At 74.7% G+C, this 43,762-nt stretch carries 23 protein-coding genes; 11 read left to right on the top strand and 12 right to left on the bottom strand.

Annotated elements, in window-relative coordinates; translation table 11 throughout:
* Positions 1 to 127: 127 nt before the first annotated feature.
* From ACIGXM_RS35395 to ACIGXM_RS35360, 8 genes are all read right to left on the bottom strand, one after another.
* A complete protein-coding gene (locus tag ACIGXM_RS35395) occupies positions 128 to 526 on the bottom strand; it encodes a YciI family protein (RefSeq protein ID WP_396568231.1) in 399 nt (132 codons plus the stop codon).
* 91 nt (positions 527 to 617) lie between these two features.
* Positions 618 to 1,532 (bottom strand): DMT family transporter, encoded by a 915-nt coding sequence (locus ACIGXM_RS35390; RefSeq protein ID WP_396568229.1) that lies wholly within the window; start codon positions 1,530 to 1,532, stop codon positions 618 to 620.
* 299 nt (positions 1,533 to 1,831) lie between these two features.
* The gene (locus ACIGXM_RS35385) at positions 1,832 to 3,115 is read right to left on the bottom strand and encodes a hypothetical protein (RefSeq protein ID WP_396568228.1); all 1,284 of its coding nucleotides are present in this window, start codon (positions 3,113 to 3,115) and stop codon (positions 1,832 to 1,834) included.
* A gap of 27 nt (positions 3,116 to 3,142) precedes the next feature.
* A complete protein-coding gene (locus ACIGXM_RS35380) occupies positions 3,143 to 3,382 on the bottom strand; it encodes a hypothetical protein (protein WP_396568227.1) in 240 nt (79 codons plus the stop codon).
* Positions 3,379 to 5,202, bottom strand: coding sequence for an FAD-dependent oxidoreductase (locus ACIGXM_RS35375; protein WP_396568226.1), 1,824 nt, complete (start codon positions 5,200 to 5,202; stop codon positions 3,379 to 3,381). The genes ACIGXM_RS35380 and ACIGXM_RS35375 overlap by 4 nt, the downstream gene beginning before the upstream one ends.
* Positions 5,199 to 6,017 (bottom strand): ferric reductase-like transmembrane domain-containing protein, encoded by an 819-nt coding sequence (locus ACIGXM_RS35370; RefSeq protein ID WP_396568225.1) that lies wholly within the window; start codon positions 6,015 to 6,017, stop codon positions 5,199 to 5,201. The genes ACIGXM_RS35375 and ACIGXM_RS35370 overlap by 4 nt, the downstream gene beginning before the upstream one ends.
* A 327-nt stretch (positions 6,018 to 6,344) precedes the next feature.
* Positions 6,345 to 7,781, bottom strand: a complete 1,437-nt coding sequence (locus tag ACIGXM_RS35365) for a sensor histidine kinase (RefSeq protein WP_396568224.1) — start codon at positions 7,779 to 7,781, stop codon at positions 6,345 to 6,347.
* On the bottom strand, positions 7,778 to 8,512 hold the full coding sequence (locus tag ACIGXM_RS35360) for a response regulator transcription factor (RefSeq protein WP_396568223.1): 735 nt from the start codon (positions 8,510 to 8,512) through the stop codon (positions 7,778 to 7,780). Before ACIGXM_RS35360 ends, ACIGXM_RS35365 begins: the two co-directional genes overlap by 4 nt.
* A 35-nt stretch (positions 8,513 to 8,547) precedes the next feature.
* On the opposite strand from ACIGXM_RS35360, the gene ACIGXM_RS35355 reads away from it, so the two are divergent.
* On the top strand, positions 8,548 to 9,144 hold the full coding sequence (locus tag ACIGXM_RS35355) for a hypothetical protein (protein ID WP_396568222.1): 597 nt from the start codon (positions 8,548 to 8,550) through the stop codon (positions 9,142 to 9,144).
* A 16-nt stretch (positions 9,145 to 9,160) separates the two neighbouring features.
* Here ACIGXM_RS35355 and ACIGXM_RS35350 read toward each other — a convergent pair whose 3' ends face one another.
* Both ACIGXM_RS35350 and ACIGXM_RS35345 read right to left on the bottom strand, forming a co-directional pair.
* Complete coding sequence (locus ACIGXM_RS35350; RefSeq protein ID WP_396568221.1) at positions 9,161 to 11,989, bottom strand: SpoIIE family protein phosphatase; 2,829 nt, start codon at positions 11,987 to 11,989, stop codon at positions 9,161 to 9,163.
* A 63-nt stretch (positions 11,990 to 12,052) separates the two neighbouring features.
* Positions 12,053 to 13,255 (bottom strand): AI-2E family transporter, encoded by a 1,203-nt coding sequence (locus ACIGXM_RS35345; protein WP_396568220.1) that lies wholly within the window; start codon positions 13,253 to 13,255, stop codon positions 12,053 to 12,055.
* A gap of 157 nt (positions 13,256 to 13,412) precedes the next feature.
* Here ACIGXM_RS35345 and ACIGXM_RS35340 point away from each other — a divergent pair, with 157 nt between their 5' ends.
* Positions 13,413 to 13,844 carry a PPOX class F420-dependent oxidoreductase gene (locus ACIGXM_RS35340; RefSeq protein WP_396568219.1) on the top strand — a complete coding sequence of 144 codons (432 nt, stop codon included), beginning with the start codon at positions 13,413 to 13,415 and terminating at the stop codon, positions 13,842 to 13,844.
* A 267-nt stretch (positions 13,845 to 14,111) separates the two neighbouring features.
* Here the strand turns inward: ACIGXM_RS35340 and ACIGXM_RS35335 are convergent, their stop codons facing one another.
* On the bottom strand, positions 14,112 to 14,462 hold the full coding sequence (locus tag ACIGXM_RS35335) for a beta/gamma crystallin domain-containing protein (RefSeq protein WP_396568218.1): 351 nt from the start codon (positions 14,460 to 14,462) through the stop codon (positions 14,112 to 14,114).
* A 454-nt stretch (positions 14,463 to 14,916) separates the two neighbouring features.
* Between ACIGXM_RS35335 and ACIGXM_RS35330 the strand changes: the two genes are divergently transcribed.
* A complete protein-coding gene (locus ACIGXM_RS35330; protein WP_396568217.1) occupies positions 14,917 to 15,630 on the top strand; it encodes a hypothetical protein in 714 nt (237 codons plus the stop codon).
* A 277-nt stretch (positions 15,631 to 15,907) separates the two neighbouring features.
* Here the strand turns inward: ACIGXM_RS35330 and ACIGXM_RS35325 are convergent, their stop codons facing one another.
* A complete protein-coding gene (locus ACIGXM_RS35325) occupies positions 15,908 to 17,341 on the bottom strand; it encodes a PTS transporter subunit EIIC (protein ID WP_396568216.1) in 1,434 nt (477 codons plus the stop codon).
* Between the two features lie 423 nt (positions 17,342 to 17,764).
* On the opposite strand from ACIGXM_RS35325, the gene ACIGXM_RS35320 reads away from it, so the two are divergent.
* The 8 genes from ACIGXM_RS35320 to ACIGXM_RS35285 all read left to right on the top strand — a co-directional run.
* On the top strand, positions 17,765 to 19,018 hold the full coding sequence (locus tag ACIGXM_RS35320) for a protein kinase (RefSeq protein WP_396568215.1): 1,254 nt from the start codon (positions 17,765 to 17,767) through the stop codon (positions 19,016 to 19,018).
* Positions 19,019 to 19,420: 402 nt separating this feature from the next.
* Positions 19,421 to 22,384, top strand: a complete 2,964-nt coding sequence (locus ACIGXM_RS35315) for a LuxR C-terminal-related transcriptional regulator (RefSeq protein WP_396568214.1) — start codon at positions 19,421 to 19,423, stop codon at positions 22,382 to 22,384.
* A gap of 76 nt (positions 22,385 to 22,460) precedes the next feature.
* Positions 22,461 to 25,310: an AAA family ATPase gene (locus ACIGXM_RS35310; RefSeq protein WP_396568213.1), complete on the top strand. Its 2,850-nt coding sequence runs from the start codon at positions 22,461 to 22,463 to the stop codon at positions 25,308 to 25,310.
* Positions 25,282 to 28,020 carry an AAA family ATPase gene (locus ACIGXM_RS35305; RefSeq protein WP_396568212.1) on the top strand — a complete coding sequence of 913 codons (2,739 nt, stop codon included), beginning with the start codon at positions 25,282 to 25,284 and terminating at the stop codon, positions 28,018 to 28,020. The genes ACIGXM_RS35310 and ACIGXM_RS35305 overlap by 29 nt, the downstream gene beginning before the upstream one ends.
* Before the next feature lie 278 nt (positions 28,021 to 28,298).
* Positions 28,299 to 29,495 (top strand): cytochrome P450, encoded by a 1,197-nt coding sequence (locus ACIGXM_RS35300; protein ID WP_396568211.1) that lies wholly within the window; start codon positions 28,299 to 28,301, stop codon positions 29,493 to 29,495.
* A 9-nt stretch (positions 29,496 to 29,504) separates the two neighbouring features.
* On the top strand, positions 29,505 to 29,705 hold the full coding sequence (locus ACIGXM_RS35295; protein ID WP_396568210.1) for a ferredoxin: 201 nt from the start codon (positions 29,505 to 29,507) through the stop codon (positions 29,703 to 29,705).
* A 129-nt stretch (positions 29,706 to 29,834) separates the two neighbouring features.
* A complete protein-coding gene (locus ACIGXM_RS35290) occupies positions 29,835 to 31,430 on the top strand; it encodes a GMC oxidoreductase (RefSeq protein WP_396568230.1) in 1,596 nt (531 codons plus the stop codon).
* 102 nt (positions 31,431 to 31,532) lie between these two features.
* Positions 31,533 to 43,762 (top strand): type I polyketide synthase (locus tag ACIGXM_RS35285; RefSeq protein ID WP_396568209.1); only part of this gene is annotated, 12,230 nt, incomplete at its 3' end.

Below are 43,762 nucleotides of genomic sequence, written 5' to 3'. Positions count from 1 at the left end.
CCCGGGTCAACACCCCGATCGCGATCCGATCCGACAACCGCTCACCCGCAGGTGACTTCTTGACCTGCCCCACCCTCGCCACACCACAACCAACGAGACAAGCGAGCCAAAGTCACCAGCATTGGCCCTAGTGGCCCTGCTCGGCGGGCGGCACGGCGAACACCTCGCGCACCTCGATCGGCATGTTCAGCGGCCGTCCGCCGGGGCCGGGCGCCGCCGAGATCCGGGCGGCGATCTCGGCCGCCCGTTCGGGGCCCGCGCAGTCCGTGATCCAGTAGCCGGCCAGGAACTCCTTGGTCTCGGGGAACGGGCCCTCGGTGATCCGCGGCCTGCCGTCGGCCCCGGCGCGGACGATCCGGGTGGTGTCCGGCATGGCCAGGCCCTGCGCGTGCAGCAGCTCACCGGAGGCGGTCAGCTCGCGGTTGGTGGCCTGCATGAACGCGACGTGCGCCCGGACGTCCTGCTCGGGCCACTCGGTGATCGCCGGGAAGTCGGTGCTCCGGGCGCTGAACTGCATCAGCAGCATGTACTTCACGGCCTGCTCCTCGCGCTCTCGGCCCGGTCGCGCCCCGATCGGCGCAGCCGCCCGCTCGGGGACAAGGCCGCTCGAGGACAAGCTAGCGAGCCGTGGGCCGGTGCACGCGCGGAGCGGGGCCCTCGTCGGCCGACTGGGCCACCATCCGGGCCAGCGGAGTGCGGGCCAGCGCGACCGCGCCGACCGCGACCATCGCGGCACCCAGCAGCTCCGGGAGGATCCACCAGCCGCCGCGCACCCGTTCGTCGTACAGGGTCATCCCGAGGGTCAGGCTGACCAGCGCGTCACCCAGGGTGAGCGCGGGCTGCGAGGCGACCAGCGGGCCGGACTGCAGCGCGTTCTCCAGCAGGAACAGCGCGCCCGCCCCGGCCATCGCGAAGGCGTAGGTCTGCCAGACCAGGAAGAACGAGGCCACCCCGTGATCGGCCAGGGTGTGGGTCGCGGACTTCATCAGCGCGGCGGTCAGCGCGTAGCAGATCGCCGCGGCGGCGGCCAGGCTGCCGGCCCGGAACCGGCCCGGCGGGCGCTTGATCCCCGCGCCGGTGAGCAGCACCACCGCCCCGCCGCAGCCGATCAGCACCGGGATCCAGCGCACCAGCGGCGCGCTGGTGGCCCCGCCGGAGGGCGCGGCGGCCGCCATCGCCGTCCCCAGGCCGACCACCACGCAGGCCACCGCCAGCCAGCCGCGCGGCGGCAGCCGGCGGCGCAGCACCCGGGAGCCGATCACCAGGGCCAGCGGCAGCTCGATCACGAAGAGCGGCTGGACCACCGTCATCTCGCCACTGGCCAGCGCCGCCGCCTGGAAGATCGCCGCACCGATCACCGCCACCATGCCGACCAGCCAGACCGGCCGGTGCAGCAGGTCCAGCAGCAGGCTCGCCCGCAGCCCGGCCGACTGCGGTACGGACAGCGTCGCGAGCCGTTGCAGCACCGTGGCCACGGCGTTGCTGAGGGCCGCGCAGAGCGCGAGTCCGATCGGCAGCATGACCTGCTGCATGGGCTGGGCCTCCGTCCGGTCACCGGCAACACGGCCGCCCGCCCCGTACGTCCGCGCCGGCAGCCAGCCGGCGACGCACCGGCCACGATCATTCCTACCCCATCGGCGGCCGGGGACCACCTGTGGATGATCGGCGGGCCGGGGTCGGCCGCACCGCGTCCGGTGCGGCCGACCAGGACGGCTGCCGGAGCGTGCCGCGGCGCCCGGGGGCCGATCGGGACGGTCACCACCCGGGTGGCCGGGCGGCCCGCCCGGCCGGGTGCGGCGGGGTCCGCGCCCGCCGCACCCGCCCGGGGCGCTCAGGTGTGCACCTGCGCGTCGTCGCCCTGGCCCGGTGCGGGCGGGACGCCGGTCGGGCAGCCCAGGTTGGTGAGCGAGGCGGTGAGCCGCTGGCTGAGGAAGGTGAAGAGGCTCTGGCCGGCCTGCGGGGAGGGCGCCTGGGCGGTGAAGCGGCGGTCGAGCCGGATCCGACGGGCGCCGATCGAGGCGATCCGCGAGCAGTACGTCCGCGGGTCGCCGTTGTCCGCGTTGTTCAGCGGCGGCTGGTCCACCCCGGCCCGGTAGAGATTGGTCTTGGTCCGGCTCAGCTGGTTGTCCACCAGCACCATCGGGTCGTTGAGCGGGACCAGCGCGACCGGGGCCGTCTGGTCGGCGGCGGCCTGGAGCTCGTCGAGTCCGAGCGAGGTGGTCCGGGCGCCGGGGTCGGCCAGATCGGGCGCGGTCCACGGGGTGCACCCCAGAGCCGGGTCCTCGAAGTTGGTCAGCAGCAGGTTGTCGCTCCCGTTGACCAGTGAAGTGCTGTTCCGCACGCCCGAGTTGGCTGCGGTCTTCTGCGCGGTCCGGCCGCGCCGGTCGACCAGGTACTCGGTGGTGACGTTGTCGCTCTGGTCCTGGTCGACCAGGCCGAAGTCCCTGGTGGTCAGGCAGGGTTGACCGTCCCTGCCGGTGCCGATCGGCGGTACCGGGAGCTTTCCGGCCCGCTCGGCGGCGTTCGCGGTGGCGAAGAAGGCCGGGGCGTTGCAGTAGGCGAACTGGCCGAACGGCTGGCCCGCGGTGCCGTTGACGCAGGAGCCGGCGGCGAGTTGGCCGTTCAGGGTGAGCACGGTGCCGTTGAAACCGAACCAGATCCCGACCACGGCGTGCGCCGGCAGGGTCGGCCGTACCGGGGCGACCGCGGGCTGCCGGCCCGCGTCGGTGACCAGCGGGTCGTAGACCGAGACCGCGCCGGTGTCCCGGTCGACGATGGTGGCCTGGACGAACGCCGACTGGTTGGCGTCGGCCTCGTGGCACGGGCCCTGCCGCGGGTCGGTGGCGGTGAGGGTGTACGGGGTGGCCAGGCCGGCCGCGGTGAGCGGCGCGGCCGGCACGGTGAGGGTGCAGTTGGGGTTGGGCTGCGCGGTCGGCGCCGGACTGGGGCCGCCGGCTCGGGCGGCCGGCGTGGTGGCGGCGAAGGAGACGCCGAGCACCGAGGCGGCGGCGGCCAGCGTGCCGCCGAGGGCCAGCGCGAGGGCGGCGGCCCGGCGACCCCGGAAGCGGGTGCGGTGGCGGCCGGGGCGAGGATCCGGTCGCTGGTGGGAGGCCATCTGACAGTCCTTTACGGGGGAGGGGGATCAGTGCGGGGCGGGGGCCGCCTGGGCGACGCCCGGGCCGGAGTTCGGGGCCTGCTCGGGCGGCATCGGCGGCGCGGTCAGCAGGACGTGCAGGTAGGCGCCCATCGCGAGGGTCATCACGGTGGCGATCAGCAGCCAGCGCACGTGCAGCCGGGCGGGCAGGCCGAGCAGCCAGGGCAGCATCCCGGCGTACGGGGGACGGGGGGAGCGCCGCGTCGGGCGGCTCCTGCGGCGGCTCAACGGCGCCTCCTTCGGTTGCCGGCCCGGCCCTGTCGGGGGACCGGGTGGGGAGCGAGCGGGCTGGGCAGCGCCGCCCGGGGGCGGTCGGTCCGGCCGATGAGGTCGCGGTAGGCGAGCAACTGGCGTGGCATGTCGAAGGCGACCGCGGCCACCAGCTGCGGACCCTGCGGGGTGTCACGGGTGTAGGTGGCGACGAAGCTCTCCGAGCGCAGCGAGCCCTCGACGATCTCCACCCGCTCGCCGAGCGCCGGGATGCCGACCGCCTGCAGCCGCCTGCCGTGCTGCTCGGACCAGAACCGCGGCACCGGTGTGAACCGGGCCGCCCGGCCCGGCCCGCGGAGCAGTGAGTCGGCCGCGTGCTGGCCCATCTCGACCGCGTGGATGAGGTGTTCGATCCGGCGTGGCGTGGCGTCGAAGCGCGCGTTGGGCCAGCGGGCCACGTCGCCGGCCGCCACCACCCCCGGCACCGGTCGGCCGCCCAGGTCCAGCACGTGGCAGGTGGCGTCGCAGAGCACGCCGTCGGCGGCGTCCAGCCCGCTGCCGCGCAGCCACTCGGTGCGCGGCACGCTGCCCAGGCCCAGCACCACGAAGTCGGCGTTGACGACCTCTCCGTCGTCCAGCCGCAGCCGCAGGCCGTCGCCGGTGTCCACCCACTCGGTGATCCGGGTGCTCAGCCGGACGTCCACCCCGGCCCGGGCCTGGATCCGGCCGACCACCTCGCCCAGCCGGCGGCCGAGCACCCGGCGCAGCAGCGGAGCACTGTGCACCACCAGGGTCACGTCCATGCCGTGGTCCCGGGCGGTGCAGGCGAGTTCGCAGCCGACGAAGCCGCCGCCGAGGATCACCACGTGGTGCGCCCGGGCGGTGTGCAGGGCCCGGCGGATCGCCGCGGCGTCCTCCAGGGTCCGTACCGTGCGCACCCGTTCGCTGAAGACCGGAGCCTCGGGCAGTCGTCGGGCGTCCACCCCGGTGGCGATCACCAGCCCGTCGTACGGGAGTTGCTCCCCGCCGCGCAGTTCGATGGTGCGGGCCGCCGCGTCCAGCCCGACCATCCGGGTGTCCAGCAGCCAGTGCGCGTCGATCGGGCCGTCCACCCGGAACTCCAGCTCCTCGGCGGTCAGTTCACCGGCCAGGTACTGCTTGGAGAGCGGCGGACGGCTGTAGGCGAGCCGGGACTCCTCGCCGACCACCACCAGTTCGCCGTCGAAGCCGCGTTCGCGCAGCCGGGTCGCGGCGCTGAGACCGGCCAGGCCGCCGCCGGCCACCACGATCCGGCGCAGGCTGGGACGGGTGGCCGTGCCGCTGCGTCCGGACCTGCGGGCCGGCGCGGGCGGGGCGGCGGTGCGCACCGAGACGGCCTGCATCGGGCAGCAGCGGGCCGCCTGGCGGGCCTTGGCGGCGGAGTGGGCGGGCACGTTGGCGGTGTAGTGCAGCGATCCGCTCTCGGCGATCCGGAAGATCTCGGGGGCCTCCTGCTGGCAGATGCCGTAGATGTGGCAGCGGTTGTTGTCCACGCTCACCTTGACCGGCCCGGCCTCCGGGACGAGCTGTGGGCGCGCCGGGGAGAAGGACTCGGCGGGGATCGGCTCCGGCTCGTCGGCGGTTGGCAACGGGCTTGCGGGGAAGACGGGTTGAGGCATCGGAGCCGGAACGGGGTACCCCGGTGGCGACACCGGGACCAGCAGGCCGGGCGCCGGACCCGCTGGCGCGGGCGGCTGTGGGTAGACCGGGTAACCGACCGGCACGTACGGCGTGGGATACGTCGTGGGCACGGCCTGGGCCGGCCACTCCTGCGGCCAGGGGCTCGGTACGGTGCTCAAGCGGCGGTCTCCATCCGGAACGCGCGCTGCCGGAGCCGGGAGCGCGAGGGGATCAGCCGGATCAGGAAGGCCAGCAGGCAGGCTCCCGCGCCGGCCCCGACGCCGATCGCCACCAGGTCCAGGTGGCGCGGCTCGGGGTGCACGGTGAAGATGTGCAGCCAGATCAACCCGAATGACAGGTAGGCGAGTTGGTGAAACTTCAACCAGCGCCGGTAGCCCACCGCCTGCTGCAGCCAGACCGAACAGGCGGCTGCGATGGCCAGCTCGGTGCCGAGGATCCCGAAGCCCACCGGGACCCGCTGGAGCCCGCCCAGGAACGGGATCACCAGCTCGCGGGTGCTGATCTGCCACACCGGCTGGTAGAGGAAGGTCACGCCGTGCAGGCAGCCGAAGATCAGCGCGGAGAGCGCCAGCGTCATGTGGGCGCCGTAGACCGTGGCGCGGTTGACCACCCGCTGGAAGTACCGCATTCGCAACACCACACCGAGCACCACGGTGGCCGTCATCAGCGCGTAGGCGATCAGTGCGGCCAGCCGGGCGATCTTGTGCGATCCCATGTCGTAGGGGATCTGCTTGCGGTAGGCGTCCAGTGGCGAGCCGGGGATCACCGCCTGGTCCGGGGGCAGGTGCGCCGAGACCGTGGTCAGGTCGGCGGCGTGGGCCGGCCAGACCGGCGGGCCGAGCAGCAGCAGGACCACCAGGACGAGCGTCAGGGCCGTCGCCAGCGCGGGAAGGGCGGCGGCGCGGAGCCGGCTGTCGGGACCGCGTCGCCCCGTGCCCGGCCGGCCGCTGGGGGACGCTGCGTCAGCAACCATGTGTCGTGACTTCCTTGCTTCGTGTCCGCTGCGGGCCGGTCGGCGGACCGAGTCCGACGCCCCGGGCGCCCGCATCTCATCGCCGGACAGGGGGGATTGGCCGCCCGATCGAGTGGGCAACAGAGCCCTTCGGGGGATCACCGTCTCCGGCATCGCCGAGCGTAGGGGCGCGCGACCCGGCCGAGGTCCGGGAGCGTGGGTCGCTAAGAAAGCCCTAATGTTCCCCTCAGGTGATGCTTGGCAACCTCAACTGGTACGTACCAAAAGGGCGTTCCCCGGATCCCTGCTCGGATCCGGGGAACGCCCTGACCAGCGTGCTCAGTGTGCTCAGCGCGCGGTGCGCCGGCCGAGCCACCTGGGCAGCCCGCGCCGGCGGGCCCGCCCGTCCCGGCCGCGCCGGTGCCGCCAGCGCCGCCGCCCGCCGCCGCCCGACTCGGCGGCCAGTCCGAGCGTCACCTCCACCCGGGCGCCGCCGAGCGGGCCGCGCAGGATCCGCAGCTGCCCGCCGGTGGCCGCGGCCGCCTGCCGGGCGATGTCCAGCCCCAGTCCGGTGGAGCCGCCGACGCTCACCCCGCGGGAGAGTGCGCTGCGCGGGTCGGCGATCCCGGGGCCGGCGTCGTCCACCAGTAGCAGCACGCTCTGCGCGGTCCGCTCGACCGTCACCGCGAACGCGGTGCCCTGCGGCGTGTGTCGGAAGACGTTGCCGACCAGCGCGTCCACCACGGCCGCCAGGTCGTCCTCCGGTACCCGGACCGGGGTCGGCTCGTCGGTCGCCGTGAAGCCGCAGCCGCGGTCCTGCTGCTCGGCCAGCACGGACCAGAAGCCGACCCGGTGCGCGGCCACCTCGGTGGCCTCGGTGAACCCGCCGACCGGCCTGGCCCGACGGCCGGCGCCGCGGCCCTGGCCGTCCCCGCGCTGCGGCGGCCGGACGGCCAGCGGGGTGCGGGCGGCCAGGATGATCGAGTCCAGCTCGCCCTCCAGGTGGTGCACCGCCGAGGTGATCCGCTGGGCCCCGGCCACCGGGCCGATCTGCTCGGCCGCCAGGTGCAGCGCCATCAGCGGAGTCCGCAGCCGGTGCGACAAGTCGGCCACCAACTCTCGCTCGGTGGCCAGTAGTTGGGTGATCCGGTCGGCCATCGCGTTGAACGCCAGCCCGGCCTCGTGGAGTTCGGGCGGCCCGCCGGGCGCCACCCGGACGTCCAGGTCGCCGCCGCCTAGCGTGTTCGAGGCCCGGGACAGGCTCCGGGCGGAGCGCACCAGTTGGGCCGCGAGCCGGTCCGCGACCAGCACCGACCCGGTCACCAGGCCGAGCGCCAGCAGCGACATCACCGTCCAGCCGGTCGCCACGCCCTGGGTCAACGCGGCCTGCGGGACGAACTCCTCGACCACCGCGACCCGGTCCTGCGCCAGCAGCACCGGTTGCAGGTAGTCCCAACCGCCCGGGACGTCCCGGGCGATCGACTCACGCTGCCCGGTGGCCTGCGCCAGCAGCGCGCCGGGCGCGTGCGAGGTGCCGATCAGCACGCCGCCGGGCAGGTGCACGCAGAGCCGGCCGGTCGGGTCGACTCCGCTCACCACCCCGCGCAGATCGGCCGGTTGGGTGGACAGCGCCAGTACCGGTGCCACCGCGGCGGTCCGTTGCTCGGCCGACTGGGTCGCCTGGGTACGCACCTGGGTGCGCAGCAACACCGCCAGCGGGATCAGGAAGGAGAGCGCCACCATGGCGGTCACGGCCAGCGCCACCATGGCCAGCGTCCGTCTCACTGAGGCGACACCAGCTTCACGCCCACCCCGCGCACGGTGTGCAGGTAGCGTGGCCGCACGGCCCGTTCGCCGAGCTTGCGGCGCAGGCAGGAGAGGTGCACGTCGACGGTCTGCTCGTCCACGTACGGCTGGCGCCACACCTCGGCGAGGATCTGCCGGCGCGACACCACCCGACCGGCGTTCCGGGCCAGGAACTCCAGCAGGTCGAACTCGCGCCGGGTCAGGCCGAGTTCACGCTCCGAGAGATGCGCGGTGCGGGCCAGCGGGTCGATCCGCAGCTCGCCCACGGTCAACCGCTCGGCGGGCTGCCGGTCCGGATAGCCGGCACTGGGCAGACCGCGCGCCGTCGCTCCGACCGCCCCCGGCCCGCGCTCGTAGCGCCGCAGCACCGCGCTCAGCCGGGCGATCAACTGGCCACCGGAGAAGGGCTTGACGAGATAGTCGTCGGCCCCCGCGTTGAGCAGTTTGATGACCTCCAGGTCGTCGTCACGGGCGGTGGCGACCAGGACCGGCACCTGTGACAGGCCGCGGATCATCCGCAGCGCGTCGGCGCCGTCGAGGTCGGGCAGGCCGAGGTCGAGCACCACCGCGTCGGGCTGCCACTGGGTGATCTCCCGCAGGGCGCCGAAGCCGTCGGGCGAACTGCGCACCAGATGGCCCTGGGCACTGAGCAGTTCTATCAGCGAGGTGCGGATGACCGGGTCGTCTTCCACGACGAGGACGGACGTCATGCAGCACACCGTAGCCGATGAGGCAGGATGGCCCGGTGCGACCTGTTCTGCGGTACCCGCTCATCTGGTTGGGCTGCACGGCCGTCAGCGTCGGCGCCGTGATGTTCACGGTGGTCTACGTGGCCGGCACCGGCGCGGCCGGCCTGCCCGTCTCCCGTACGGTGATCGCCACCGCGGTGGCTGTCCCGATCGAGGACACCCCGAGCCCGTCACCCAGCGGGCAGATCGGCGACGCCGTCAGCGGGGCGGCCAGCGTGCCGCCCACCGCCTCCCCGACGCCTTCGCCCAGCCCCACCCCGCCGCCGGCGCCGACCAGCGCCCCGCCGCCACCACCGCCGAGTTCGGCCCCGCCCGCGCCGGCCCCCACGCCCGCGGCCAGCCCCAGCTGCGGGCCGGACGCCGCCGTGCACACCTTCCAGTCCAGCGGCGGCACCGCCACGGTGGCCTTCGGTGCGGCCGGCGTCTGCCTGGTCACCGTGGTCCCGGCCACCGGCTTCACCGCCGCGGCGCGGCAGGTCGACCGCAACACCCTGGTGGTGACCTTCAGCAGCGCGCAGGGCCAGTCGAAGATCACCGTCACCAGCCAGTCCGAGTCCGCCAACGCCACCATCGAGAACGCCCCGGCCTCCTGAGGGCGGGCCCGAGCGGTCACTCCACCGGCAGGTCGGCGAGGAACTCGGCCCGCAGCGCCGCCGCGCCGTCCAGCAGTTGCTCGCTCCAGATCACCTTGCCGCTGGGGATGTACCGGGTGCCCCAGCGCTCGGCGAACTGCGCCACCAGGAACAGCCCGCGCCCGCCCTCGTCCAGGGTCGCCGCGTACCGCAGGTGCGGCGCGGTGCTGCTGGCGTCGGAGACCTCGCAGATCAGGGTCCGGTCGTAGAGCAGCCGGACCCGGATCGGCTCGGCGCCGTAGCGGATGGCGTTGGTGAGCAGCTCGCTGAGGATCAGTTCGGTGACGAAGGACGCCTCGTCGAGTCCCCAGGCCGCCAGCTGTCGGCTCACCGCGGCCCGTACGCCGCTGACCGCCGCCGGGTCGGACGGCACGTCCCACTCGGCGATCCGGTCGCGGGCCAGCACCCGGGTACCGGCCACCAGCAGCGCGATGTCGTCGCTCGGCCGGGCGGGCAGCAGCACGTCGAGGACGGCCTGGCAGATCTCTTCCGGAGTCCGGTCGTACGCGTGGTGCAGGGTGTCCCGCAGCAGGTTCAGCCCGACGTCGAGGTCGCGATCGCGGTCCTCGACCAGGCCGTCGGTGTACAGCACCAGCCGGCTGCCCTCGGGGAGCCGCAGCTCGGCGGTCTCGAACGGCAGCAGCGCGGTGCCGAGCGGCGGTCCGGCCGGCACCTCGGCGAACTCCACCGTGCCGTCCGGGTGGATCACGGCGGGTGGCGGGTGGCCGGCCCGGGCCAGCGTGCAGGTCCGGTCCACCGGGTCGTACACCGCGTAGAGGCAGCTGGCCCCGCTGACCGCGGCCTCGCGCCCACCGGTGGTGCTCTGCTCCAGGTCGATCCGGCTCACCAGCTCGTCCAGGTGGCCGAGGAGTTCGTCGGGCGGCAGGTCGAGGGTGGAGAAGTTGTGCACGGCGGTCCGCAGCCGGCCCATGGTCGCGGCGGCGTGCAGACCGTGCCCGACCACGTCGCCCACCACCAGCGCCACCCGGGTGCTGGTCAGCGGGATCACGTCGAACCAGTCGCCGCCCACCCCCGCCTGGGCGGGCAGGTAGCGGTAGGCGACCTCCAGCGCGGTCTGCTCCGGCAGGCCGCGTGGCAGCAGGCTGTGCTGCAGGGTAACCGCCAGTGCGTGCTCGCGGGTGTAGCGGCGGGCGTTGTCGATGCAGAGCGCGGCGTGCGCGACCAGTTCCTCGGCCAGCGACTGGTCGTCCTCGTCGAACGGTTCCGGCTGCTCCATCCGGAAGAAGTTGGCCACGCCCAGCATCGCGCCGCGGGCCCGCAGCGGGACGGTGATCAGCGAGTGCAGGCCGTACTCGATGATCCGGGTGGTGTGCGCGGGCTTCTGGGCCCGCCAGTCGGTGGCGTCGGCGAGCACCGGCGCGAGCTTGGCCCGTCCGGTGTCCAGGGTCCAGGCCTGCGGGGCGGTCGGGGCGAAGACGATGCTCCGGCCCACCGGGTAGAGCGGGACGTCCGCCCGGATGCCGCCGACGGCCACCCGTCGCATCGGCATGCCGTGGATGGTCGGGGCCTCGTCGCCGATCAGCACGGCCTCGGCCAGGTCGATGGTGACGAAGTCGGCGAACCGCGGCACGGCCACCTGGGCCAGCTCCTCGGCCGTCCGGGTGACGTCCAGGGTGGTGCCGATCGCCATGCTGGCCTCGTGCAGCAGCCGCAGCCGGCCGCGGGCCAGGTCGGCCCGCCCGGTCAGCGCGAGCAGCTCGGTGGAGTCGCGCAGGGTGGCCACGCTGCCCGGCGGCCCGCCGTTGCGGTCGGTCGGCCGGACGTTCACCGCCAGCAGCCGTGCGCCCGCGCCGACCACGTGGTCGGTGACCGGCGAGCCATGGCTCAGCAGCTCGGCCAGCCGCTCGTTCAGGCCCAGCTCGCCGAGCAGGCGGCCCTCGGCGTCCTCCGGCAGGTCCAGCAGCCGGCTCGCCTCGTCGTTGACCAGCAGCACCCGGTTCCGGTCGTCGACGATCAGCACGCCCTCGCGGACGGAGTGCAGCACCGCGTCGTGGTGCTGGTACATCCGGGTCATCTCGGCCGGCCCGAGGCCGAGCGTCTGACGCCGCAGCCGCCGGCTGACCAGCGCGGTACCGGCGGTGGACAGGCCCAGCGCGACGGCCGCCCCGCCCAGCAGCAGTGGCAGCTCGCGGTCGGCCACCCCGCTGACCTTCTTGATCGTGATACCGGCCGAGACCAGCCCGACCACCTTGCCGTTGCTCGGGTCGTCCACCGGCACCACCGCCTGCACCAGCCGGCCGATGGTCCCGTTGATCGTCTCGGTGATCGGGTGCCCGGCCAGCGGTGGTCCGATCGTGCCGACGAACTTGTGGCCGATCCGGGCCGGGTTGGGGTGGGTGTAGCGGATTCCCTGGGTGTTGGTGACCACGATGAAGTCGACCCCGGAGGTGACCCGGGCCGCCTCGGCCCGTGGTTGCAGGATCGCGGTCGGGTCGGGGGAGGCCAGCGCGGCCGCGATCCCGGGGGAGTTGGCGAAGGTCTGGGCCACCGCGAGGGAGCGGTTGCGGGCCTCGGCCGTGCTGTCGCGCTGGGCCTGCACGAGGAGTTCCAGCACCGCGAACACGATCAGCAGCAGCACGATGACGACCTGCAGGATGAACACCTGCCCCGCGACACTGCGCACGTTCAGCACCGACCACGGGCGCCGCTGCGCCGGCCGCTGCGGGTCCTGGTGCTGGTGCTGCTCCTGCGACGGGTTCCGACGCAGGTCAGGCCGACTCCGTGGGTGCCGACCTGAGGTACGGGGGGCCGACAGGGCCCAGGACCGGCCCCAAAACCGGGCCATACGCCATGTCTACACTGGTTGCCCGCCGGAGGCCAACGGAGTCCGGCCACCTGGCGGAGGCGGTCAGCGGCCTGCTGGCGGGCCGCGGTGGCGGCGGCCCGGAGGCCCGCGCAGCTCGCAGACCACGGCCCAGGCCACCGAGACCACGGGCACCGCGACCACCGCTCCGAGCACCCCCTCCAGCACCGCGCCGCCGGCGACCGACAGAGCGACCGCGACCGGGTGGATCCGCACCGCCCAGCCCATCACCAGCGGGTGCAGCACGTGCCCCTCGATCTGGCCGATGACCACGATCAGCGCCAGCACGATCAGCGCCACCACCGGCCCCCGGGTGGCCAGTGCGACCACCGCCGCCACGGCCAGCGCGATCGGCGAGCCGACCAGCGGGACCAGGGTGGCGAAGAACTCCAGCAGGGTCAACGGCAGTGCCAGCGGGACCCGCAGCAGCGCCAGCGCGACGCCGACCAGCGCGGCGTTGCTGGCGGCGACGATGACGATCCCCCGGGTGTAACCCGCGAAGGTCCGCCAGGCCACCCGTCCGACCCGGTCCCAGGTGGACCGGGCAGCGGTCGGCAGCTGGTCCTCGGCCCAGCGCCACATCCGGTCCCCGGAGTGGATGAAGAAGATCGAGCAGAACAGCGCCAGCGCCCCCACGGTGGCGAACTCCACCACCCGGCTGGCCCCGCTCACCGCGGTGCTGATCAGCGTCGAGCGGTGCGCGGACAGGTAGGACGCGATCTTCCCCTGCAGTCCGGTCAGGGCCCCCGCCCGGACCCGGAACGGCGGCCCCTCCAGCCACTGCTCGATCCGCCCCAGCCCGCCGCCGAACTCCCGACCCAGCCGGCCCGACTCACTCGCCACCACCTCGCCCACCAGCGCGAACAGGCCGCCCAGCAACACCAGGGCGCCGAGCAGCGCGAAGAGCACCGCGAGCGGGCGGGGCAGCGCCCGGCCCAGCAGGTCGGCGGCCGGGCGCAGCACCGAGGTCACCACCAGCGCCAGGAAGAGCGCGATCGCGAGCAGCTCCAGCCGCTGCACCACCAGGTAGGCGGCGTATCCGGCCACCCCGACGACCAGCAGCCGCCAGGCGTACCCGGCCGTCCGGCGCAGCGCCGGTCCGACCGTCGACGGCGCCGCGCGGGCCGGGCCCCGGGACGGGTGGGCGGTGGCGGTGGTCCGCGTCCGCGGCGGGCGGCTGCCGAGCACCGTCGGCTGCCGCGCCCGTTCCCGTCCGGGCCTGGACCGGCCCTGGTCACGGTCGTCCATCCGGCCTCGCCTTTCGCCGTCGTTCCGGTGCCGGGAGGTGGCGCCCACACGTCCAGCGTGCAGCAAGCTCGCCCGGACGGCGGGTCGGATGGGCGGGGCACGGGCCGCTGCCCGGGACGTAGGATCCGGAGCGTCCCCGAACGGTGGAGGGAGCGGTATGTCCGGAGAGACCGAGCAGGTGCGACTCGAAGAGCTGCTGAGCGCGGCGCGTGGTGGTGTGCTGGTCACCCTGAAGCGCGACGGCCGACCGCAACTCTCCAACGTCAACCACGTCTTCGACCCGGGGACCGGGCTGTTGCGGATCTCCTCCACCGACGACCGGGCCAAGGTCCGCAACCTGCGCCGCGACCCGCGCGCGAGCTTCCACGTCAGCACCGGAACCATGGGCGCCTACGCGGTGGCCGAGGGCGACGCCGACCTCTCGCCGGTGGCGGCGGCCCCCGACGACCCGACCGTCGACGAGCTCGTCGCCGTCTACCGCGCCAACGCCGGTGAGCACCCGGACTGGGCGGAGTTCCGCGCCGCGATGGTCGCCGAACGCCGGGTCGTGATCCGTATCGCGGTCAGCCGTGTCTACGGCCGTGCCTAGGGTCCGCTCCCGGTTCGGATCCCCGAGGCGCCGGGCGGAGCCGGCCGGGCACGGTCCGACCGCGGAGCACGGACAGTTCCAGCGCGGTGGGAACGGGGGCGGGACGAGCGATGCCGGCCACGCCCGGAACGGCGTGACCGGCATCAGCAGGCCGGGCGCGAGCGGATGTGCGCCGCGGAGAATCCGATGTTCGCCCGGGACGCGGTGGCACCGCGGAATGGACGGGCAGGGGAAACGGCCGTTCCGCGATGCCGGCCCGTCAAATCCTCACAGGATCTGGATGGCGACGACCTTCGGCGGACGGTTCGGGAAGGTGATGTCGTGCCAGCGCTCGATCTTCACCGAGTCACCGTTGGCGTCGTAGTAGATCAGGTCGTTGTTCCCGGTGGAGATCCGGTCGACCCACCACCCGCCGAAGTCCGTCTTCCCGCCGTTCGCGTAGCAGTCGACGCTCTGGCGGTCGTCGAGGTGCGACCAGATCTTCAGGAAGTTCTCGCCACCGACGCACTGCACGTGGTCGATGGCGAAGGCGGTGCCGCTCGGCACGCCGAGGGTGAACGCGGCGGCCGCGGCGAGCGCCACGGCCACGGAACGCACGACCTTCTTCTTTGAGATCAAAATTTCTCCTAAATTCGAATACCGAACCGGGAGGTGAATTCGCGACCACCGTGGACGGCGTCGCACCGGACAAGCATCTCGATGGCCCGCGGTGCGGGAATCACGTCACCGCGTCTCGTGCTTGCACAAACGAAGATCCAGCACAAAAGCCGTGCATGGCAATCTCTTTACCATCCCTGGCTCGAAGTGGTGGCACAATGTCCGGATCGCGCCTGGCTGGGGGGAGTTGGGAGGATTCGAACCTGCGGTCGACGGTCATGGCCGCCCTCGTCCCCGTGACGCCGGACGACCCGGTCCGGCCCTGTCGCCAACCTCCGCGGTCGGCACACCCGGGGCCTCGCGCGGCGGTCGGCCGAAAGTGGCTGGTGGGTGGGCACGCGTGTGGGGCCTTCGTGCCGCGGGTGGCGGAAAACCGTTCGACGGGCCAGGCCGGGGCCGGCCATGATGCGCACTCGTGACGACGTCGAAGCAGTCCCTGGTCCGCGCCGGTGCCCACAACAACGCCGCGTGGTGCGCAGCGATGAGCCGATCGCACGGCCTGGCCGGTGAGTTCGGGGCGCAGGCCTGGGCCGCCCCGGTCCGGACGCCGCGGTACTACCCGGACGCGGTGACGCTGCTGCCGGGCGCCGACCCGGCCGCCCTGGTGGCCCGGATCGACACCGCCGCGCCCGGCGCCTCCGTCAAGGACAGCTTCGCCGACCTCGACCTGACGGGGGCCGGCTTCCAGGTGCTGTTCGAGGCGCAGTGGATCCACCGCCCGGCGGGTGCGCCCGCCGTCGCGTCGGATCTCGGCTGGGACGTGGCGGGCGACCCGGACGCGCTGCTCGCCTGGGCGCTCGCCTGGGACGGCGGGGACGGCAGCGCGGATCTCTTCCGGCCCGAGCTGCTCGACGACCCTGACACCTATCTGCTCGCCGGGCGGTCCGCCGACGGTCGGGTGGTGGCCGGAGCGGTGGCGAGCCGCGGTGACCACGTGGTCGGAGTGTCCAACGTCTTCGCTCGGGACGGCGGCCCCGACGCGGCCTGGCCGGTCGTACTGGACGCGGTGCGCCACCTGTTCCCCACCTTGCCGGTGGTCGGCTACGAGCACGGCGATGACCTGGCGGCCGCCGTCCGCCACGGCTTCGAGCCGGTCGGTCCGCTGCGGGTCTGGCTGCACGGCCGGTGAGCGGGCCCCAGCCGGCGGCTGGGGCCCTGGTGTCCGTCGGAGCCGTCCGTCGGCGCCGGACGGTGTGACGCGCGACCAGCGGCCCTCGTGCCCGAAGCCGCCGCCCAGTTGGGTGGGTTGCCGCCGGACATCCAGCCCGTGGTGTTGGTGCCTCCGGCGCGGTCGTAGTACCAGGTGTTGCCGTAGTCGTTGCCGGCCGGTGGGGCCGTTGGCACGCGCGGTGTGCCGGTGGCGGCCGGTCCGTCGGGTGGCTGGGCGGGTGCGCCGCTCGGAACGGTCAGTGGACGTCGGTCGGCTCGCCGGCCGGGGTGGCGTTCAGGGTGGTGAGCATGGCGGGCGTGAAGCCGAAGCAGTAGGTGGCCAGGAAGCCCGTCAGGTAGCCGGCGGCCAGGCCGGCCGCGTAGACGGCGGCGGTGGCGGCCGGGCCGTGGCCACCCTTGAGGAGGGGGAACAGGGCCCAGCCGGAGGGGCCGATCGCGGTGGCGCCGACGCCGCTGCCGAGCTGGTCGAAGAGGCCGACCAGGGCGCCGCCTGCCGCGCCACCGAGACAGGCCGTCACGAAGGGGCGGCCCAGCGGCAGCGAGACGCCGTAGATCAGCGGCTCGCCGACGCCCAGCAGGCCGGCCGGGAGGGCGGATCGGATGGTGGCGCGGAGCGAGGGGTTGCGCGGCAGCCGGAGGTAGATCGCGATCGCCGCGCCGACCTGGCCCGCGCCGGCCATCGCCAGGATCGGCAGCAGCGGGGTGGCGCCCTGCTGCGCGATCAGGGTGGTGTGGATCGGGATCAGCGCCTGGTGCAGGCCCAGCGTCACCAGCGGCAGGAAGAGACCGCCCAGCAGCAGCCCGGTGAACAGCCCACCGTGTGACAGCAGTTGGCCGACGCCGGTGCCGACCGCGGCGGAGACCCGGCCGGCGGCGTACATCAGGCCGAAGAGCGTGACCAGCCCGGTGATCAGTACGGTCAGGGTGGGGGTGAGCAGCGCCTCCAGCGCCCCGGGCAGCAGGCGTCGGAACCGCTTCTCCAGCCAGACCGCCAGCAGTGCCGCGCCCAGCGCGCCGAGCACGCCGCCCTGGCCGGGCGAGAGTCGCGTGCCGAGGACCGAGACGCCGGCCACTCCCGGGTAGACGATCACCGCCGCGACCGCGCCCCCGATGACCGGAGTCCCGCCGAACACCTGGGCCGTCTGGTAGCCGACGAACACCACGATCAGCGACAGGAACGCGGCACCGATCGCACCGAGCGCCGGGACCAGGGAAGGCAGCCAACCCAGGTTCACCAGCAGCCCGTTGAGGCCGGAGACCACACCGCAGCCGATCAGCGCCGGGATCAGCGGGACGAAGACGTCGGCGATCCGGTGCAACAGCAGCCGTCCCGGGGTGGCGTTGCGCGCCCGCTGCTCGGTGCGTAACGCGGCACCACGGTGGGCCAGTTCGTCGGCGTCGACCGGCCGTGGCCGGTCGGTGAGGAGCTGTGCGAACTCCGCGCTGACCCGGTCGACCACGCCCGGGCCGAGTACGATCTGGTACGTGTCGTCCGGGATCACGCCCAACACGGCTGGCAGTGCGGCGAGTTCGGCTTCGCGGACCAACTCGCGGTCGCGCACCCCGAGGCGTAGTCGGGTCAGGCAGTGGGCGAGAGAGGTGACGTTGTCGGGGCCGCCGACCAGAGTGAGGACGGCGGCGGCCGTGGCGCGGTGCGGGCCGTCAGCCACGGTCGGTCCGCGGGATCCGGCAGCGGGCGAAGGCGTTGGCGCCCGCGCGGGCGCGGAGCCTGGAACGGTTGGGCATGGCGACAGCAAAGCATCCACCCGCGCCCGTCGCGGCGATCGCGACGGAGTGAGTCACCCGCCTTGAGCAATGGACGTGGGCGTGCGGCGCGGGTTCCGGCTCCGGATCGGGGCCTCGGTGGTGTCGCGGGTGCGGCCCTCGGGAGCCGGCCGGCCCCCGCGCGGGGGCCGGCCGTCGGGGGTGACGCGATCTTGGCCAGAAAGGCTCTCCTGGTCCCCGCCCCCGTCGACCCGCTCCGCCTTCCACAGGGTTTTCACATGATTGCGCGCTACGGTCCAGCGTTTCCGGTGGGTCCATCGGAGACGGGCCCGGCAGCCGGGGCCCGGCCGGAGAAGGGAAGGCGTGGCATGGAGCAGCAGCAGCCGTTGGGCGGCCGCTACGCCCTGGGCGAGGTGCTGGGGCGCGGTGGCATGGCCGAGGTCCGCCAGGCGCGGGACCTCCGGCTGAACCGGACCGTCGCGGTCAAGGTGCTGCGGGCGGACCTCACCGCCGACCCGTCCTGGCGGGTGCGCTTCGGCCGGGAGGCGCAGTCGGCGGCGGCGCTGAACCATCCCGGCATCGTGGCCGTCTTCGACACCGGCGAGGACGCCGTCGGTGGTGTCCCGCTGCCGTACATCGTGATGGAGCACGTCCGCGGCGCGACGCTGTCGGAGCTGCTCGCCCAGGGTGAACTGCCCAGCCCGGCAAGGGCGGTGCGGCTCACCGCCGACATCCTGGACGCCCTGGGACACGCGCACGAGCACGGCATCGTGCATCGCGACGTCAAGCCGGCGAACGTCATGGTCGCCCCGGACGGCAACGTCAAGGTGATGGACTTCGGCATCGCACACGCCCTCGCGCCCGCCGCGGGCACCGCGCTGACCCAGGCCGGGATGGTCATCGGCACCGCCGAGTACCTCTCGCCCGAGCAGGCCCGCGGCGAGCCGGTGGACGCCCGCACCGACCTCTACTCCACCGGCTGCCTGCTCTACGAACTGCTCACCGGTCAGCCGCCGTTCAGCGCGGAGACCCCGCTCGCCACCGCCTGGCGCCACCTGGAGGAGGAGCCCGTCCCGCCGTCCCGGCACCGGCCGGACCTGCCGCCCGCGCTCGACGACGTCGTGCTCACCGCGCTCGCCAAGGACCGCGACCAGCGCTTCCACGACGCGGCCGGGATGCGCGTCGCCCTCGAAGCGGCACTGCCCCGGCCCACCGGCCCGCTGACCGCCGCCGGCCCCGCCGTGGAGGAGGCGGTGACCCCGCCGGAGCCGGCCGGGGACCCGGCCCCGCCGCGTCGTCCGCGCCGCCGGGCCGGCCGGCTGACCGCGGTGCTGGCGGGCGGCACCGCGCTGGCGGCGCTGGCCGTCGGCTACACCGTCCAGCACCAGAACAGCGCGCCGACCTCGATCAAGGCTCCCGACCTGACCGGCGTGACCGTCCTCCAGGCCCGCAGGAGCGCCCGCGACGCCGGCCTGCGGATCGGCGACGTCGCCTACGGCGGCTGCCCGGTCCCGGCGCTGGCCGGAACGGTCTGCGAGCAACAGCCGGCCGCCGGCACCCCGGTCGCCCAGGGCAGCGCCCTCACCGTCCACCTGCCGGTCCCCCGCAGGGCCGTCCAGTAGCCGTGCCGCCCCGCCGGTCCTCGCCCGGAGTGGCGGAACGACCCGCCGGACCGGGGGCGTCGTCACATGATCGCCGCGCGGCCGTCTGACGGTGTGTCGGGTGTGACGGGGGCGGCCCCCGGCGGCCGACGCGCCAGCACCCCGCGCAAAGTACCTGAGCCATGTGACGGGAGTGTGTCCCGCGTTCCCGACACACTGGTTTTCGGCCTCAATCACGGTGGCAGCGGTGGGAATCGGGCACTCCACTTGCCTGTCGACGGCCCGTCGGCTACGCCTGGTCGGAGTCGGGGCCCAGCGTGTCGTCGTGATCGCCGCCTCGCGCCGTCGCGCCAAACGTGACCCATTCGACACTCGCGAGCCCTCTGACATTAGCTCAAAGCTGATGGGCGATCACCAGCGGTGATGTTACCGTCGATCCTGATCATGCTTGGTCGGCTCCGCGACGTGAGCCGAGCACTGTCGCGTCAATCACTCGGGGGCGGGGGATGTCGGGTTTCGGGGATGGGAGACGTTGTGGGTGTCAACAGCGCCATGGGTCGGGGGGCCGCTGGGCGCAGAGCCGGGCGGGCCGGTGAGCTGGCGGACCTGCTGAGACTGGCGAAACAGGCGCGCGGGGGCGCCGTGCAGGCGGTTCTGGTGCGTGGTCCCGCCGGGATCGGACGGACCAGCCTGCTGAACGTGCTCGTCGGGCACCTGTCGGGCGACGGGGTGACGGTGCGCCGGGCCACCGGCCGGGCGCCGGGGGGAGTGGGCGAGGGCGGCGGACTCGGATACCGGTCCGTTCGTGAACTGTTCGGGCTGGACCCGGCCACCACCGGGAGCGGGGCGGAGGCCGTCACCTTCGTGGCCCAGCGCGGGGTCCACCGGCGCGCGGTGGAGCTGCTGGCCGCCGGACCCCTGGCGCTCGTCCTGGACGACGCCCACTGGTGCGACGAGGAGTCCCTGCGGTGCGTGCACTTCCTGCTGCGCCGCGCGGCCCCGCGCCCGCTGCTGGTGCTGCTGTCCCAGCGCACCGCGTGCGGGGGCCCCGGCACGGCGATGCTCGGCGAGATCCTGGCGCTGGACTGCTGCACCGTCCTGGAACTCGGTCCGCTGAGTGAGGCCGAGACCGGCCAGGCGGTGGACCGCGCCCTGGGCGGCCCGGCGGACGAGCGGTTCGTGCGGCGCTGCTCGGCACTGTCCGGCGGCAACCCGCTGCTGCTGGAGCGGCTGCTCACCGGGCTGCGCGCGGCCCGGGTGCGCCCCGACGTCGAGGGGCTGCACCGCCTGCGGGTGCGGGGCGAGGCGGTCGTCGCCGAGTCGGTCCGCACGGTGCTGGCCGGCCAGTCGCGCCAGGTGCGCCAGGTGGCCCGGGCGTTGGCCGTCCTCGGCCACGCCGATCCCGACCTGCTCGGGGCGGTCTGCGCGGTCGGCGGCACCCGACTGGCCCTCGCGCTGGAGACCCTGCGGGGCGCCGAGGTCATCGGCTCCCCCGCCGAGCGCCCGATGGGCGGGGCGGTGCGGGCCGCGGTGCTGGCCGACCTGCCGGCGGCGGAGCTGGAGCGGCTGCGCGCCCGTGCGGCCCGGGTGCTCAACGACGCCGGGCGCCCGGCGGCCGAGGTGGCGGACCAACTGGCCCTGCTCTCCGAGCTGACGGAGCCGTGGATGCTCACCGTGCTGCGCGAGGCGGCCGCCGAGGCGCCGGGCCGGGCGACCGCGCGGGCGGCGGTGCGGTACCTGCGCCGGGCGCTGGCCGCCGAGCTCACCGGGACCGAGCGCAGGGACGTGCGGATCGAACTGGCCAGGGCCTCGGCCCAGGTGGCCCCGGCCACCGCGCTGCGGCAGCTGCGGCAGGCCCTGCAGGAGAGCACCGGAGTCCGGGAGCGGGCCTCGCTCGCCGTGGAGTACGGGCAGACCGCCCTCGGCTCGCGCTACGTCCCCGAGGCGGTCCGGGTGCTCGACGCGGCGCTCACCGAACTGCGGCACGAGCTGGGCGCCGACCCCACCCCGGCCGACCGGGAGCTGTGCACCACGATCGAGTCCGCCCTGCTGGTCACCGCCGTGAACGAGAAGTCCACCATGGCGCCGGCCGGTGAGCTCGCCAGGTCCTGGCCGGTGCCCCGGGGGGACAGTCCGGCGGAGCGCCAACTGCTCTCCGTCATGAGCGCCTTCGCCGCGCTGGACGGCAGGCCGGCCGGGCAGGCCGTGGCGCTGGCCCGGCGGGCGATGCGGGTCGAGGAGACCACGCCCGCCGGGTGGGAGGTGCTCGCCTCCTCGCTGGTCCTCGGCCTGGCCGACGAGGTCGAGGAGTCCGTCGCGGGACTGACCCGGGCGCTGTCCAACGGCCTCGCGCACTACGAGCCGTGGCTGCACCTGTCGGCACTGTCCGGGCGCTCCCTCACGCTGCACGGTGTGGGCGACCTCACCGGGGCGGCCACCGACGCCCGCGCCGCCGTCGCCTTCGCGGCGCAGGGCGAGCTGGCCTCGGCACGGCCACTGCCCGCCATCGCGCTGAGCACCGTGCTGCTCTCGCAGGGCGAGGCGGAGCAGGCCGGCGCCGTGCTCGACCGGATCCGCCCGGCGAGCCTGGACCGGCAGATCTGGGAGTGGCACCACTACCTGTACACCAAGGGCAGGCTCCGGCGCGCGATGGGCGACCTCGACGGCGCGGTGGAGCTGTGGCGGCGGTGCGGCCGGAGCCTGGCGGAGGCCGGCGTGACCAATCCGGTGCTGACGCCGTGGTGGCTGGCCGCCACCACGACGCTGGCCGGCCAGGGCCGCGCCGCGGCGGCGGCCGACATCGTGGCCCAGGTCGAGGAGGCGGTGACGGGCTGGGGGACCCCGCGCGCCCGTGGGCTCGGCCTGGTCGCCGCCGGGACGGTCGCCGAGGGGCGCGCCCGGACCGACCTGCTCGCCGAGGCGGTGGAGGTGCTCGCGGGCTCCCCGGCCCGCCTCGCGCAGGCCGAGGCGGAGTACCGGCTCGGCCGCGAGCTGTTGCGGCGCGATGACCTGCGAGGAGCGCGTCGGCACCTGCGGCAGGCGATCGAGACCGCCACCCTCTGCGGCTACCACCTGCTCAGCGGCATCGCCCGGCAGCTGCTGGCCGACGCGGGCGGCCGGATGCCGCAGATCGCGGCCTCCCCGCTCGACTCGCTCACCCGCAGCGAGCGCCGGATCGCCACGCTCGCCAGGACCGGGGTCAGCAACCGGGAGATCGCCGAGGCGCTGTTCATCACTCCCCGGACCGTGGAGATGCACTTGACCAACATCTACCGGAAGCTCGACGTGCGGGGACGCACGGGCCTGGCCCCGGCGCTCGGATCCCTGGGCGCCTCAAGACACCGACCGAGGAACTCAGCGGCGAACATCCACGCACCGAGTTGCTAGGGGACGGGCAGTGTCGAAGGGGAAAACCGAAGAAGCGGCGCGCTGGGCACCGGTCGACACGGGCCGGTGCCCGGCCGTGCGCCTCGTCGAGCGGGACCGGGAACAGCGGTTGCTGCGCGAACTGCTGTCCGGGCTGCGGGCCGGGCGCTCGGCGGTGGTCGAGGTGCGGGGCGTGCCCGGCGTCGGACGCAGCGCGCTGCTGCGCCGGGCCGAGGAGCTCGCCACCCTGGCCGGGGTGCGGGTCGCCGCCGCCGAGGCGTCCTGGGCGGAGACCGGGGTGTGCCACGGCGTGGCCGCCCAGCTGCACGCGGCGATCGCGCCGCCCGCCTCGCCACTGGCGGAGGACCTGCTGCGCCCCGGTGGCGCGGCGCGCGGCGCGCTGTCCGGGCGGCTCTGCCGCGCCTTTCTCGCGGCGGCCCGCGCCCAGCCGCTGCTGGTTGTCGTGGACGACGTCCAGTGGGCCGACCCGGCCTCGGTGCGCTTCCTCCAGATGCTGGCGCGCCGCCTGGCCGGTGCGCCGCTGCTGCTGCTGACCGCGCGCAGCAGCGCGCTGCCCGCCGGGCCGGACGACCGGGTCGAGCTGTGTCCGCTGGCCGATCCGCGGGCCGTCACCGGCCACACCCTCGACCTCGCCCCGCTGTCGGTGGTCGGGACGGGCGAGGTGCTGGCCGACGCCTTCGGGGAGCCGATCGACCCGGAGTTCGTCGCGGCCGTCGCGCGTGCGGTGGACGGCAACCCCGCGGTGTTGCGCTCGATGGTCGACCGCTTCGCCCGGCACGGCCGGTCGCCGACGCCCGACCAGGCGGCGCGGCTGCGCGAGAGCGTGGCGGAGGCCGTCCGGGAACGGGCGGTGCGCACCTTCGCCGCTCTCCCGGTGGAACTGCTGGACGTGCTGCGGGTGATCGCGATGTGCGGACCCCACTGCACTCCGAACCTGATCGCCACGCTGGCGCGGCCGCGGAGCTTCGGCGTGGCACGGGCACTGGAACTCCTCTCCGGCACCGGCCTGTTGACCGAGGGGGAGCGGCCCGTGTTCCGGGCGGAGCGGGCCGCCGAAGCCGTGCTGGCCGGGCTCGACGCGCAGCGGCGTGAGGAACTGTTCGCCCGCGCGGCCGAGTTGGCGAACCGGGCGGCGATCCCGGACGGCGCACAGGCCAGGTTGCTGCTCGGCGCCCGGGGGATCGGCGGATCCTGGGCGGTGGAGGTGCTGCGCCGGGAGGCGGCGCGCCACCGGGTCGTCGGCGACCAGGAGGCCTCGGCCCGGCTGCTGCGGCGCGCGCTGCGCGAACCGGTGCGCCCGCGGCTGAGGGTGGAGATCCTGACCGAACTGAGCGCCCTGGTGCTGCCCCGTTCGCCGGAGGGCAGCGACCGCTACCTGCGCCAGGCGCTGCTCGTACCGGTCGACGCGAGCGCCGGGCCCGCCTGGGTGCGCGCCGCCGACCTGCTGGTGGCGCGGGGCGACTTCGCCTCGGCGGTGCCGTTGATCGCCCGGGCCTGCGCCCACCCGGGGGTCGGCGACCGCGACCGTGCCGCGCTGCGGGCGCTGTACTGGCTCGCCGACCACGGCCAGCACGGGGCGGCGCAGGAGCTGAACCGGCTCGCGATGACAACGTTGTCCGATCGGCCCGTCGAGCCCGCCGAGGCCGGCGCCGCCGCCTGGCGGACGGCCCTGCGCGGGCAGGACATCGCCCGCACCCGGGAACTGGCCCGTGTCGCCCTGGCCCCCGCCGCCCTGGCCGGGACCTCGCTGACCGCCCAGGTGGCGGCCTGTTACGCACTGGTGCTCGCCGACGAGGTGGCCGAGGCGCACGCCGGGCTGGACGCCGTACTGGTGCGCGCGCAGCGGACGGACGCCCGCGCGGTGGCCGCCCTGGCCCTGCTGGTCAAGGCCTTGGCGACGTTGGGCGAGGGACGGACCGAGGAGGCGTCCGCCGTGCTGGAGCGGGCCGAGGAGGCGCTGCCGGCGCGGTGTTGGCACCCGCTGATGGCGCCCGGCCTGCTCGCGCTGAAGACCATGGTCTGCTTGGCGCGGGGCGACCTGGCCGGGGCCGAGCGGTCGGCCGCGGCGGCGCGCCCGGAGGAGGCCGAGGGCAGCATGGCCCGGGCCTACCTGATGTACGCCCGCGGCCGGGTGCGGCTGGCCCGCGGCGACGGCGCGGGGGCGCTGGCCGACCTGCGCGAGTGCGGCCGGTTGCTGCTCGCCAAACAGGTGGCCAACCCCGCTCTGCTGCCCTGGCGTTCGATGGCCGCGCGGGCCCACGGCCTGGTGGCGGACGACGCCGAGGCCGCCGACCTGATCGCCGAGGAGCGCCGCCTCGCGCTGGTCTGGGGCGCGCCGCGCACGGTCTCCCGGGCGCTGCTCGCCGCGGGCGTGGCGGAGCGGGACCCGGCGCCGGCCGGACGTCGGACCGGGACAGGGGCGGCATCGGGATCGGTGCTCGGGCCGGGGCCCGAACTCGGGTGCCTCGCCGCGGTCGAACCCGCGAGCTGGCAGTACCGGCAGGCGCTGGTCGTGATGGGAACGGCGGCGGTGTCCGGCCAGGAGACCATCGACGGGCTGCTGAGAAGTGGTGCCGCACCAGCCGCACCGGCCGCACCGGTGGCGTCGGCCGGCCCGGCCGCCGGACCGCGGAGGACGGCGCGGGGTGCCGACCGGAAGCCCGCGGCGGGGCCCGCGGCAGAGACAGCGCAGGGGCCCGCGCCGCACGGCCTGACCGGCGCCGAGTGGCGCGTCGCCGCCCTGGCCGCCGACGGCCTGGCCAACCGCACCATCGCGGCCGACCTCTCGGTGACGCTGCGCACCGTCGAGCTGCATCTGACCAAGGCGTACCGCAAGTTGGGCATCTCCGGGCGTCCGGAGCTGGCCCAGGCGCTGGGACGCGACGAAAGGAACGACGATGGCACCCCTGTTCGACCGGCAGCGTGAACTGGCCGCACTCACGGCGGCGATGGAGGCGGCCGCGCGGGGCCGCGGCTCGCTGCTCGTCGTCACCGGGGGGATCGGGACCGGCCGGACCGCCCTGCTGCGGGCGCTGCCCGCGCTCGCGCGGCAGCGGGGCGGCCAGGTGCTCAGCGCGAGCGGAGCACTGCTGGAGCAGGACCTGGCCCTCGGGGTGGTGGGACAGCTGCTGGAGCCGCTGCTGTCCGAGACGGCCCTCGAGCCACCTCACGACACCCGACTCTTCGCCGAACTCCTGGAACTGGTGACCGAGTTCGGTGCTCGTGGGCCGCTGCTGATGCTGCTGGACGACCTGCAGTGGGCCGACACCGCCTCGCTGCGCTGGCTCGGTTACCTGGCGAAGCGGCTGGCGAACCTGCGCGTCGCGCTGGTCGTCGCCGTTCGCGAGGGCGATCCCGGCGCGGAGGAGCCGCGGATCCACGAGATCACCGACCGCGCGGCGCTCGTGCTACGGCTGGGCCCGCTGTCCGCGGCGGGCACGGCGGCGCTGGTGGCCGAGCGGTTCGGCCAGCTCGCGGACCCCGCGTTGGCGGCAGCCTGTCACGAGGCCGGCGCCGGCAACCCGATGCTGCTGACCGCGACGCTGGCCGAACTGGTGAAGGCGGGCGAGGCGTTCGCCGACCCGGCCGAGGCGGTGGCCGGGCTGCGGTTGCGGTCCCTGCGCGAGCGGCTGATCGCCGCGCTGCGCGCCCAGCCCCAGCCGGTGCGGGACCTGGCCAAGGCACTCGCGGTGCTCGACGACCACGCCGACCCGGATCTGGTGGGACGGCTCGCCGGGCTGGACGAGACGGGCTGGGCCGAGGCGGTCAGGGTGCTGCGCCGGCTCGGGCTGCTGGCCTGCGGCCCGGTGCCGCGCTTCGTCCACCGGTGTGTGCGGGAGGCGGTCGAGGAGTCGATGACGCCGGTGGAGCAGGAGGACATCCGCCTCTCCGCCGCCGTGCTGCTGCACGACGGCGGCTATCCGGCCGAGCAGGCGGCGGCGCAGTTGCTGGCCGCGACCTCGTGCCGGGACGGCTGGGCGATCGAGATCCTGCGCTCGGCCGCGACGGCCGCGGTGCGTCGCGCGGCGCCCGAGGAGGCCGCGCGGTACCTGCGGCGGGCTCTGCTGGACAGCTCGCCGACCGGGTCGGAGCGGGCCGCCCTGCTGCTCGACCTGGCCGCCATCGAGCGCGCCTTCGACCCGGCGGCCACCATGCGGCACCTCGTGCAGGCGCTGCTGCTGCTCCCGTCGCCCGAGCAGCGGGCCCTGGCGGTGGGGCGGATCCCGCCCGCGCTGCTCGGCGGCTGCCCGCCGCCCTCCGTCGAGTTGGTCGCGAAGGCGGCCGAGGAGCTGGCCGGGGCGCGGCCGCGGGTCGGCGCCGACCGTGAGCCGGGACTGCGGGTCGAGGCGCGGCTGCGGCACGCGGCGGTGGCCGGGCCCGGGCTGCTCGCCGGGTCGGTCGACCGGCTGCGCTCGCTGGGCCCCACGCCCCCGTTGCAGACCGCGGCCGAGCGCGAGCTGGTCACCGTCCTGCTGCACGGCGCCACCGTGGCACAGCGGTTGTCGGCGGCGGAGGTCACGCCGCTGGCCAACCGGATCCTGCGCTACGAGCCCGCCTCGCCGAGCCATGTGTACACCGCCCTGCCGCTGTTGACCGACACGCTGATCGCGGCGGATTCGGTCGAGACCGTCGGACCCTGGCTGGAGGCCGCGCGGGAGGCGGCCCGCCGCGAGCGGGCCCCCGTCCCGCGGGCGTTGATCGGCATCGAGCTCACCCACCTGCTGCTGGCCCGGGGCCTGTTCGCGCAGGCGCGGACGCAGGCGCACGAGGTGCTGGAGCTGGGGGCGGCGGCCTGGACGCCGATCCAGTCGATGAGCGCCGTGGTCCGGGTCGCCATCGAGACCCGGGACAGCGAGCTGACGCGTCGCCTGCTGGAGGCCTACGGCGAGCGCGCCGACCACGGCTACAGCCCGTCGACGCTGCAACTTGTGCGCGGTTCGAGCGCGGCGATGCGCGGCGACCTGCCGACCGCGCTGGAGTACGTGCTGGACTGGGGGCGTTCGGTGGAGCGGGCCGACTGGCGCAACCCCGCCGTCGTCCCCTGGCGGACCTGGGCGGCGGGTCTGCGGCTGCGGATGGGCCAGCCGGCGCAGGCCCGCGACCTCATCGACGAGGAGTTGGTGCGGGCGCTGGCCTGGGGGGCGCCCGGGCCGATCGGCCGCGCCCAGCGAATGAAGGGGGCGATCACCGAGGGGGAGCGGGGCGTCGCCCTGCTGCGCGCCTCGCTGGTCACCCTGGAGGGGGCGGTCAACGGGATGGAACGGGCCAGGACCTGTGTGCTGCTCGGCCGGCGGCTGCGGGCCGCCGGGCAGCCGGAGGCCGAGCAGCACCTGCGCCGGGGCCGGGAGCAGGCGCTGGCCTGCGGCGCGCCCTGGTTGGCGGACCGGGCGGCGCGCGAACTGCGGGAGCTGGCCCAGTCCCTGGGGCCGGCCACGCTGACCCGAGCCGAGCGCCGGGTCGCCGCGCTCGCCGCGCACGGGGTGTCCAACAAGGAGATCGCGACCAAGCTGAAGGTGAGCACCCGGGCCGTCGAGAAGCACCTGACCCAGGCCTACCGGAAGCTGGACGTGGCCGGCCGGGCCGAACTGGCCGCTGTCGCCCACCTGTTGCCGAGCGAGACGGGGACGCCCGGCTGAGCCGGACCGGACCGGGTCCGGCCGAACCGAAGCCGACCGACCGGAAGCCGACCGAACCGAAGCGGACCGAACCGAACCGAACCGAAGTCGCCGCGAAACCTGCGGCAACCGAACCCTGGTCCCGTCTCCACAGGGTTAGCACCCCGGGCACTCGATTTCGTTGACAGTCTTCACGCCACCTTCATAGCGTCATGTTCGCGGCCAGCACGGCCCTTTGAAGCGTGCGGTGAACGGCCCTGCGCGCGTGCAGAGTTTCGGGAACTCCTGGAAGGCGGGACATGACCGCGGCACAGCCCACTACTTTCTCCACGGTCCGCGAGGACTTCTTCAATCCGCCGGCCGGGATCCGGAAGTTGCGCGAAGAGGCACCGATCTCCCGAATGACCTTCGCGGACGGTCACCTCGGCTGGCTGGTGACCGGATATTCCACCGCGCGAGCGATACTGTCCGATTCCCGATTCAGCGCCCGGGGAGAACTGAAGCACCCGCCGGTTCCCCGCGCGGCCGTCCTGGAGGAATCTCCGGCGGCCCCGCCCGGAATGTTCATCCAGCACGACGCCCCCGAGCACCAGCGCTACCGCAAGCTGCTCGTCGGCCAGTTCACCGTCCGCCGGATGCGGCTGCTCACCGAGTGGATCGAGAAGATCACCGAGGAGCGGCTGGACGAGATGGAGCGGATCGGCTCCCCGGCGGACCTCTTCGAGCACTTCGCGCTGCCGATCCCCTCCATGGTGATCAGCGAACTGCTCGGCGTGCCCTACAAGGACCGCGAGAAGTTCCAGCACGACACCGCGGTCTGGAGCAGCTTCGGCGCCTCCACCGAGGACGTCATGGGGGCCTTCGCCAGCCTCGGCGCCTACCTGCACGGCCTGGTGCTGGCGAAGCGGGCCGAGCCCGGGGACGACCTGCTCAGCGGTCTGATCACCGGGGAGGGCAACCTCACCGACGAGGAGCTCACCTCGATCGCGTTCCTGCTGCTGGTCGCCGGGCACGAGACCACCGCCAACCAGATCGGTCTGAGCACGTTCGCCCTGCTCGACAACCCCGAGCAACTGGCCGCGCTGCGGGCCGACCCCTCGCTGATGGAGGGCGCGGTGGAGGAAATGCTGCGCTACCTGAGCATCGTGCACCACGGGCCCACGCGCGCCGCGCTGGAGGACGTCGAGATCGACGGCCAGCTGATCAAGGCGGGTGAGGTCGTCATGGTCTCGCTGGCGGCCGCCAACCGCGACCCCGAGCGGTACGCCGACCCCGAGAACCTGGAGGTCACCCGGCAGGTCGCCGCCCACCTCGCCTTCGGTCACGGCATCCACCAGTGCCTGGGCCAGCAGCTGGCCCGGATCGAGCTGCGGTCCGCCCTGACCGCGCTGCTGCGGCGCTTCCCCAACCTGCGTCTGGACGTGCCGGCCGAGGAGGTCAGGCTCCGCCACGACATGCAGGTCTACGGCGTCTACCAGCTCCCGGTGGCCTGGTAACCCCGGCCGATGCGGATCGAGATCGCCGAGCAACTGTGCTGCGGCTCGGGCATGTGCGCGCTCACCGCACCCGAGGTGTTCGACCAGGACGACGACCACGGCACCGTCGTCCTGCTCGACGCCGAGCCGCCCGCCGGCTGCCACCCCGCCGTCCGCGAGGCCGCGCACCGCTGCCCGTGCACGGCCATCACGGTGCACGAGAGCGGCTGAGACCCCAGCCCCCGCGCCCCCAACCCCCCTGTGCTCCTCAGTACATGAAGACCCATCCCTCGGGTCGGAAGGTCAGGTACGAACAGCGTGTCAGAAAACCAGAACCTGTCGCGTCGTCGTCTCCTCGGCATGGCCGCGCTGAGCGCGGCCGCCCTCACCGGGACGACCACGATCGCAACCGCCCGGCGCGCGTTCGCCGCCGATCCCGGCGACGGTGCCACGTTCGTGCCGGCCGTGGTGATCGGCACCGGCTACGGTGCCTCGGTCTCCGCGCTGCGCCTGGGCGAGGCCGGGGTCTCGACGCTGATGCTGGAGATGGGGCAGCTCTGGAACCAGCCCGGTCCGGACGGCAACGTCTTCTGCGGGATGCTCAACCCCGACAAGCGCTCCAGCTGGTTCAAGACCCGCACCGAGGCCCCGCTGGGCACGTTCCTCTGGCTCGACGTGGTCAACCGCAACATCGACCGGTACGCCGGTGTGCTGGACCGGGTCAACTACGACCAGATGTCCGTCTACGTGGGACGCGGTGTCGGCGGCGGCTCGCTGGTCAACGGCGGCATGGCCGTGCAGCCGCGGCGCACGTACTTCGAGGAGGTCCTCCCGCAGGTCGACTCCGGCGAGATGTACGACCGGTACTTCCCGCGCGCCAACACCATGCTCAAGGTGAACAACATCCCGCAGAGCTGGTTCGAGCAGACCGAGTGGTACCAGTTCGCCAGGGTCTCGCGGGACGCGGCGGCGAAGGCGGGCCTGGGCACCGTGTTCGTGCCCAACGTCTACGACTTCGGCTACATGCAGCAGGAGGCGGCCGGCACCGCGCCGAAGTCCGCGCTGGCCGGTGAGGTCATCTACGGCAACAACCACGGCAAGCAGAGCCTGGACAAGACCTACCTGGCCGCCGCGCTGGGCACCGGCAAGGTCGTGATCCAGACCCTGCACCAGGTCAAGACGATCCGCCAGCAGTCCGACGGCACCTACCTGCTGAGCGTCGACCAGATCGACGCCGGCGGCAACCTCCTGGCGACCAAGCAGATCTCCTGCCGCTACCTGTTCCTGGGCGCGGGCAGCCTCGGCTCCACCGAACTGCTGGTGCGCGCCCGGGACACCGGCACGCTGCCGAACCTCAACGGTGAGATCGGGGCGGGCTGGGGCCCCAACGGCAACATCATGACCGCGCGCGCCAACCACCTCTGGAACCCCACCGGCGCCCACCAGTCCTCGATCCCCGCGCTGGGCATCGACGACTGGGACAACGCCAGCGCCCCGGTCTTCGCGGAGATCGCGCCGCTGCCGGCCGGCCTGGAGACCTGGGTCAGTCTGTACCTGGCGATCACCAAGAACCCCCAGCGCGGCACCTTCGTCTACGACGCCGCCACCGACCGGGCCAAGCTCCAGTGGACCCGCGACCAGAACGCGCCCGCCGTGGCCGCCGCCAAGTCGCTTTTCGACCGGATCAATTCGGCCAACGCCACGATGTACCGGTACGACCTGTTCGGCAGCACGCTGAAGAACTTCGCCGACGACTTCTGTTACCACCCGCTCGGCGGCTGCGTGCTCGGAAAGGCCACCGACACCTACGGCCGGGTCGCCGGTTACAAGAACCTCTACGTCACCGACGGTTCGCTGATTCCGGGATCGATCGGGGTCAATCCGTTCGTCACCATCACGGCACTGGCGGAACGCAACATCGAGCGCGTTATCCAGCAGGACGTCACCGCCTCCTAGGCGGTCGTCCGACGCCGCGCGGGTTCCCCGGGGCGCGGTGTGCCGCCCCGCGCGGCAAGAGCACGGTTCCGGCTGTAGTCATCGGGTCGATGGAGCATGGTAATGAGCGAGTTCGAGTCGGTTGTGCCCGAGTTCGACGTGATGACCGAGAACGCGATCGCGGTCATCGGCGCGGCTCAGCGTCCACCGCGGTCGTCGAGCGAGATCGACGCGGAGTTCTTCGGGCTCCCGTCGGCCGGGGCCGTCGTGCCGGGCCCGGGTCGGGCCGTGCTGCTGGAGCCGCTCTGGGAGGCCCTGGAGGACGCCGGCGTCGTGCCCGCGACGCCGGCGGACCCCGGGATCGGTGTCTTCCTCGCCGTGCCGTCGGTCGATGACGCGTCCGCACCGGACGCGTCCGACACCGACGACGCCTTCGCCGCCCTGGTGGGCACCGCGCTGCGGCTGGCCGACGGCGGCTCGGGTGTCGCCTTCACGCGGTCCTCGCCGGCGGCCGTGCACGCGGCCTGCGAGAGCCTGCGGCGCGGCGAGCGCGGCCTCGCGCTCGCCGCCGGGCCTGACCTGCAACTTCCGTTCTGGGAAGGGGAGTTGGAGCTGGGTGGGCATGGTGCCGTGCTGCTCAAGCCGCTGCGCCAGGCGGTCGCCGACGGTGACCGGATCCACGCCGTGCTCCGCGGGGACGGCGGCCTGGCGGCGGCCGAGGCCCACCATCCGGCCGAGGTCGAGAGCCCCGCCGTCGCCGCCGGGACCGGGTCGGCCTCGCTGCCCTGGATCATCTCCGCGGCGGACCCCGAGGCGCTGCGAGCCCAGGCGCAGCGCCTCCACCAGCACCTGAGCGCCCGGCCCGAACTCCAACCGGCCGACGTGGGACACACGTTGGCCACCGGGCGCTACCGGTTCGCGCACCGCGCCGTCGTCCTCGGCGACACCCGCGAGGAACTGCTCGCCGGGCTGGACGCCGCGGCGCGCGGTGACCTCGCCGTCAACCTGGTGCGCGGCACGGCCGCCGCGACCGGCACCGCCTTCGTGCTGTCCGGCCACGGCTCACAGTGGGTCGGCATGGGCGCGGAGCTCCTCGACTCCTGCCCCGAGTTCCGCGCGGCCGCCGAGACCTGCCAGGCCGCCCTGGCCCCCCATCTGGACTTCGACGTGCTGGACGTGCTGCGCGACGCCCCCGGCGCGCGGGCCCTCACGCGGGTGGACGTCGTCCAGCCCGCGCTGTTCGTCGTCCAGGTCGCGCTGGCCGAGACCTGGCGCGCGTCCGGGGTGCACCCGGGCGCCCTGGCGGGCCACAGCGTCGGCGAGATCGCCGCCGCCCACCTCGCGGGTGCGCTCACCCTGCCCGACGCGGCCCGGGTGGTCGCGGGCTGGAGCCGGGCGGAGGCGACCCTGTCCGGTCGCGGCGCGATGGTCGCGGTGTCGCTGCCCGCCGCGGAGGTCGCGCCGCGCCTGGCGCGCTGGGACGGCCGCCTGGTCGTCAGCGCGCACAACGGGCCGGCCGCCGTGGTGGTCTCGGGTGACGCCGACGCCGCCGAGGAGCTGCTGGCCGAGCTGACCCTCGACGGGATCCGCTCCCGGCGCGTGGCGATGGACGTGGCCGCGCACTCGCCGCACATCGAGGAGATCCACGACCGGCTGCTGCGCGAGCTGGCCACCGTCCGCCCGCGGACCGCCCACACCCCCCTGTACTCCTCGCTGCACGGCGGCCGCATCGACGGCCGGGAGGCGGACGCCGCCCACTGGTACGCGGTGCTGCGCCGGCCCGTCCGCTTCGAGCAGGCCACCCGCGCGCTACTGGCCGACGGCCACGCCCTGCTGATCGAGGTCGGCCCGCACCCCTCGCTGACCGCGGCGATGCAGGAGAGCGCGGCTGCCGCGGGCCGGCCGGCCGTCGCGCTCGGCTCGCTCCGCCGCGACCAGGGCGGGGTGCGCCGCCTGCGCACCTCGCTCGCCGAGGCGTACGTCCAGGGCGCCGACGTCGACTGGGCGACGGCCTTCGCGGGCTCGGCACCGCGCCGCGTGGCGCTGCCCGGCTACGCCTTCCGGCGCCCGGGCGACCGAGCTGCCCAGCCGGGCGCGGAGCCGGGCCTGCGCGGTCGGCTGCTCGCCCTGCCCGAGAGCGAACACGAGCGGGTGGTGGGCGAGTTGGTCCACGCCGCGACCGCCGCACTGCTCAACCAGGGCGGCCCCGGTGCGATGGCCTCGAACCACTCCTTCCGCGACCTGGGGCTCGACTCGGTCGGCGCCGTCGAACTGCGCAACCGGTTGGTCGAGGCCACCGGACTCGTCCTGCCGCACACCGTGGTCTTCGAGCACCCCACGCCCGCCTCCCTGGCGCACCGCATCCTGGCCGAGGCGCTCGGCCGGGGCGAGGAGGCGGCCGAGGACGACACGGTGGCCGAGTGGGACGAGCCGATCGCGATCGTGGCGATGAGCTGCCGCCTGCCCGGCGGGATCCGCACGCCCGAGGAGCTGTGGCGGCTGCTGAGCGCGGGCGAGGACGCCGTGTCGGCCATCCCGCGTGACCGCGGCTGGGACGTCGAGGCGCTCTACGACCCCGAGCCGGGCCGGGCCGGGCGGTACTACCAGCGCGAGGCCGGCTTCCTGCCGGACGCCGCCGACTTCGACCCCGAGTTCTTCGGGATCTCGCCGCGCGAGGCGCTGGCCATGGACCCGCAGCAGCGCCTGCTCCTGGAGACCGCCTGGGAGGTGTTCGAGCGGGCCGGGATCGTCCCCGGGACCCTGCGCGGCAGCCGGACCGGCACCTTCGTCGGCGTCATGACCCAGGACTACGGCCCGCGCCTCCACCAGGCCGACGAGGAACTCAGCGGCTACCTGCTGACCGGCAACACCGCCAGCGTCGCCTCCGGCCGCCTCGCCTACTCCTTCGGTCTGGAGGGGCCGGCGGTGACGGTGGACACGGCCTGCTCCTCCTCGCTGGTCGCCCTGCACCTGGCCGTACAGGCGCTGCGCTCGGGTGAGTGCTCGCTGGCGCTGGCGGGCGGCGCCACCGTCATCCCCTCGGCGGGCATGTTCATCGAGTTCAGCCGGCAGCGGGCGCTGGCCCCCGACGGCCGGTGCAAGGCCTTCTCCGCCGACGCGGACGGCTTCGGCCTCGCCGAGGGCACCGGCATGCTCCTGCTGGAGCGGCTGAGCGACGCCCGCCGCAACGGGCACCCCGTGCTGGCCCTGGTACGCGGCAGCGCGATCAACCAGGACGGCGCCAGCAACGGGCTGACCGCCCCCAGCGGCACCGCGCAGCAGCGCGTCATCCGTCAGGCCCTGGCCGGCGCGGGCCTCAGGCCCGCCGACGTCGACGTGGTGGACGCCCACGGCACCGGCACCAAGCTCGGCGACCCGATCGAGGCGCGGGCGCTGCTGGCGACCTACGGTCAGGACCGGCCCGAGGACCGGCCGCTCTGGCTGGGCTCGCTCAAGTCGAACATCGGCCACACCCAGGCCGCGGCGGGCGTCGCCAGCGTCATCAAGATGGTCCTCGCGCTCCAGCACGGGATCCTGCCGAAGACCCTGCACGCCGCCGAGCCCTCGTCCCAGGTGGACTGGACGGCGGGCGCGGTGCGGCTGCTGAGCGAGCCCGTCGCGTGGGCGGAGCACGACCACCCCCGCCGGGCCGGCGTGTCCTCCTTCGGCATCAGCGGCACCAACGCCCACGCCATCCTCGAACAGGCACCGCCGGCCGACCAGGACGCGGCCGGTGACCCGCGGGCCGGGGCCGACCCGAGCCCGGCGGCGGAGCCCGTACCGTGGCTGCTCTCCGCCCGCACCCCCGAGGCGCTCGCCGCCCAGGCCCGGGCCCTGCTGGCGCACGCCGAGGCCCACCCCGAGCTGCACCCCGCCGACCTCGGCCACTCCCTGGTGCGGACCCGGACCGACTTCGAGCACCGGGCGGTGGTGGTCGGCGCGGACCGCGAGGAGCTGACCGGTGCCCTGCGGGCGCTGACGAACGACGGCGCGGCCCCGGGCACGGCCCAGGGCCTCGCCGCCGACGGGCGGCGCGTGGTGTTCGTCTTCCCCGGCCAGGGCTCGCAGTGGGCCGGCATGGCGGTCGAACTGCTGGACACCTCGGCGGTCTTCCGCGAGCGGCTGCGCGCCTGCGGTGCGGCGCTGGCCCCGTACGTGGACTGGTCGCTGGAGGACGTCCTGCGCGGCGCGGCGGGCGCACCGACGCTGGAGGCCGCCACCGTCGTCCAACCCGCACTGTGGGCCGTCATGGTGTCGCTGGCGGAGCTGTGGAGCTCCTACGGCGTGCAGCCGTCGGCCGTCGTCGGCCACTCCCAGGGCGAGATCGCCGCGGCCTGCGTGGCGGGCGCCCTCTCGCTGGAGGACGCGGCCCGCATCGTCGCGCTCCGCAGCCAACTGCTGGGCAGGCTCGCCGGACTGGGTGGCATGGTGGCGGTGCCGCGGCCGCTGCCCGAGGTCACCGAACGGCTGGCCCGCTGGGGCGAGCGGATCGGCGTCGCGGCCGTCAACGGTCCCCGCTCGGTCGTGGTCTCCGGTGACGCGGACGCGCTGGACGAACTGCTGGCCGCGTGCGAGGGCGACGGCGTGCGGGCCAAGCGGGTGCCGGTGGACTACGCCTCGCACTGCGCCCACGTCGAGGTCATCGAGGACGAACTCGCCCAGGCGCTGGCCGGGATCACCCCGCGCGCCCCGCGGGTGCCGTTCTACTCCACGGTCACCGGCGAGGTGGTCGACAGCGCCGCACTGGACGCCGCCTACTGGTACCGCAACCTGCGCCAGACCGTGCGGTTCGAGTCCGCCACCCGGCGGCTGCTGGCCGACGGTCACCAGGTCTTCATCGAGGTCAGCCCGCACCCGGTGCTCGCCATCGGGGTGCAGGAGAGCGCGGAGGCCGCCGGGGTGCCCGCCGACGTGCTGGGCTCGCTCAACCGGGGACAGGGCGGATCCGCCCGCTTCCTGCTCGCCCTGGGCGAGGCCCATGTCCGCGGGGTGCGCGTCGACTGGCCGGCGGTCTTCTCCGGCCGCGGCGCCCGCACCGTCGCGCTGCCCACCTACCCCTTCCAGCGCCGGCGCCTGTGGCTCGACTCCGGGGCACCCGCCACCGGGGCGCCGGCGGTCCGGGACGCGGCCGAGACGCGCTTCTGGGAGGCCGTCGAGAGCGAGGACCTCCAGGCCCTGGCCGGCACGCTGGGCCTGGCCGCCGACGCCTCGCTCGCCGGCGTGCTGAGCGGTCTGGCCGCCTGGCGCCGCCAGGCCGACGAGACCTCCGAGGTCGACGGCTGGCGCTACCGGGTCAGCTGGCAGCCGTTGCCGCGTACCCCGGCGACGGTGAGCGGGACCTGGCTGGTCGTCGTCCCCGCGGCCCACGCCGAGCGCGAGCAGGTCGCCGCGATCCGCCACGCGCTGACCGAACACGGCGCGCGCACCGAGCTGTTGGAGGTCGGGCCGGCCGAGGAGCGGCAGCAGCTGGCGGCCCGGCTGGGCGAGCTGGACGCCACCGCCTGCACCGGCGTGCTCTCCCTGCTGGCGGCCGACGAGGAGGCGCTGCCCGACCACCGGGTGGCGGCCGGCCTGTCCGCGACCGTCGCCCTCGTCCAGGCACTGGGCGACGGAGGCGTCAACGCCCCGCTCTGGTGCCTCACCTCGGGCGCGGTCTCCACCGGTCCCGCCGACCCGCTGCGCAGCCCGGCGCAGTCCCAACTGTGGGGGCTCGGAAGGGTCGTGGGCGCGGAGTACCCGCAGCGCTGGGGCGGTCTGATCGACCTCCCCGAGCAACCGGACGAGCGTGCGCTCGCGCTGCTGACCGGCACCCTGGCCGGCTCCCGGGGCGAGGACGAGCTGGCGATCCGCGGCGGCGGCGCGCTCGGCCGACGGCTGGTGCGGGCCGCCGTGAGCACAACCCCGGTCCGTGCCGGCCTGCACCCGCGCGGCACCGTCCTGCTCACCGGCGGCACCGGCGTGCTCGGCGCCCACGTGGCCCGCTGGCTGGCGCACAGCGGCGCCGAGCACCTGGTGCTGACCAGCCGCAGCGGCGAGGCAGCGCCGGGCGCCGCCGAGCTGCGGGCCGAACTGGAGGCCATCGGCGCCCGCACCACGATCGCCGCCTGCGACGTGGCCGACCGGGCCCAACTGAGCGAGCTGCTGGACTCGTTGCCCGAGGCGCTGCCGCTCACCGGCGTCGTGCACGCCGCCGGTGTGCTGGACGACGGCGTGCTGGACGCCATGACCGTCGAGCGCCTGGAGCGGGTACTGCGCCCCAAGGTGGACGCCGCGGTCAACCTGCACGAGCTCACCGCCGACCGCGACCTGGACTTCTTCGTCCTGTTCTCCTCCATCTCCGGCGTCGTCGGCAACGGCGGCCAGGGCGGCTACGCCGCGGCCAACGCGTTCCTGGACGCGCTCGCCCACCAGCGCCGCTCCCAGGGCCTGCCCGCCACCGCGGTCGCCTGGGGCTCCTGGGGCACCGGCGGCATGATGGGCAGCGCCGCGGAGCAGCACCTCAGCCGCCGCGGCATCGTCCCGATGCGCGCGGACCTCGGCATCCGCGCGCTGGGCCGGGCCATGGAGCACGACGACACCGCGGTCACCCTCGCCGACATCGCCTGGGACCGCTTCGTGGCGGCCTTCGCCGTCACCGGCGACTACCCCCTGCTGCACGACCTCCCCGAGGCGCGCCGACTCCTCGACAGCGGCAAGGCCGCGGCCGGCCCCGCCACCGTGGCCGGCCCGGCGCTCGCCCAGCGCCTGGTGGGCCTGTCCGAAGCCGAAGGGGCCCGCGCGGTCCTGGAGTTGGTGCGGACCCAGGCCGCCACGGTGCTCGGCCACGGCGGTCCGGAAGCGGTCCAGTCGGGGCGCGCCTTCCGCGAGGTCGGCTTCGACTCGCTCACCGCCATCGAACTGCGCAACCGGCTGGCCGCCGTGACCGGCATGCGGCTGCCGACCACCGTCGTGTTCGACTACCCGACCCCCACGGCCCTGGCCGGCTACCTGCACGCCGAGGTCTCCGGGCAGCTGGGCGGTCAGCCGGTCGTGCCCGCGCCCGGCTCGGTGGACGCGGGGGCGGCTCCCGGCCTCCTTCGGCCTTCGGCCGGGGGGACCCCCATCGGCGGGGAGGAGCCGATCGCCATCGTCTCGATGAGCTGCCGCTTCCCCGGCGGGGTCCACTCGCCCGAGCAGCTCTGGCAGCTGTTGGTGGACGGCACCGACGCGCTGACCGGCTTCCCCGAGGACCGCGGCTGGGACCTGGACACCATCTACCACCCCGATCCCGAGCACCTCGGCACCACCTACTCGCGCGAGGGCGGCTTCCTGCACGACGCCGCCGAGTTCGACGCGGGCTTCTTCGGGATCTCGCCGCGCGAGGCACTCGCGATGGACCCGCAGCAGCGCCTGCTGCTGGAGACCTCCTGGGAGGCCTTCGAGCGGGCCGGCATCGACCCGGCCACGCTGAAGGGGACCCCGTCCGCCGTCTTCGTCGGCTCCAACGGCCAGGAGTACGCCGCCGGCCTAGGCCAGGCCCCCGAGGGGGTCGAGGGCTACCTGCTCACCGGGCGCGCCGCCAGCGTCGTCTCCGGCCGCCTGGCCTACGTCTACGGCCTGGAGGGGCCGGCGGTGACGGTGGACACCGCGTGCTCCTCCTCGCTGGTGGCCCTGCACCTGGCGGCGCAGGCGCTGCGGCAGGGCGAGTGCTCGCTGGCGCTGGCCGGCGGCGTCACGGTGATGGCCGGCCCCGGCATCTTCGTCGAGTTCAGCCGCCAGCGCGGGCTGGCCGCCGACGGTCGCTGCAAGGCCTTCGCCGCCGCGGCGGACGGCACCGGCTGGGGCGAGGGCGTCGGCATGCTGCTCCTGGAGCGGCTGTCCGACGCGCGGCGCAACGGGCACCCGGTGCTGGCCGTGGTGCGCGGCTCGGCCGTGAACCAGGACGGCGCCTCCAACGGCCTGACTGCTCCCAACGGCCCCTCCCAGCAGCGCGTGATCCGTCAGGCCCTGGCCGGCGCGGGGCTGTCGGCCGCTGAGGTGGACGTGGTGGAGGCGCACGGGACGGGTACGACGTTGGGTGACCCGATCGAGGCGCAGGCGTTGCTGGCGACCTATGGTCAGGGCCGGTCGGAGGAGCGGCCGCTGTGGCTGGGCTCGTTGAAGTCGAACATCGGTCACACGCAGGCGGCGGCCGGTGTGGCTGGTGTGATCAAGATGGTGATGGCGATGCGGCACGGGGTTCTGCCGCGCACGCTGCACGTGGACGAGCCGACCCCGCACGTGGACTGGTCGGCGGGCGCGGTACGGCTGCTGACCGAGCCCGTCGTGTGGGCGGAGCACGACCACCCCCGCCGGGCCGGCGTGTCGGCCTTCGGTGTCAGCGGGACCAACGCCCACGTCATCCTGGAAGCGGCTCCGGTCACGACCGAGGGCACGGCTGCGGAGGCGCGGCCCGAGGCGGCGGCCCTGCCGTTGCCGTGGGTGGTGTCGGGCAAGGACGCCACCGCGCTACCGGCCCAGGCCCGGCGGCTCGCCGCCCACCTCGACGAGCACCCGGACCTGGACCTCGCCGACCTGGCGCTCTCGCTGTCCTCGCGGGCGGCGCTGGAGCACCGCGCGGTGATCGTGGGCGTGGACCGGGACGAACTGCTCGCCGGGCTGGCCGCGTTGGGGCGCGGGGAGTCGGTGACGCAGCTGGTGCGCGGCGGGGTCGGGCCCGACGAGGCCCGGGCGGCGTTCCTCTTCTCGGGGCAGGGGAGTCAGCGGTTGGGGATGGGGGGTGAGTTGTATGCCTCGTTCCCGGTGTTCGCGGCTGCCTTCGATGCGGTGTGTGCTGCGGTGGACGTTCATCTGGAACGGTCGTTGCGTGAGGTGGTGTTCGGTGCGGATGCCGGGCTGTTGGAGCGGACGGAGTTCGCGCAGCCGGCGTTGTTCGCGGTGGAGGTGGCGCTGTTCCGGTTGGTGGAGTCGTGGGGTGTGCGGGCGGACTTCCTGGCTGGGCACTCGGTTGGTGAGTTGGCTGCCGCTCATGTGGCGGGGGTGTTCTCGCTGGCGGACGCCGCTGAACTGGTCGTGGCTCGTGGGCGGTTGATGCAGGCGTTGCCGTCGGGTGGGGTGATGGTGGCGGTGCAGGCCTCGGAGGACGAGGTGTTGCCGCTGCTGGCCGGGCGTGCGGACCGGGTGGGGGTTGCGGCGGTCAACGGGCCGTCGTCGGTGGTGGTTTCGGGTGCCGAGGACGCGGTGGCCGAGGTCGTGGAGGTGTTGGCGGGCGAGGGTCGTCGTACGAAGCGGTTGGCGGTGTCGCACGCGTTCCATTCGCCGTTGATGGAGCCGATGCTGGCGGAGTTCCGCGCGGTCGCGTCGGGCGTTGCCTTCGCTGCTCCATCCGTTCCGATCGTCTCCACGTTGACCGGACGGCCGGTCACGACCGAGGAGTTGGGGGATCCGGAATACTGGGTGCGTCATGTCCGCCACGCCGTCCGGTTCGCCGACGCGGTCCGGACGCTGGCGGCGCAGGGAGTGACGGCCTTCCTGGAGGTCGGCCCCGGCGGGGTGTTGACGGCGATGGCCCAGGAGACGCTGGCCGACTCCGGTGCCGTCACTGTCCCGGCCCTGCGCGCCGACCGGGCCGAGGAGTTGGCCTTCACCACCGCCCTGGCCCAGCTGCACGCGCACGGTGTCGCCCTCGACTGGGGTGCGGTGCTCGACGGCCGCGGTGCCCGGCGCGTCGACCTGCCGACCTACGCCTTCCAGCGTCAGCACTACTGGCTCCAGACGCCGGCCGCCGCCGACGCCGCCGCGATCGGCCTCGTCGACGCCGAACACCCCATGCTGGCCGCCGTGGTGGGTCTGCCCGACGGCGGGACGGTGTTGACCGGCCGGCTGTCGCTCGCCACACACCCCTGGCTGGCCGACCACGCGGTGTCCGGCGTGGTACTGGTACCCGGCACGGCCTTCGTCGAGCTGGCGATCCGTGCGGGCCAGGAGGTGGGCCACGACCGGGTCGAGGAGCTGACTCTGGAGGCCCCGCTGGTGCTGCCCGAACACGGTGGCGTCCAGCTCCGGCTCACCGTGGGCGCCGAGGACCGCACCGGTCGGCGCGCGCTGGCCCTGTACTCCCGCCTGGAGGACGACCTCGCCCAGCAGGAGTGGACACGCCACGCCAGCGGGACGCTCGCCCCGGAGCCCGTACGGACCGAGCCCTTCGACCTGACCGCTTGGCCGCCCCCGGGCTCGACCCCGGTGGCCACCGACGACATCTACGACCGGCTGGACGACCTGGGCTTCGGCTACGGCCCGGTGTTCCGCGGTCTGCGCGCGGCCTGGCGGCAGGGCGAGGACCTGTTCGCCGAGGCGGCCCTGCCCGCGGTGGCCGCCACGCAGGCGGGTGCCTACGGCCTGCACCCCGCCCTGTTCGACGCCGCGCTGCACGCCTCCTGGCTCGGCCTGCTCTCCGGCTCCGAGACCGGCCAGGGCCTGCTGCCGTTCTCCTGGGGCGAGGTGAGCCTGCGGGCCGGCGGCGCTGCCGCCGTCCGCGTCAAGCTGAGCCCGGCCGGACCGGACACGGTGTCGCTGCTCGTCGCCGACGGCTCGGGCCGGCCGATCGCGTCGATCGGCACGCTGGTGCTGCGCCCGGTCTCGGCGGACCAGCTGCGCGTCGCCGCCAAGTCCCGCCAGGACTCGCTGTTCCGGCTCGACTGGGTGAGCGCCCCGCAGGGCGAGGCCCTGCCCGCGTCGGCGGTGCTGACCCTGGGCGGCCCGGCGGCCCCCCTGGACCTGGCCGCGTTCGCCGACGCCGTCGAGGCGGGTGCGTCGGTGCCCGCCTACGTGGCGGTGGAAGCCGCGGCACCCGACGGACCCGAGGACGCGCCGCCGGCCCCCCTGGCCGACGTCGTCCGCGGCACGAGCCACCACGCGCTGCGACTCGTGCAGGGCTGGCTGGCCGACGACCGGTTCGCCTCCTCGCGCCTGGTGCTGGTGACCCGTCACGCCACCGCCCCGGACGGCGCACGCGAGGCGCTCGACCCGGCCCAGGCCGCCGTCTGGGGCCTGGTGCGGTCCGCGCAGTCGGAGCACCCGGGCCGTTTCGTCCTGGTCGACCTCGACCGGGACACCGACGCGGCCGCGGTGCTGCCCATGGTGCTGAGCACCGACGAGCCGCAGCTCTCGGTGCGGGCCGGCCAGCTGCTGCTGCCCCGCCTGGCGAAGGCCGTCGGGAGCGGGCCGGACGTGAGCGGGTCGGACGTGAGCGGGTCGGACGACGACCGGGTGTTCCCGGCCGAGGGCACCGCGCTGATCACCGGCGCGACCGGTACCCTCGGCCGGCTGGTGGCACGTCACCTGGTGACCGAGCACGGCCTCCGGCACCTCCTGCTGGTGGGTCGTCGTGGGCTCGCGGCCGAGGGCGCGGCCGAGTTCGAGGCCGAACTGGCCGCCCTGGGCGCCGAGCCCGTCACCGCCGCCTGCGACGTGGCGGACCGCGACGCGCTCGCCGCGCTGCTGGCGACGATCCCCGCCGAGCGCCCGCTGACGGCGGTGGTGCACGCGGCGGGCGTGGTGGACGACGGCATCGTCTCCGCCCTCACGCCCGAGCGGGTGGACCGGGTGCTGCGCCCCAAGGTGGACGCCGCGCTCAACCTCCACGAGCTGACCCAGGACCTGGACCTGTCCGCGTTCGTGCTGTTCTCCTCCGTCTCCGCCACGCTCGGGGGCGCGGGGCAGGGCAACTACGCGGCGGCGAACGCCTTCCTGGACGCGCTCGCGCAGCGGCGCCGGGCGGCGGGGCTGCCAGCGGTGTCGCTGGCCTGGGGCCTGTGGGCCGAGGGCAGCGGCATGACCGGCAAGCTCGACTCGACCGACCTGGCCCGCATCCGGCGGATGGGTCTGGCCGCCATGGACTCGGCCGACGCGCTCGCCCTGTTCGACGCCGCCTGTGCGAGCGATGACGACGTGCTCTTCCCGGTGCGGCTGGATGCCGCCGGGCTGCGCGGCCGAGCCGCGGACGGGGAGGTCCCGACGCTGCTGCGGGGGCTGGTCAGGGCCGGCGCCCGCCGGGCCCAGGGCGGCGACGGCACGGCCACCGGCGAGGCCGCCACGCTGGCCCAGCGCCTGGCCGGTCTGGCCGAGGCCGAGCGGGACCGCGTCCTGCTGGACCTGGTACGACTCCAGACCGCCACCGTGCTCGGTCACGCCTCCCCGGAGCAGGTCGATCCCGGGCGCGCCTTCAAGGACCTGGGTTTCGATTCGCTCACCGCGGTCGAGTTGCGCAATGCGTTGAACGCGGCTTGTGGGACTCGGTTGCCCGCGACTCTGGTGTTCGATCACCCGACGCCCGAGGCGTTGGCGCGCCATTTGTTGGTGGAGTTGGTGGGTTG

The organism is Kitasatospora sp. NPDC052896 (assembly GCF_044547075.1).
Lineage (GTDB): Bacteria > Actinomycetota > Actinomycetes > Streptomycetales > Streptomycetaceae > Kitasatospora.
The sequence above is the reverse complement of the archived record's forward strand: the minus strand, read 5'-3'. Positions and strand labels throughout refer to the sequence as shown.

Coding starts and splice junctions, on each gene's coding strand:
- ACIGXM_RS35395 (WP_396568231.1), bottom strand. CDS start 526: ATGCTGCTGATGCAGTTCAGCGCCCGGAGCACCGACTTCCCGGCGATC.
- ACIGXM_RS35390 (WP_396568229.1), bottom strand. CDS start 1,532: ATGCAGCAGGTCATGCTGCCGATCGGACTCGCGCTCTGCGCGGCCCTC.
- ACIGXM_RS35385 (WP_396568228.1), bottom strand. CDS start 3,115: ATGGCCTCCCACCAGCGACCGGATCCTCGCCCCGGCCGCCACCGCACC.
- ACIGXM_RS35370 (WP_396568225.1), bottom strand. CDS start 6,017: ATGGTTGCTGACGCAGCGTCCCCCAGCGGCCGGCCGGGCACGGGGCGA.
- ACIGXM_RS35360 (WP_396568223.1), bottom strand. CDS start 8,512: ATGACGTCCGTCCTCGTCGTGGAAGACGACCCGGTCATCCGCACCTCG.
- ACIGXM_RS35350 (WP_396568221.1), bottom strand. CDS start 11,989: ATGGCCCGGTTTTGGGGCCGGTCCTGGGCCCTGTCGGCCCCCCGTACC.
- ACIGXM_RS35345 (WP_396568220.1), bottom strand. CDS start 13,255: ATGGACGACCGTGACCAGGGCCGGTCCAGGCCCGGACGGGAACGGGCG.
- ACIGXM_RS35340 (WP_396568219.1), top strand. CDS start 13,413: ATGTCCGGAGAGACCGAGCAGGTGCGACTCGAAGAGCTGCTGAGCGCG.
- ACIGXM_RS35320 (WP_396568215.1), top strand. CDS start 17,765: ATGGAGCAGCAGCAGCCGTTGGGCGGCCGCTACGCCCTGGGCGAGGTG.
- ACIGXM_RS35315 (WP_396568214.1), top strand. CDS start 19,421: ATGTTACCGTCGATCCTGATCATGCTTGGTCGGCTCCGCGACGTGAGC.
- ACIGXM_RS35305 (WP_396568212.1), top strand. CDS start 25,282: ATGGCACCCCTGTTCGACCGGCAGCGTGAACTGGCCGCACTCACGGCG.
- ACIGXM_RS35300 (WP_396568211.1), top strand. CDS start 28,299: ATGACCGCGGCACAGCCCACTACTTTCTCCACGGTCCGCGAGGACTTC.
- ACIGXM_RS35295 (WP_396568210.1), top strand. CDS start 29,505: ATGCGGATCGAGATCGCCGAGCAACTGTGCTGCGGCTCGGGCATGTGC.
- ACIGXM_RS35290 (WP_396568230.1), top strand. CDS start 29,835: ATGGCCGCGCTGAGCGCGGCCGCCCTCACCGGGACGACCACGATCGCA.